Here is a 56,381-nt window from a genome sequence, read left to right on the forward strand (position 1 = left end):
GACGATCAACCGCGAGCTGTCGAAGGTGATGGACGGCAACGAGGAGCAGATCCGCTCGTTCCTCGGCGGGGTGAACACCCTGATGACCGACCTGGACGCGCACCGCTCGGACATCACCGAGGCGCTCGACGGCCTGAACCGGCTGTCGGCGACGCTGGCCAACCGGCACGAGCAGGTGTCCGGCGCGCTGACCGACCTGACGCCGGGCCTGCAGTCGCTGACCGAGCAGCGCACGCAGCTAGTCTCGATGCTGCAGTCGCTCGACCGGCTTTCGACGGTCGCCACCGACGTCGTCGACCGCAGCCGCGACGACATGGTCGCCGACCTGCGCGCGCTCGCGCCGATCCTGGGGCAGCTGGCGAAGGCCGGCGACGACCTGCCGAAGTCGCTGCAGATGCTGCCGACGTTCCCGTTCCCGGACTCGGTGCTCCCCGCCGTGAAGGGGGACTACATCAACGTCTACACGTCGATGATCCCCGCGGCCGGCGTGCCGCTGCCCCCGCCCGGCCAGGGTGTCCCGCCCGGCCTGCCGCCGCTCCCGCTGGGCAGCGACGACGCCCGCGTCTCCGGAGGCCGCTGATGCTGACGCGCAGAGTGCGGATCCAGGTGGTGCTGTTCGTCGTCATCGCCCTGGCCACCACGGCGTTCGTGGGGGCGAACTACGCCGGGCTCGGCCGGTTGTTCGGCTCCGGCAGCTACACGGTCAAGCTGGAGCTCGCCGAGGGCGGTGGCCTGTTCACCAACGGCGAGGTGACCTACCGCGGCGTCGCCGTCGGGCGGGTCGGCGAGCTGCGGCTCACCACCACCGGCACCGAAGCCGACCTGCTGATCGACGACGGCGCCCCGCCCATCCCGGAGAACTCCCAGGCCGTGGTGGCGAACCGGTCCGCGGTCGGCGAGCAGTACGTCGACCTGCAGCCGCGCACGGCCGACCGGCCCTACCTCGGCCAGGGTTCGGTGATCCAGCGCGAGTCGACGACGCTGCCGCTGCCGGTGAACAGCCTGCTGACGGACCTGGACTCGTTCACCGCGTCCGTGCCGACGCAGGACCTGCGCACGGTGGTGAACGAGCTCGACGACGCCCTGCGCGGCGCGGGCCCGGACCTGCAGACGCTGATGGACTCGGCGACGACGTTCACCCAGGAGGCGAGCACGCACCTGCCGCAGACGTCGAAGCTGATCGGCGACGGCGCGACGGTGCTGCGCACCCAGGTCGACTCCGCGGCCGAGTGGCGCTCGTTCAGCAGCAACGCCAAGGTGTTCGCGCAGCAGCTGGCCAGCTCCGACGGCGACCTGCGGCGGCTGATCGCGACCGCGCCGCCCGCGGCGACGGAGCTTTCCTCGCTGCTGAAGGAAAACGACCCCGGCCTGCCGATCCTGCTGGCCAACCTGCTGACGACGTCCCGGGTGTTCGCCACCCGCACGGACGCCGAGCAGCAGCTGCTGGTCAACACGCCGAAGGCGGTGGCCGCCGTGGGTTCGGCGCTGAACCCCGCGGGTGACCAGCTGCGGATGGGGCTGGTGCTGAACTTCGACGACCCGCCGCCGTGCCGTCAGGGCTACGAGGGCACCCCGCACCGGCCGAGCACCGACGTCACCCCGCTGCCGTTCCGCACCGACGCGGCGTGCACGCTGCCGTACGGGAACGAGAGCTCGGTGCGCGGCACGCAGAACGCACCGCACCCGCCCGTGCCGGCGCCGGCCCTGCCGGGCGGGCTGACCGGCCCGCTCGGGATGGGCACGCAGGCGACGTCGACGAGCCTCGAGGAGATGCTGTGGCTGCGGTGAAGTACCTGCCCGTGGGCTTGGTGGCGGCGGCCGCGGTGTTCGCGGGCGGCTCGGGCTACGCGTGGTACGCGGCGTCCCACGAGCCGGCCCTGACGTACGGGTCCGCGCGCGACGACGCCCTGGCGAGCGGCCGGACGTTGGTGGCGGAGCTGAGCAGCCTGGACTACCACGACGTCGACGGCGGCCTGGGCCGCTGGCTCGCGGCGTCGACGGGCCCGCTGCACGACCAGCTGGCCCACACGGACGACACGACGAAGAAGACCCTCGCGGCGAACGCCACGGTGGCGACGGGCCGCGTCCTGGACGCGGCACTGAGCGAACTGGACGAACACGCGGGCACGGCGAAGCTCCTGGCCTCGGTGGAGATCACGATGGCAAAGCAGGGAACGGCCCCGGCGGTGAAGCGCAACCGCTTCGCGGCGGCGCTGACCCGGACCCCGGAGGGCTGGAAGTTGAGCGCGCTGGACCAGCTGCCGGTGGGTGCGCGATGAGCAGGACGGAAGAGATCGAGACGGCGCGGGACGACCAGCCGGAGGTGACGGCGGCCGGATCACCCGCAGCCGCGCCCGAGGAGGCGGTCCACACCGCCGAGTCCGAAGCCACCGAGCTGAGCACCCCGGCGACCGAAGGCGGCTCCTCCGACCCGGCGGCCACCGATGCCGAGGCCGTCGAGGCCGAGGTCGAAGGCTCCTCCGAGGCAGCTGATGCGGACGAAGCCGAAGCCGCTCAACCCGCCAAGGCGCGTCCGGCCTGGCGGCGGCTTCCGGCTCTCCTGCTCGCCGCCGCCGTCCTGCTCGCCGGTGCCGGTGTCTGGTTCACCCTCGAAGCCCGGTCGGCCTCCTCGAACCCCGCCGCCGACAACCTCGCTCTCACCGATGTCGGGGCGACCGCCGATGTCACCTCGGCCGTCACGCTCGCCATGAACCGGATCTTCTCCTATTCCTACGACAAGACCGACGTCACCGAGAAGGCCGCCGCGGCTGTGCTGCGCGGCTCCGCGAAGGATTCCTACGACAAGCTCTTCGCCCAGGTCCGCGAGAAAGCGCCGTTGCAGAAACTGGTGCTCACCTCTCGCGTTTCGGCGATCGCCGTGCAGGATCTGCAAAATGGTCACGCGCGGTTACTCGTCTTTCTCGATCAATCGGCCGTCCGTGCTGACAACAATGCGACCGACAGTGCCGCGGCTCAGCTTTCCGTGACCGCGGAACGCACCGGTGACGGCTGGGTCGTCACCGAACTCGAACCGCGCTGACGCCGTTCCACCGAATAGCGCACTTCACCGGTTCCGGAAGCGTCCGGAACCGGCCGGGAAAATCGCAAGGGAGAACAACTATGTCCGTGGCAACGCAGCTGAAGAGACTGGCTGTGCTCACGTCGGCGGCGGCCGTCGTGCTGACCGGGGTCGCCGTGACGCCCGCGTCGGCCGACGTCATCCCGATCCCCGTGTCCTACAAGGTGACCGGCTCCACCACGGTCAAGAAGACCGGCAGCGCCATGAAGCTCGGCCCGGGCTCGCTCAAGGGCAACCTCCTGATCGACGACCAGACCGGGACGGTCGGCCTCAGCGCCGACCTGGTGCTCCCGCCGGCGCAGGCCGACATCTCCCTGCTGTCGGGGATCTTCCGCATCAAGGCGAAGGTGAAGGTCACGCCGCTCGGCCCGGCCACCGGCACGATCGCCGACGGCAACCTCGTCACCAAGGCCAAGGCCAACATGGAGATCTACGACATCTGGGCCGGCCCGATCATCCCGGTCATCCCGCTGCCGACCGTGCCGGGCAGCTGCAAGACGAAGACCCCGCTCGACCTGACGCTGGGCGCGCAGGACATCGACATCACCGCGCCCGCGATCACCGTGACCGGCACCTACACGATCCCGGAGTTCAACAACTGCTTCATCGCCGACATCGCGCTCGGCGCCCTGGTTTCCGGACCGGGCAACACGATTTCGCTCGACCTGGCCAACGACGCCACCTGAGCCGACCACGGGTGGCGGGCCCAGCAGGCCCGCCACCCGCCGGGCTCAGCAGGCCGCGTTCGGGTCCTCCTTGAGCGCGAAACTGTCGTTGTCCCCGGCCGAAACCGCGTAAACCGGCCCGCACCAGGGGAAGAACGTCTCCCCGACGAGGTTCGAGCCCCACGTCACGACCGAACCGTCGGCCTTGACGGCGACGTTGTGGTTGAACCCGGCGTCGACCCCGACGACGTCCGACAGGGCCTCCGGCGGCACCTCCGTCTGGTGGAAGTTGTCGCGGCCCCAGGCGTAGACGGTGCCGTTCTTGAGCGCCAGGCTGTGGTAGAAACCGGCGGACACCGAGGTGACGCCGGACGTGAGCGCGGCGGGCACCGTCGTCTGGCCGTAGGAGTTGTTCCCCCAGGCCAGCACCCCGCCGTTCTTGATGACCAGGTTGTGGTCGCCCCCGGCGGAGATCGCGGTGACGCCCGACTGCGCGGCGGCCGGCACGTCGGTCCGCGACCCCCAGCTGATCACCTGCCCGCCCTGCTTGAGGGCCAGGCTGTGCATGTTGGACGTCGAGATCGCGACGACCCCGCTGCTCACCGAGGCGGGCAGGGTGGTCTGGCCGTACCAGTTGTTGCCCCAGGCCACGACCTTGCCGTCCTTGAGGGCCAGTTCGTGGCCCCAGCCCGACGCGATCTGGCTGACCCCGGACGTCGCCGCGGCGGGGATCTGGTTGGCGCCCCAGTTGTTCGCGCCCCACGCGAGGACCGCACCGCCCTTCAGGGCCAGTGCGGTCGTGCTGCCCGCCGACACGGCGGTGACGCCGGCCAGCGCGCCCGGCGGCGGGATGGTGACGTCGTAGTCCGGCTTGCCCCAGGCGATCACGCCGCCGGCCGTGTCCGCGTGCGCGGGCACCGCGCACAGCGACACCGCCACAACCGCCGACACCGCGAATGCGGTCCCTCTGGGCGATAGCCGTCCACAACGGGAAGTAGCCGGCACGGTAGCCTCATTTCTCCGGTTTCGTTATCCGGGATTGCTTCGGCAAGATCACAAATGGTAGACCGTTCGGCACAGCGGTTCGCCGTCGCGGCCGCTCTTTGTCAAAATCCGCCAAATCCACGGCCGCTCGTGCGCCGCCGCACACAAGAAATCGATACACCCACGCGGTGCCTCACCCGCGCAAGCACGAAGTCTTGTTCCGTACTGAACTGGCGAGTAGCCTCGATTTCGGCAGATGGACCTCCACCTCGCAACGCCGGTGAATCGCGTCCCGCCGCCCGGGGCAATGGGGTCGGTCAACGCGATGGGGGCACGGCAGCGAGCAATCGATCAGCCAAAGCCGAGACTGAACTGAATCAAAGGAGATGACAGGTATGTCCCGACTCAGCAGGCTGTCCGCCGGTATCGCCACCACCGCGACCGCGATCGGCGCCATCGCGGTGCTGACCGCCGGCGTCGCGTCGGCCGCGACGATCACCTACACCGCCGGCGGCACGGCGGGGATCACCTACAACTGCACCTTCCCCGGCATTTCGCCGCAGCCGGTCGCGATCACCGCGCACCTGGACGCGCCCGACACGGTCGCGCACGGCACGTCCGTCACCCCGTCCAACGTCGGCGGCACCGCGACGATCAGCGCCACCGTCCACTCGCTGCTCACCGCGGTCGGCTACGACGGCATCCGGGGCAACGCGACGGTGCCCGTCTCGGTGTCCGCGGGCACGCTGTCGCAGCCGTCGGCCACCGGGCTGAACATCCCGGAGGTGATCTACCCGACCGGCGGGGCGATCACGGTGGTCATCTCGCAGGTCGCGGCGTCCAGCATCCCGACCTACACCGCGCCCGCCACCGCGGGCACCGCCACCCTGTCGCTGACGAGCGGGCTGTCGGCGAACCTGGAGTTCCACAAGAAGTCGAACAACACCTGGTCCCCGTGGACGATGAACTGCACCCTCAAGGTGACGAGCCCGGCGCAGAACACCGCGTTCAGCCCGAGCATCACCGTCTCCTGACCGGACGTCCCGGTGCGGGCCCCCTCGACGGGCCCGCACCGGGACCTCCCGCCCGCTCCCGAACCACCCGAGGAACCCGATGCCACGTCGAGTCCGGCCCCGCACCCTGACCGTTTCCGCGCTGTCGGCCGTCGGCCTGCTGTCCGCGGTGAACGGCGCGCTGACCGGAGTCGGCTCGGCCGCCCCGGCACCCGCGGTCCCGCCGGACACGAACGCGACGGCGTCGGTCTCGGTGACCTGTCCCTTCGCCGATCCGCTGGGCGCGCAGAAGGTCACCGCCGAAACGTCGGCAACGCTGCCGGCGCAGGCGAAGACCGGGACGTCGGCGACGATCCGCGAGTTCGCCACGAAGCTCACGCTCCCCCGTAACGTCGCGCTGTCCCTCCTGCCGGCCGGTACCACCACCGGGTCGCTGCAGGGCAGCCTGGACGTCGACCTCGCCGTGCACCAGGACGACCGCGCGGACAAGGTCCCGGTCCCCCTCACTGTGCCGGCCACCCCGCTGCCGGAGACCGGCGACGTCACCCTGACCGCCACCGGCGCCGTGCCGGAGATCGCGCTGAACACCGTCGGCGCCGTCACCTTCGACGTCACCGCGCCGACGCTCTCGCTGGCGGCCGTGCCGGCGCCCGGCACCGCGACCACCGAGCCGGCGCCGAAGATCGCGTGCACCCTGGATCCCGGCCAGGAGACGGCGCTGGGCAAGGTGCTGGTGCTCCCGCCGGTGACACCGGGGACGAAGGCGAAGGAGCAGTCCGCGCTCGCCGACGGTCCCGCCCCGGGTGACCCGCCGACCGAGGACGAGTTCGGCGTGCCGCTGAGCCTGGTCACCATCCTGGCGAAGTCGACGGTCAAGAAGCTCGGCGCGACGGTCACCAGCGACCCCGCGTTCCTGTTCAACGGGCTGTTCATCCTCAACCTGGTCACCAACGACTCCCGGGTCACCGGCTCGACCACGTTCAACCCGGCGACCACGACGTTCCTCGGCTTCGGTTTCGTGCCGGTGACCGCGACGGTCGAGTTCCTGCCGGTCGACTACCGCGACAGCAAGGTCATCGAGATCGCGGGCAACATCACCACCCACTCCGACGACCAGACGTACCTGCACACGACGCTGCAGGTGATGGCCCGCCTGAGCAACGCGAAGGTCAACGGCGTCCCGCTCGACCTCGGCCCCGACTGCGTGACGGCGGACAAGGTGACGCTCACCCTGGACGGCCCGTACGAGGCGTTCGGCGTCGGGCACATCCAGACGGACCCGGCCGTGGGCTTCCACCTCCCGGCGTTCACCGGCTGCGGCGCCGGCGGGCAGGACCTCGGGCCGCTGCTGACCGGCATGAGCTCCGGCGACGGCAACCAGGCCTATGTGGACACCTACAACCTGATCGTGTGCACCGACCCGGACAGCGCCCAGTGCCCGCCGGGCTCCGACGGGCCGCCGCCGGAAACCCCGGCCGCGGCGAAGAAGGCGGTCAAGAAACCGCGCTGAGGGGGACGCATGAGGATCGGCACGGCCGTCGCGGCGGCACTGCTCGCCACCGGCCTGGCGGCGGGCACCGCGAACGCGACGACGTACACCACGAATTCGGGCATGCTGACCTACAACTGCACGTTCCCCGGCGTGGCACCGCAACCGACGACGGTGACCGCCCAGCTGTCGGTGACCGAACCCCACGCCGGGCAGCCGTTCACCGTCACGCCGTCCGCCACGCAGACCTACACCGCCGCGGTGCGCGCGCTGCTGAACGCGGCCGGGTACGACCAGGTGCGCGGCTCCCTCGCCGCGACGTTCACCGTGTCGGGCGCGACACCGGCGTCCGGGACGATCGCGGGCAGCTTCCCCGCCCAGCCGTTCACGAGCGTCTCGGTGACCGGCTCACCGCAGGTGTTCACCGCCGGCGCGGCGTTCGCGGTCGGGTTCGCGATGGGCCCGGGCATCACCGAAACCCTGGAGTTCCACAAGGCGTCCACCGGAGCCTGGGTCCCCTGGGCGTCGAACTGCACGCTGAGGAGCACGAGCCCGGCGCAGAACACGTCGTTCCAGCCGAGCATCCCCATCAGCTGAGCCCGAGCCCGAGTCCGAGTCCTCGTTCCGTCCACAGTGGAGGATCCATGCCCGCTGCCCGGTTCCTGACCCCGGCCGCCGTGGCGGCGGCCGTCCTCGCCGCCACGGCGGGCCCGGCCCACGCGAGCACGGCGTTCGCCTCCGGCGCCCTCGCCTACACGTGCGGCTTCCCCGGTGGGTCCGCGCAGGCGGTGACCGTGACCGAGTCGTTCACCGGCCCGGACACCGTGGCGCCCGGTGCCGCGTTCTCGATCACGAACATCTCCGGCGCCATCACGCTGTCCCCGGCCGCGCTCGCCGCGCTGACCGGCGCCGGCTACGACGGCGTCCAGGGCGGGATCGCCGCGGCCGTCGTCGTGCCGGCCAACGCGACCCGGCCCCCGGACCCAGCCGGCGCCGCCACGGTCCAAGCCGGCACGTGGGGCCCCGCCCCGCAGGCGATCACCTTCCACGGCGGCCATCAGCCGTTCGTGGCGGGCGCTTCCGGAGTGGTGACGTTCGGCAGGACCACGTCGCTCTTCCTGCAGCTGACCTTCCACCTGGCGCCGGGCGCCACCGGCTCGACCGGGTTCGGCATGACCTGCACCCAGCAGGCCGGCCAGAACGCCGCCTTCACGCCCGCCCTGCCGATCCAGTAGCGGCGAACCCCTAGCTCGACGTCCACTGTGGACGAACGCTCGCCGCCCGCGGCACGGGCAGCAGGTCGCTCACCGGGTACCGCAACGGCAACGGCGCCGCGCCCGCGCGCAACGCCAGTTCCATCTCGAAGCGCGCGCCCGGGTCGCGGAGGCTTTCGCCGAAGGTGGCCTGCAGCTGGCGCATGCGGTAGCGGACCGTCTGGGGGTGGACGCCCAGGCGTTCCGCGATCTCGACCACGTTGCCCTGGCTGTCCAGCCACGCGCGCAGCGTCTCCAGCAGCCGCTCCTGCTGCTTGCCCGTCATGTCGGCCAGCGGGGCGAACAGGCGGTGCCGCAGCGTGCCGACCAGGCCCGTGTCGGAGTTGACGAGCAGCGTCGCCAGGTGCTCTTCGGCGCGCAGCACCGGGCGGGGCACCAGGACGCCGCGTTCGGCGAGCTGCAGCGCGTTCCGGGCCCAGCGCAGGGAATCCGCGACCGAGGCGAGCGGGACGCACGGGCCGATCGAGAGCCGGCAGTCCGGGAGGGCCACCTGCAGCGTCGCCAGGCGGGCGCCGCCCAGCTGGCCGGGGACCACCAGTTTCGGGTCGGGGGTGTCGAGCTCGGCGAGGACGTCGGCGTCCAGGCCCGCGTGGCGGCGGGCAGGGGCGACGCCGTCGGCGGGGCAGACGGCCACCGGGGTCGCCTCGGTCGGGACGCTCCAGCCGATCAGCTGGGCCAGCTCGGCGATCGCCTTGGGGGACGCCGGGGGTGTCTCGAGGATCAGGTGCAGCAGCTTGCGGCGCCAGGTGTCGAGCGCTCCCGCCGTGCGGGCCTTCGCCTCCAGGTAGCCGTCGAGGGCGACGGAGGCCAGTTCGTCCATGAACGCCAGCATCGCGTCGGCCAGCTGGGACATCACCGCCGACGAGAGCCCGCTCCGCCGTCCGACGCGCATGATCCGCCGCCACGACACCCGCGCGCCGACCCGGTAGGCCGACTGGAGCGTGTCGAGGCTGCGGCCTTCGCGCATCTCGTTCTGCCCGAGGCGGTGGTGGACGTCGTGGGACTGCTCCTTCGACACCGTCGGGTCGGCGATCTGCGCGACGAACAGCGTGATCGCGTACTCGACGCCGGCCCGGATCGACTTGCCGTAGGGCCCGTCGAGCGGGCGGGCGTAGGCCGGGATGGTCGCGCGGATCTCGTCGACGATCTCGGCGGCGAGGCTGGCCAGCTCGGGGCGGAGGATGTCGGCGAGCTTGCGGGGCAGTGCGGCGGGTTGCGCAGGGTGTTCGAATCCGCGCTCCACCGACATCGCAGCTCCTTTGCTCCGCCCCAGAGGCCCCGCTGACGCGCGGCCGAGCACCCCGCGCCTGGTGCGGGGTGACACCGGACACATCGAAAAACTAGCCCTGAACGTGTCACACCTTCGGAGGGAAACCGATTTCTTGTCATCTTCGTGACAAGTTCACGAGGACGGCATGCGAAACGCTGACAACTACCCCGCCGCCTGCGCACGTTTGTACGTACGAACGGACGAATCTCCCACCCGGCGCGCACCCGGCCGCGCCCGCTTGTATCGTGTGGTTGATACAAGCGGGAGGTACGACATGGCGTGGGACAACGTGCTCGCGGTCGGGATCTTCATGGGCCTGGTCGGCCTGGTCATCCTGATGCTCCTCTGGCCGAACGACAAGCGCGGGGCCCGGCTGCTCGCGCGCTGGGGCGTGCCGGACCCGGACACCGCCGAGGTGGCGCTCGCCGTCCGGTACCTCAAGCGGCGCCGGTTCTGGTACCCGTGGCTCTACCTGGCGCTGCCGCTGCTGTTCGGCGGGAACAACGACGGTGCCTCGATCGTCGGCACCCTCCTGCTCGGCGGGCTGATCGCCGAACTGCTGGCCCAGCGGCCCGCCCGCGGGCCGCAGCGGGAAGCCGTCCTCGCCCCGCGGCGGCTGCTGGACGTCGTCCCGGCCTGGGCACTGGTGCTCAGCGGCCTGGCGTCGGCGTCCGCGATCGTGCACCTGGCCCTGACCACGCAGTGGAAGCTGCTGGCGGTGGCCGCGGGCACGACGGCCGTCTGCTGGGCGATCACCCTGCTGGCCGTGCGGCGCCCGGCGACCGGTGAGCCGCGCGCGGACCTGGCCCTGCGCTGCCGCAGCGCGCGCGTCGCGATCGGGCTGGGCATCGCCACCTGCACGGCGGTCGGCTGGGCGGCGGGCACCCTCGCGGCGCTGCTGATCGTCGTGGCCGGCATCGCCGCGTTCCTGGCCGTCACCGCGCCGCTGAAGAGGCTCCCGGCCCCCGCGTGAAGATCGTCGTCGACACCGAAAACGGCCTGGCGCCCTGGCGGCAGGTGCACGACCAGATCGTCCTCGCGATCACGGCGGGCGCGCTCCCCGACGGGACGCGCCTGCCGCCGATCCGCCAGTTGGCCCGCGACCTCGGCCTGGCCTCGGGCACGGTGGCCCGCGCCTACCGCGAGCTGGAGACGGCGGGCTGGGTGCTGACGGCCCGCGCCCGCGGCACGGTCGTCACGACCCCCGCGAACCGCCCGGACCCCGCGGTGCTGCTCCTGGCCGCGGCCACCGAGTACGCCACCCGCGCCCGCGACCTCGGCGCGAACCTCGACATCGCGCTCGACGCCGTCCGCAAGGCCTACGGCGACTGAAGCAGCCGCCCGAGCGCGGCCAGCACCGGTTCCAGGACTTCCACCTCGCGCGCGGTTCCCACGCACTCGGTGATGCCCGCGCCGACGACGTCGTAGGCCGCCAGCGCGTCCAGGGACGACACCAGCCGCGCGATCGTCCAGCCGTCCGGTTCCGGATAGTTGAGACCGGCGAACTCGGACGGGTCCAGGACGTCGAGATCCACGTGGACGTACAGCTTTTCCGCGCCCGCCAAGGCATCGAGCGACGTGACGGCCAGGCCGCGGTCGACCGCCTCGCGCTCCCCGGCGTCGAACACCCGCGTGCCCGCCAGGACCGCGCGGCCCGGCTCCAGCGCGGGAGCGGCCGCGAACTCCGGGTCGCCTTCGCCGAACAGCGAGCGCAGCACCATGCCGTGGAACGCGCCCGAGGGGGACGTCGAAGCCGTGTTCAGGTCCGCGTGGGCGTCGAACCACGCGACCCCCAGGCCCGTCCCGTACCGGAACCGGGCCACGCCGATCGGGACCAGCTCGACGCCGCAGTCGCCGCCGATCGTCAGCACCGGGCCGCCCGGGGCCTCCAGGGCGGCCAGCTGGGCCGCCCGGTTCGGGCCGGTCAGCACGGCGCGGTTGGCGATCCCGCCGTCCACTTCGGACAGTTCCCGGCTCTGCGGGATGTGGTGCACGGGCCGGCCGAGCACGTGCCCGGCCAGCTCCGCGAGCGCCACACACCCGTCCGGCAGGTCCCCGGCCCGGGGACCCACCGCGCCCTGCCTCTGCGGAACGGCGTTGATCAGCATCCGGCGATGTTAGCGGTCACTCCAGGACGAGCAGAAGATCTCCGCCTTCGACCTGCTGGACGGCGTTGATCGCGCGGCGCGAAACCTTGCCCCCCGCGGACGCCGTGATCGAGGCCTCCATCTTCATCGCCTCGATCGTCGCGACCGTGGCGCCGGCCTCGACCGTGTCACCCTCGTTGACCTGCAGCGTCACCACGCCGGCGAACGGCGCCGCGACCTGCTTCGGGTTGCCCTTCTCCGCCTTCTCGGTCGCCGGGATGTCCGAGGCGATCGAGTGGTCGCGGATCTGGATCGGCCGCAGCTGGCCGTTGAGCGTCGACATCACCGTGCGCAGGCCGCGCTCGTCGGCCTCACCGATCGCCTCCAGCTCGATGATCAGCCGCACACCCTGCTCGAGGTCGACCTGGTACTCCTCCCCCGGGCGCAGCCCGTAGAAGAAGTCCTTGCTGGGCAGCACGGACGTGTCGCCGTAGGCCTCGCGGTGCGTCTCGAACTCCTTGGTGGGCCCGGGGAACAGCAGCCGGTTGAGCGTCCGCTGCGGCTCCGCGGCCAGCGCCGAACGGTCCTCTTCGGACAGTTCCGCCACCGGCTTCGCGTCCGCGCGGCCCTCGAGGGCCTTGGTGCGGAACGGCTCCGGCCAGCCGCCCGGCGGGTCGCCGAGCTCGCCGCGCAGGAAGCCGATCACCGAGTCGGGGATGTCGAACTTGTTCGGCTCCGCCTCGAAGTCCGCCGGGGAGACGCCCGCGCCGACCAGGTGCAGCGCGAGGTCGCCGACGACCTTCGACGACGGCGTCACCTTCACCAGGTGGCCGAGGATCTTGTCGGCCGCGGCGTACATCGCCTCGATGTCCTCGAACCGGTCGCCCAGGCCCAGCGCGATGGCCTGCGTCCGCAGGTTCGACAGCTGCCCGCCCGGGATCTCGTGGTGGTAGACGCGCCCGGTCGGCGAGGCCAGCCCGGCCTCGAACGGCGCGTAGATCTTGCGCACGCTCTCCCAGTACGGCTCCAGCTCGCCGATCGCGTCCAGGCTCAGCCCGGTCGTCCGGTCGGAGTGGTCGGTGGCCGCCACGATCGACGACAGCGACGGCTGCGACGTCGTGCCCGCCATCGACGACACCGCGCCGTCGACGGCGTCCGCGCCCGCGTTGATCGCCGCGAGGTAGGTGGCCAGCTGGCCACCCGCGGTGTCGTGGGTGTGGATGTGCACCGGCAGGTCGAACTCCTTGCGCAGCGCGGTGACCAGCCGGGTCGCCGCGGGCGCGCGCAGCAGCCCGGCCATGTCCTTGATCGCCAGGACGTGCGCCCCGGCACCGACGATCTGCTCCGCCAGCTTGAGGTAGTAGTCGAGCGTGTAGAGCTTCTCCCCCGGGTCCGACAGGTCCGAGGTGTAGCAGAGCGCCACCTCGGCGACGGCGGATCCGGTCTCGCGCACGGCTTCGATGGCCGGGCGCATCTGCTCGACGTCGTTGAGCGCGTCGAAGATCCGGAAGATGTCGATGCCGGTCTTCGTGGCCTCCTGGACGAAGGCGTTGGTCACCTCGGTCGGGTACGGCGTGTAGCCGACGGTGTTGCGCCCGCGCAGCAGCATCTGCAGGCAGATGTTGGGCACGGCCTCGCGCAGCGCGGCCAGCCGCTCCCACGGGTCCTCGGCGAGGAACCGCAGCGCGACGTCGTAGGTCGCGCCGCCCCAGCACTCCAGGGACAGCAGCTGCGACACGGTGTTCGCGACGACCGGCGCCACGGCCAGCAGGTCCTTGGTGCGGACGCGGGTGGCGAGCAGCGACTGGTGCGCGTCGCGGAACGTCGTGTCGGTGACGCCGATGTGCGGCGACTTCCGCAGCCACTCCGCGAACCCGCCCGGGCCCAGCTCGACGAGCTTCTGCTTCGAACCGGCCGGCGGCTGCGCGTCCTTCGGCAGCTTCGGCAGCTTCAGCGTGGCGTCCGGGGTCTTCGGGCGCTCACCGTGCGGCTTGTTGACCGTCTGGTCGGCGAGGTAGGTCAGCAGCCGCGTGCCGCGGTCGGCGGAGTGCCGCGCGGTGAGCAGGTGCGGGCGCTCCTCGATGAACGACGTCGTGACGCGCCCGGCGCGGAAGTCCGGGTCGTCCAGCACGGCCTGCAGGAACGGGATGTTCGTCGCGACACCGCGGATCCGGAACTCGGCGACGGCGCGGCGCGCGCGGCCGACGGCGGTCTTGAAGTCGCGGCCGCGGCAGGTGAGCTTCACCAGCAGCGAGTCGAAGTGCGCGCTGATCTCGGTGCCGGAGAAGGCGGTGCCGCCGTCGAGCCGGATGCCGGAGCCGCCCGGCGAGCGGTAGGCGGAGATCATCCCGGTGTCCGGGCGGAAGCCGTTGGCCGGGTCTTCGGTGGTGATGCGGCACTGCAGCGCGGCGCCGCGCAGGTAGATCTTGTCCTGGGAGAGGCCCAGGTCGTCGAGGGTCTCGCCGGAGGCGATCCGCAGCTGCGACTGCACGAGGTCGACGTCGGTGACCTCTTCGGTGACCGTGTGCTCGACCTGGATGCGCGGGTTCATCTCGATGAAGACGTGGTTGCCCTGCTTGTCGAGCAGGAACTCGACGGTGCCGGCGTTGCGGTAGCCGATCTGCTTCGCGAACTTGACGGCGTCCGCGCAGATCCGGTCGCGCAGCTCGGGGTCGAGGTTCGGCGCCGGGGCCAGCTCGACGACCTTCTGGTGGCGCCGCTGCACCGAGCAGTCGCGCTCGTAGAGGTGGATGATGTTGCCCGCGCCGTCGGCGAGGATCTGCACCTCGATGTGCCGCGGCTCGACGACGGCCTTCTCGAGGAACACCGTCGGGTCGCCGAAGGCGGACTCGGCCTCGCGCGCGGCGGCCTCGATGGACTCGCGCAGCTGGGCCGGTTCCAGGACCCGGCGCATGCCGCGCCCGCCACCGCCGGCGACGGCCTTGACGAACACCGGGAAGCCCAGCTCGTCGGCCGCCGCGACCAGCGCGTCGATGTCGCTGGAGGGCTCGGACGAGCCGAGCACCGGGACGCCGGCCTCGCGCGCGGCCTTGACCGCGCGGGCCTTGTTGCCGGTGAGCTCGAGGATGTCGGCGCTCGGGCCGACGAAGGTGATCCCCTCCTCCTCGCACGCGCGCGCGAGGTCGGGGTTCTCCGACAGGAAGCCGTAACCGGGGTAGACGGCGTCGGCCCCGGCCTTCTTCGCGGCGGCGACGATCTCGTCGACCGAGAGGTAGGCGCGCACGGGGTGACCGGGTTCGCCGATCTCGTACGCCTCGTCGGCCTTCAGCCGGTGCAGCGAGTTGCGGTCTTCGTGGGGGAACACGGCGACCGTGCCCGCGCCCAGTTCGAAGCCGGCGCGGAACGCGCGGATGGCGATCTCGCCGCGGTTGGCCACCAGCACCTTGCGGAACATGCCCGGTCCTTCCCGTATGGATCGGTAGTCAGCGCACGTTACCCGGTTTTTCCCGCTGGGCGGGAGTTGAGTACCAGGTGATGGACGTCATGCGGACCAGATGATTGACCGGTCGGCCCTGGTGGGCACCTCGTCAGGATCCCGAGGACACGTAGAGCAGGCGGTTGGCCGTGCCCTGCGGAACGCCCCTGAGCGCGTCCGGCGTCGCCGCCTGCACCAAGGCCTGGTCCACCTGCGCGGGCGACGTGCCGGGGTGCTGGGCCAGGTAGACCGCGGCCGCACCCGCCGCGAACGCCGCCGCCATCGACGTGCCGGACTCCGGGCCGGCGGTCGCGCCGCCGGCGATCGGGCCCGGGACGTCCACGCCCGGCGCGTACAGGTCGACGTCCTGGCCGAAGTTCGACGCCTTGTCCGGGTGGTCCTGACTGTCGATCGCCCCGACGGTCAGCGCCTCGGGCACCCGGCCCGGGGAGAAGCCGCTCGCGTCCGCCGTCTCGCTCCCGGCCGGGACGGCGATCGGCAGCACCACGGCCAGGCGTTTCACGGCCGCGTCGAGCTGGTCGTTCGGCACGCCGCCGATGCCGAGCACGGCGACCGCGGGCTGCCGGGCGTTCTGCGCGACCCAGTCGATCCCGGCGACGATCTGGTCGGTCGCGCCGCCGCCGTCCTTGTCGAGCACCCGCACGGGCACGATCTGCGCCCCCTTCGCGACGCCGTAGTCCTTGCCGGCGGCGATCCCCGCGAGCCGCGTGCCGTGGCCGTTGGTGTCGGCGGTGTCGATACCCCCGCCGAGGAAGTCCCGCCCGGGCGCGACCCGCCCCTGGAAGTCGGGGTGGTTGGCGTCGACACCGCTGTCGATCACGTAGATCGTGACGCCGGAAGCGTCGTCGGGGTAGCGGTAGGCGTGGTCGAGCCCGGCCCGCTGATCGATCCGGTCCAGCCCCCAGCTGGGCGGATCCTGCTGCACCCCACCGGCGGCGAGGGCGGGCGCCTGCCCGGCGAGCACGACGACGACCGCTGCTGCGAGACCACTGCGTAACCTCATGATCAGCGTGGTACCCGCGAGCCGGGGCGTCGACAACTCAGGACTGTCGCCCGTTCGGCTGATTCCGGCGGGCCTGGACCGCCTGGACCACGGCGACGATCGCAAGCAGCACGAGCGCCGTCATCGCGATCCCCTGGCCCACCTGGGTCAGGGAAGAGTGCTCCTGGACCGCGTCGGACGTCGGCACCATGACACCCACCAGCCCGGCGATCCCCACGGCCAGGACAGCGCGGCCCACCGCGGCCGGGCGCAGGATCGCGGCGACGCCGGGGACCGCGACGGCCAGCAGCGCGCCGAGCACGAAGTACGCCGCCGCGCGGCCACCGTCGCTGGTGTCGTACTCGGTCAGCTCGGCGAGCTGACCGAGCCAGCCGCCCCCGACCGTGACACCCAGGACAATCCCCACCCACGCCGTCCAGCCTTCGATCTTGGCGGCGCGCAAGGCGCCCGCGGGGTTCCGGCGAAGCACCGTCAAGGCGCCCAGCGCCATGGCCACCAGTGCGATGTGGCCGAGCAGCTCGAAGGTGTAGCCGGCCGCCAGATCCGTGTCCTCACCGTGCTGCGAGAGGGTCGTCGCCTCGCCGATGAAGCGCGCCAACCCGAAACTCGCGGCAAGCGCGGCACCGAGCAGCACCGCGGGACCGGTCCGCGCCCGGGTCCGCGGCACCAGGGTCAGCACCGCGCCGAGCAGCGCGCACGCGGCCACGATCGCGACCACCTGCTGCATGCCGGGCCGGTACTGGCCGAGGAGGTAGCCGTGGCGGTACTCGAGGAGCATCCCGATGACCACCAGCGCAACGCCGACGAACGCGGTGACCACGGCGAACCACCCCGCCGGATCCACAGCGGCGGCTTCCCGCGCAGCCGGCTCGGATTCCGGCGCTGCCTCGGGTGAGGGCTCAGCCCCTGCCGCCGTCCGCTCGCCCGCTGCCAGTGATCCCGGGTCGGCCACCAACGGCTCCGCTCCCGGCGCCACTGCCGAACCCGACCCGGCCACCGGGTTGGGCTTCACTCCGGGCTCGGCCGCCGGGCCCAGCGCGGTCTCGGCCACCACCCGCGACTCCGGCCCGGCTGCCGCTCTCGCTCCCATCCCAGGCGCAAGATCACCCACCACCTCGGGCTCGCGCTCAGCCTCGACAGCGGCATCCGGTTCCGCCACCACGTCGGCCACCGGCTCAGGCTCGACCATCGGCCCGGCGACCACTCGCGACGCCGGCTCAGCGACCACCCTCGCTCCTGGCTCGGCCACCACCCCCGGCGCAGGCTCGGCCAGCGGCTCCGGCGCCGCCGCATTCGCGTTCGGTTCGGCCACCGGCCCGGCGACCGTCCTCGACCGCGGCTCGGCCGCCACCTCTGGCTCGGGTACCACCCGCGACTCCGGCCGAGCCGCCGGGCCCGGCGCAGGCTCGGCCACCTCGGCCTCGGGCACGACCTCGGGCTCCGGAACCGCTTCGATCGCCACTGCGACCACCGTCTCGCCCGTGGGGCCCGTGACCACGACCCTGCCCCGTCGCACTCCCGTTTCTCCGGCCGTCACCGACAGTTCCGCGCCCGTCGCCGTCTCCACGACGGAAATCCACGCGTGCGATGCCTCGAACCGCACCTCCCGGGCCACCGGCGGGCCGGCCGGCCGCAACTCCTCGGCCACGACCGAACCCGGCGCCGCCGAAAGGCGCACCTCCGCAGGGTCGATCCGGACCGCAGCCCGGCCGAGGGCTTCGCCCGCCGCCTCGGCGACGTGCTGGACGTCCGTCGACGACATCACCTTCAGCGCCTCGAACGCCCCCACCGCGACCTCAAGATTCGCGCTCGTCAGCCGGCGCCGTAGCTCCGCCACCGCACCCAGGCGCGTGAACGGGTTCTCCGCCTCGATCGCGGCCGCCAGGTCGGCCGGGATCGGGGACGGCTTGATGCGGCGGCGACGGCTGCGGGCCAGGTACAGCTCGCCCTGCATCTCGATGTCGCGGCTCGGGGTCTGCTTCGGGTTGCGCTCGCGGACGCGGTCGAACAGGTACTCGTACAGCTCGCCCAGCGCGATCCAGCCGTCCTCGTCGCGGTCGGCTTCGCCCGTGCGCAGGCCCTCCACCAGTGCCGACGTGAACACCGACGGCTGGGCGACGCCGCCTTCGGCCAGCCGGGCGCCCTCGAAGGCGTACTCGATCGAGTTGGACGCCGTGATCACCGCGCGGCCGCGGCCGCCGCGGAAGCTGTCCAGGACGTTCGCGTCCCCCGACGCGCGCACCGCCACGCCCTGCCCGAACGCCCCGCCGTAACAGCAGTCCAGCAGCAGCACGACACTGCGCGAACGGCTCTGCCGCAGGCACTGCTGGACGAAGTGCGCGGGCACGGCCGTCGACCGGAGGCGGTCCGGGCGGGTGTTGCGGGCGGCGAAGAACAGCTGGCCCGTGTCGTCCTTCAAGCCGTGGCAGGAAAAGTGCAGCAGGAGGACGTCGTCGGGGCGGCCCTCGGCGCAGAGGTCCTCGACCTCCGCCTGCACGACGTGCGCGGTTTCGTTGCGCACCACCCGGACGTCGAAGTCGCTGATCGCGCGGTCGGACAGCACGCCGGCGAGGGCGTCCGCGTCCGCCGCGGGTGAGCCCAGCCGCTGCAGTCCCGCGTTGTCGTACTCGCCTCCTGCGACGATCAGCGCCCGCCTCCGCCCCGCCATACCAGGCAGGAAACGCTCCCGGGCCGGGTTACGGCAAGCGACCGAACGGGCACACGTACCGCACCGCCGTCCGGTGAATGGTTGCTGCCCTTTCGGGCGGGCATACTGGACGTCCTAACGCAACGGGAGTGGCTCTTGGAGACCGTCGGCACCCAACGTCCGGGTGGGCGCACCGAGCGGACCCGCCGCGCCGCCCTGGACGCGACGCTCGAGCTGCTCGGCGAACGCGGGTACGCGGAGCTGACCGTGGAGGCCGTGGCCGAACGTTCCGGCGTGCACAAGACGACGCTGTACCGCCGCTGGGAGTCCGCCGAAGGCCTGGTCGCGGCGGCGCTGCTGATGGGAACCGAGCAGGAGTGGACCGCGCCGGACACCGGTTCCCTCGAAGGCGACCTGCGCGAGGTCAACCTGGAGCTGGTGCACTTCTTCACCGAGCCGGGCCTGCGCGAGCTCCCGATCGCGTCGATCTCGGCCGCGTTCCTCTCGCCCCGGGCGGCCGACGCCCTGCAGGAGTTCTACGTCGACCGCCACGCCCGTTCGGCGGCGATCGTCGAGCGAGCCGTCGCGCGCGGCGAGGTCCCGGCGGGCACGGACGCCGTCGAGGTCGTGCGGGTCGCGTGTGGACCGGTCTTCTACCGCCTGTTCGTCTCCCGAGAAGGTGTGACGCCGCGGGACGCGGATGTCGCCGCCGCGGCGGCCGCGGCCGCCGCGAAAGCCGGGGTCTTCACGGCAGCGGACGCCTGAACCGCGCTTCCTCCAGCGTGACGCGGCCTTCGTCGATCGTCTCGGTCTGGGTGGCGCCGTCGGGCGCCCAGCCCTGCCGGACGTAGAAGGCCTTCGCCCGCTCGTTGGTCGACAGCACCCACAGGACGGCACTGTCCCGCCCGGCGGCGGCCAGGTCCTCGACGACGCGGTCGTGCAGCGACCGGCCGAGCCCTCGTCCCCAGAAGCGAGGCAGCAGGTAGAGCGCGTACAGCTGGCCTTCGTCAAGCCCGTACGCGGCGAACCCGGCAATGGTCCCGTCGTCCTCGGCGACCAGCACCCGGCCGACGTTGCCGCCGATGCGCCGGCCCCACGACGCCGCCCGCGCCTCGGCCGACAGCCGCGCGAGGTAGTCCTCCGGCATCAGGCCCGCGTACGCCGCCTGCCACGACGCCACGTGGACCTCGCCGATCGCGGGTGCGTCGGCGACGGTGGCAGACCGGAGGGCGGTCACGACTTCTCCAGGTATTCCGCGCGTTCGACGTCGACGACGTCGGCGACCATCCGCGCCAGGCCGGGGAACGTCGTCAGCTCCGGGTCCTCCGTCACGATCTCCTGCGCGCGCTTGCGCGACTCGGCGATCACGTCTTCGTCCTGCAGCAGGGAAAGCAGCTTCAGCCCGGACCGCTTGCCCGACTGCGCGGCGCCGAGGATGTCGCCCTCGCGGCGCAGCTCCAGGTCGAGGCGGGACAGCTCGAACCCGTCGGTGGTCGACTCGACCGCCGCCAGGCGCTCGCGGGTCGTCGTGCCGTCGAGGGCCTCCGTGACCAGCAGGCACAGCCCCGGCACGCTGCCCCGGCCGACGCGGCCGCGCAGCTGGTGCAGCTGGCTGATGCCGAACCGGTCGGCGTCCATGATCACCATCGCCGTCGAGTTCGGGACGTTGACGCCGACCTCGATCACGGTGGTGGCCACGAGCACGTCCAGCTCCGCCGCGGCGAAGGCCCGCATCACGGCGTCCTTGTCGTCCGCGGGCATCCGGCCGTGCAGCGCGGCGATGCGCAACCCCTTGAGCGGCCCCTCCACCAGTTGCGGCGCGATGTCGAGGACGGCGACCGGCGGCCGCTTGTCGCTCTTGTCCGACGGCGGCTCGTCGCCGATCCGCGGGCACACGACGTAGGCCTGGTGCCCCTTGGACACTTCTTCGGTCACGCGCTGCCAGACGCGCTCCATCCAGGCCGGTTTCTCCGCCACCGGGACGACCGTCGTGCTGATCGGCGACCGGCCGACCGGCATCTCGCGCAGCGCGGAGACCTCCAGGTCGCCGTAGACGGTCATGGCGACCGTGCGCGGGATCGGCGTCGCGGTCATCACCAGCACGTGCGGGCTGGTGCCCTCGCTGCCCCGGGTGCGCAGCGCGTCCCGCTGCTCGACGCCGAAACGGTGCTGCTCGTCGACGACGGCCAGGCCGAGGTCGGCGAACTGCACGGTGTCCTGGATCAGCGCGTGCGTCCCGACGATGATGCCGGCCTCGCCGCTCATGGCCTCCAGCAACGACTTCTTGCGTTCCTTGGCGCCCATCGACCCGGTGAGCAGGGTGACGCGCGTGGCCTTCTCGGCCCCGCCGAGCTCGCCGGCCTGCGCCAGGTCGCCGAGCATCTCGCGCAGCGAACGCGCGTGCTGCGCGGCGAGCACCTCGGTCGGCGCCAGCATCGCGGCCTGCCGCCCGTTGTCGACCACCTGCAGCATCGCCCGCAGCGCGACGATCGTCTTGCCCGACCCGACCTCACCCTGCAGCAGCCGGTTCATCGGGTGCTCCGAGGACAGGTCGGCGGCGATCTCGTCGCCGATGCCGCGCTGGCCCGCGGTGAGGTCGAACGGCAGCCGCTTGTCGAAGGCGTCCATGATCCCGCCGTCGACGTGCGGGTTCGGTTTCGCCGGCCGGGAGATCGCGGAATGGCGGCGCTGCGCGAAGATCAGCTGCACGGCCATGGCTTCGTCCCACTTGAGCCGCTTCTTCGACGCCTCCAGGTGCGCCCAGTTCTCGGGGCGGTGGATGCCGCGCAGCGCGTTTTCGAGGTCCCCCAGGCGATGCAGTCGTCGCAGCTCGGCCGGCATCGGGTCCTCGTCGACCTCGAGGACGTCGAGGACCTGGCGCACGCACTTGGCGATCGACCACGTCGGCATGCCCTGCGCCGCCGGGTAGACCGGGATGATGGCGGCCAGGAAGCTGTCCATGGCCTCGGCTTCGCGCTCGGCGTCGAACAGCTCGTACTCGGGGTTGGTCAGCTGCAGGGTGTCGCGGAACGCCGAGACCTTGCCGGCGAACAGGCCGGTCGTGCCCGGCACCAGGTCCTTCTCCCGCCAGGCCTGGTTGAAGAAGGCGCACGTGAGCCGGCGCTTCCCGTCGGTGATCACCATGTCCAGGATGGTCCCGTTGCGGGACTTCATCCGGCGCTTGCTCACCTTTTCGACGCGCGCCAGCACGGTCGCGTGCTCGCCGAGCTCGAGCCCGGCGATGTCGGTGAGCTCACCGCGTTCGGCGTAGCGGCGCGGGTAGTGGCGCAGCAGGTCGCTGACCGTCTCGATGTCGAGGGCCGTGGCGAGCGCTTTCGCCGTCTTGGCGCCCAGCAGCAACGGCAGCTTGTCGCGAAGTCCGGCCATCTCGCTATTCGACTCCCATCAGCAGCACGGCGTCCGCCTGCCCGCCCGCGTACCCGGCCAGCTCCACCTCGGGGTGCTCGAGCCGCAGCTGCTCCGCGAGCTCTTCGGCGACCCCGGGCGGCGCCGCGGCCCCGCTCAGCACCGTCACCAGTTCCCCGCCCAGCGCCAGCATCCGGTTCAGCACCTTCATCGCCGCCGCGACGAGGTTGGTCTCCGACGCCGGGGCGGGCTCGATGAGCACCACCTCGTCGTCGACCAGGCCGACCACGTCTCCGGACTGGGCCCGGCCCACCCAGGTTAGCGACTCCTCCTGCGCGATCCGCAGTTCGCCACGCCTGGTCGCCGCGGCCGCCTCGGCCATCGCGACGACGTCGTCGTTGGTGCGGCGGCCGGCGTCGTGCACCGCCAGCGCCGCCAGCACCTGCACCGGGGACGTGCACGGGATGACCACGACGTCCCGGTCGGCGGCCATCGCGTGCCCGGCCGCGGTGTCGGCCGCCGCGGTCAGCGCGACACCGCCGGGCAGCACCGTCACGTGCCGGCCGGCGGCCTCGTTGAGCAGGCCGATCATGTCCTCGACGCTCGGCGCCGTGCCCTCGGGCACCTCGAGGACCGGGATGCTCTCGGCGCGCAGGACCTCCGCCAGCAGGCGGCCGTGCACGACGGCGACGACGGTCCGGTCGATCCCGCCGCCCGGCTCGATCGGCGTCGGCGTGAGCAGCGGCTCGACGCGGATCCGGCGCGGGCGCCCCAGCGTGAGCCCGGCCTCGATGGCGGCACCGATGTCGGCGCAGTGGACGTGCACGGCGTGGCTGCCCGCGCCGTCGCCGGCCACCGTGACGCTGTCGCCGAGGCCGCTCAGCTCCTTGCGGAGGGTCGGCAGGCTCGTGTCGTCGACGCCGTCCAGCAGGTACATGACCTCCCAGGCGTAGGCCTGTTCTTCGGTCTCGGACGCTTCGAGCGCGTGGTCGTGCTCGACCGCGGTACCGGTGAGCACGCCGACCAGCGCGTCCAGCACGGCGACGAGCCCGCGGGCCCCGGCGTCGACAACCCCGGCCTTGGCCAGCGCGGGCAGCTGCAGGGGCGTCTTCTCGAGGGCGTGCGCGGCTTCCTGCGCGGCCTTTCGCGCGACTTCGCCGAGCGGGCTCGTCTCACCGCGGACGGCGAGGGCGACGGCGTGCAGCACGGTCAGGATGGTCCCGGCGACCGGGCGGCTCACGGCCCCGGTGGCGACCTCGTCGGCGTGGCCCAGCGCCCCGGCCAGCCAGGGCCCGTCCAGCTCGCCCTCGGCGTGGTCGGCCAGGCCGCGCACGACCTGGGAGAGGATCACGCCGGAGTTGCCGCGCGCCGAGGCGACGGCCCCGCGCGCGAGGACCTTCAGCGCGTCGGCGGCGGTCCCCGGCGCGGCGGTCCTGAGCTCGGCGGCCGCGCCGGTCATCGTGAAGAGCATGTTGGAGCCGGTGTCGGAGTCCGCCACGGGGTAGACGTTGATCCCGTCGATGGCCGGCCGCAGGCTCGCCAGGCTGTGCACACAACCCGCAGCCCAGGCCGACACCGCCGCCGCGTCCAGCACCCGCACCCCGTGACCTCCTCGTCCGTTCCGGGGCGAGCGTATCGACCCCGTGGGGACCCCGGCCGAGCCACTGGTTACTATGGTCGAGTTGCCCAGTGCATCTGGGCTCATCTCTATGACCCAGATCCAAAGGAGTTCGACGTGGCTGCCGTGTGCGACGTCTGTGGCAAGGGACCCGGCTTCGGCAAGTCGGTCTCGCACTCCCACCGGCGTACCAACCGCCGGTGGAACCCGAACATCCAGACCGTTCACGCCAAGGTGGGTATTTCCCAGCGCAAGCGCCTGAACGTGTGCACCTCGTGCATCAAGGCGGGCAAGGTCGTCCGGGGCTGACTCAAGGTTCGAAAATGGCGGGTGCTCTCCGGAGCACCCGCCATTTTCATGTCCTACTTGTAGAACTCCACCAGCAGGTCGCGCAGGGACTCCGGGTGCTGCAGCACTCCGTGGTCCTGCCCTTCCAGCGTCTCGTGGCGGGCGCCGGGGACCGCGGCCGCCGCTATGCGGGCTCCGGTCTGCAGCTTCTCCGGGCTCGCGCCGCCGCCGATGATCAGCGTCGGGGCCGTGATGAGAGCCAGGTTGTCCTTCCGCGGGCGGGCGCCCGGGCCGCAGATCGCCAGGTCGTACGGGAGCGTGTGCGCCAGGGACGTGAACCAGCCCCACACCGGGGCGTGCTTCATGCCCTCGATCACCTCCGCCGGGGTGCCCGCGACCTCGAGGAACGTCGCCGCCGCGGCGTCGCGGTCGCCCGCCGCGATCTGCCCGCGCACCTTCTCCGTGACGTCGTCACGCAGGTCCGAGTCGGGCGCGTACGGCGGCTCGTACGCCACGACCTTCTCGATCGGCAGGCCCGCGGCCGCCGCCTCCAGGGCCAGCACCGCGCCCGACGAGTGCCCGAAGACCGAAGCCGAACCCCCGACCTCGAGAATCAGCGCCGCGATGTCCTCGATCTCGCGTCCCATCGCGTACGGCGAGGTGTCGCCGCTGTCCCCCCGGCCTCGGCGGTCGTACGCGATGGTCGTGAAGTCCGCGGAGAGGACCTCGGCCAGGCCGCCGACCGTCGTCCGGTCGTTGAACGCGCCGCCGACCAGGATGATCGGGGCGCCCGTGCCGCGCTGGTCGTAGGCGATGGACGTGCCGTCCGCCGATGTGACGTTCATTTCTCCTCCAAAGGTTTCCCCCTGGTCGGAGCCGTCACCCCGATCCGGACACCGAACCTACGGGAGTTTCCAGTCGACCGGCGCCGCGCCCTGCTGCTCCAGCAGCTGGTTCGCCCGGCTGAACGGGCGGGACCCGAAGAAGCCGTTGTGCGCCGAGAGCGGGCTCGGGTGCGCGGACTCGATGCACGGCACCTCGCCGAGCATCGGGCGCAGGTTGCGGGCGTTGCGGCCCCAGAGGATCGCCACCATCGGCTCCGACCGGGCCGCGAGGGCCTTGATCGCCTGCTCGGTGACGTCTTCCCAGCCCTTGCCCTGGTGCGAGTTCGACTTGCCCGGCTGCACCGTCAGCGCCCGGTTGAGCAGCAGGACGCCCTGGTCGGCCCACGGCGTCAGGTCGCCGTTGGCCGGCAGCGGGTGGCCGAGGTCCTCGGCGTACTCCTTGTAGATGTTGATCAGGCTCTTCGGGATCGGCCGGACGTCCGGCGCCACCGAGAAGCTCAGGCCGACGGCGTGCCCGGGCGTCGGGTACGGGTCCTGGCCGACGATCAGCACCCGGACGTCGTGGAACGGCTGCTGGAAAGCTCGCAGCACGTGTTCACCCGCCGGGAGGTAGGTCCGGCCGGCGGCGATCTCCGCGCGGAGGAACTCCCCCATCGCGGCGACCTGCGGCGCCACCGGTTCGAGGGCCTCAGCCCAGCCAGCCTCGACGATGTCCTGCAGCGGTCGTGCGGTCACGGGCGGCGAGCTTACCGGCCGTGGCCACGGTCACTCGCGCGGGTCGAGCCGCCGCAGCTCGGCGCGGAACCGCTTGCCCCGCTCGACGTACGAATCCACCACGAGTGCGATGTTCTCCGCGCTGAACGACGTGTTCTCCCGCGTCTTCCCGGGCACGCCGAGCGCGATCTCGCCGGTCTTCACGTACGAGCCGTACGACAGCACCGCGCCGGCGCCGACCATGCCGCCGTCCTCGACGACCGTGCCGTTGAGGACCACCGAGCCGGACGCGATCAGGCAGCCGGTGCCGATCGTCGCGCCCTCGATGTGGACCGCGTGCCCGACCGCCGACGACGGCCCCAGGATCGTCGGGTGCCGTTCGGTGCAGTGCACGACGCAGCCGTCCTGGACGTTGGACCGCTCGCCGATCTCGATGTACCCGTGGTCGCCGCGCAGCACGGTCTGCGGCCACACCGACGCGTGGGCGGCGATCCGGACGTCGCCGATGACGGTCGCGTCCGGGTGGACGTAGGCGTCGGGGTGGATCGTCGGTTCGAGCGAACCGAGCGCGTAGATCGGCATGCCGCCTCCGGTGACTGCGGTTTCACGTGCCATGCGATTGGATCACGACATCGCCTCCGAGACGCACACCCGTCCGAGAAGCACGCTCCTCGTGCTCCTCCTCGTCGTGCTGGCCTGGCTGCTGAGCGTGCCGGTCGCGGCGGCGCCCGCGCTGGCGAACGGCCTGGCCACGACGCCGCCGATGGGCTGGAACAGCTGGAACCAGGTCCGCTGCTACGACCTCACCGAGGACGTCGTCAAGAAGGCCGCCGACGCGCTCGCGGACGACGGCCTGCGCGACGCCGGGTACCGCTACGTCGTCGTCGACGACTGCTGGCAGGCCCCCGCGCGCGCCGCCGACGGCTCGCTGCAGGCCGATCCGGCGCGGTTCCCGCACGGCATCGCCGACCTCGCCGACTACGTGCACTCCCGCGGCCTGCTGTTCGGCATCTACGCCGTGCCGGGCAGCCGGACCTGCGCGATGGCCAACGACGCCTACCCCGCCGCCGGCATCGGCTCGCTGGGGCACGAACGACAGGACGCCGAGACGTTCGACCGCTGGGGCGTCGACTACCTCAAGTACGACTGGTGCAACGCCGACACCGTCGACGGCCTCGACCGGCGGGCGGCGTTCGAGAAGATGCGCGACGAGCTGGCCGCGCTCCCTCGCCCGATCGTCTACGCGATCTCCGAATACGGCGTCTCGAGCCCGTGGACCTGGGCGCGGCCGGTGGCGAACCTGTGGCGCACCACCTACGACCTGATCCCGACCTGGGATTCGGTGCTCGCGACGATCGACCAGCAGGCCGCCGTCGCCGTCCACAGCGGCGCGCCCGGCGGCTGGAACGACCCGGACATGCTGCAGGTCGGCAACGGCACGCTGACCGCGGACGAGGCCCGCGCCCACTTCAGTGTCTGGGCGGTGCTGAACGCGCCGCTGTTCGCCGGGACCGATCCCGCGAAGCTGAGCGACGACGACCTCGCGACGCTGGGCAACCCCGAGGCCATCGCCGTCGACCAGGACTTCGCGAGCGGGCAGGGCCGTCAGCTGACGGCCGGGCCCGGCTACCAGGTGTGGGGCAAGCCGCTGACCGGCGGCGGGTTCGCGGTGGTGCTGCTCAACACCGGCACCACCACCGCGACGGTGTCCGCGACGGTCCCGGGCGCCTGGAACGTCCGGGACCTGTGGGCTCACCGTGACGTCGGGACGGCGGTGTCCGCGTCGCTGCGCCCGCACGCGGCCGCGTTGCTGAAGCTCACGCCCCGCTGAGGTCCTTGCCGTAACACCGGCTCGACTCCTCGTTCTTGTACACGCCGAACTTCGGGATCTCGGCGTAGCCCGAAGACGTGTAGAGCGCGATCGCCTCCGGCTGCTTGGTGCCGGTCTCCAGCACCGCGCGCTTGCGGCCGGACAGCGCCGCCGTGCGCTCCAGCTCGAACAGGATCATCCGCGCGAACCCGCGGCCCCGCGCGGAATCGGCGACGTACATGCGCTTGAACTCGGCGTCGCCGTCCTGGAAGTCCGGCGCCGGGCCGTCGTGGGCGCGCCACGCCCCGCAGGCGACGGCCTCCTCGCCCTGGTAGCCGACGAGGAACAGGCCCTGCGGCGGGTCGAACTGCTCGGGGTTCATCGGGGTGGCGTCTTCGTCGCCGTAGCGCTCGACGTACACCTGCTGCACCGCGGCCATGAGCTTGGCCGCGTCGGGATGGTCGTAGGGGACCGGAACGATTCTCACGTTCGCCGAGTTTAGTTCAGCGCCAATGCGTCCAGCCGCCTTCGCGTGCAGAAGGCTTGCCGTCCACGGTGATCCCCGAGTCCGGCATGGTCGCGACGCCGATGGTGCGCCAGCCCTCCGGCAGTTCGGCGAACGACGGGAAGGTCGCCACGAGCGCGTGGTCCTCGCCGCCGGTGAGGACCCAGTCGAGCGGGTCCGCGCCCAGCGCCGCGCCGACTTCGGTGAGCCGGGCCGGGACGTCGAGGTCGGCGGTGCGGACGTCGATGCCGACGCCGGACGCCTCGGCGATGTGCCCGAGGTCGGCCAGGAGCCCGTCGGAGACGTCGATCATCGCCGTGGCCCCGGCGAGCGCGGCCCGCGGACCGGCCTCGTAGGGCGGCTCCGGGGCGCGCTGGGCGTTGACGACGCCGACCGGCGAGCGGAAGCCGCGCCCGAGCACCGCGAGGCCGGCGGCGGCCCAGCCGAGCTTCCCGCAGACCGCGACGACGTCGCCGGGCCGGGCGCCCGAGCGCGTCACCGGTTCGCGGTCGCCGAGGTCACCGAGCGCGGTGACGCTGATCACGAGCTGGTCGGCGCGGACCATGTCGCCGCCGGAGACGCCGACGCCGGCGCGCTCGGCCTCGGCCCACATGCCGTCGACCAGGGCGGTGATCACCTCGCGCGGGGTGTCCGGCGGGCAGGCGATGCCGACGAGCACCGACGTCGGGGTGGCGCCCATGGCGGCGATGTCGGCCAGGTTGACCGCGACGGCCTTGCGCCCGACGTGCTCCGGGGCGGACCAGTCGAGCCGGAAGTGCACCCCCTGCACCAGGACGTCGGTGCTGGCGACCACGCGGCCGTCGGGGGCGGCGACCACGGCGGCGTCGTCGCCGGGACCGAGCAGCGTGCCCGGTGGCTGGCGCCGTCCTTCCGTGACGGCTCTGATGAGCTCGAACTCCCCGGTCTCGGCGACCGTAACGTCGTTCGGTGACACCCGTCACCTCTGCTTTCTGCACCGGGATAAAGATCGATCACCGATAGTCGGATGCCCTATGTTTTTCGGTGAGCTGGCTATACGTTCCTACCTGAGCTGACCGATCCCGACGAAAGGGCGCGCCGTGGTCCACGCATACATCCTCATCCAGACCGAGGTCGGCAAGGCGGCCGCGGTGGCGGCCGAGATCTCCAGCATCTCCGGCGTCACCAGTTCGGAGGATGTCACCGGACCGTACGACGTGATCGTCCGCGCGGCCGCCGACAGCGTCGACCAGCTGGGCCAGCTCGTGGTCGCGAAGGTGCAGAACGTGGAGGGCATCACGCGGACGCTGACCTGCCCGGTCGTGCATCTCTGAGCAGTGGTGTAGTGGTCGGGTGCCAGATTCCGACACTGGAGCACCGCCCAGGGTGGTGCTCGTCACAGCCGCCGTGCTCGCCGTGGCCTTGGCGGTCGCCGTCGCCGTCTTCGCGCTGACCCAGCACTCCTCGGACTCTGCGGCCGGCCCGCTGCCGCTGGTCCCCGTGCCCGCTCCGCAGGCCACGTCCCCGGCGTGCACGACGCTGCTGGGTGCGGCGCCGACGGAGCTGACGTCGAACGGCACCCAGCTGAAGGTGCGTTCGCTGGCCGACCCGGCGCCGCCGTCGACGATCGCGTGGGGCGACCAGGACCCGCTGGTGCTGCGGTGCGGGCTGGACCGGCCGCCGGAGCTGACCCCGACGGCGCAGCTGCGGCTGGTGAACGGCGTCCAGTGGCTGCAGGTCGGCGGCGAGGGCGCGTCGACGTGGTACGTGGTGGACCGCGAGGTCTACTCGGCGCTCACCGTGCCGGACAGCGCCGGCACGGGCCCGTTGCAGCAGATCTCGGACACGGTGGCCGCGAAGCTGCCGCCGCGGCCGCTGCGCTTCGGTTAGCTGCGTTTTGGTTGGCTTTGGTCAGCGCAGGCCGGTGCCGCGCGCGATCGCCGTCTCGATGAGCGTGGTCAGCAGGGTCGCGTAGTCGACGCCGGTGACCTCCCACATCTTCGGGTAGGCCGACTTGGTCGTGAAGCCGGGCATCGTGTTGACCTCGTTGATGCTCGGCTCGCCGTCGGGGCCCACGAAGAAGTCGACGCGGGCGAGGCCCTGGCAGTCGAGCGCCTGGAAGGCCTGCACCGCCATGGCGCGGAGCTTCTCGGTGACGGCGTCGTCGAGCTTGGCCGGGATGTCCAGCTCGGCGTCGTCGCCCAGGTACTTGGTTTCGAAGTCGTACCAGGCGTTTTCGTCCTCGGACAGGACGCGGATCTCGGCCGGGAGCGACGCTTCGACGCGGCCGTCGGGGAATTCGAGGACCCCGCACTCGACCTCGCGGCCGACGACGGCCGCCTCGACGAGGACCTTCGGGTCGGTGGCGCGGGCCAGCTCGATGGCGTCACCGAGGTCGTCCCAGGACGTCACACGGCTGATGCCGACGGACGACCCGGCACGCGACGGCTTCACGAACACCGGCAGGCCGAGGCGGGTCCGGTCGCTTTCGTCCAAAGTGGACTGTCCACGGCGGAGCGCGGCGAAGGTGCCGACCGGAAGTCCTTCGGCGGCCAGGAGCTTCTTCGCGGTCTCCTTGTCCATGGCGGCCGCGCTGGCGAGCACGCCCGGGCCGACGTACGGGATGCCGGCGAGCTCGAGCAGGCCCTGGATGGTGCCGTCCTCGCCGAAGGCGCCGTGCAGCACCGGGAAGACGACGTCCACCTGGGACAGCAGCTCGCTCTCCCGGCCGGGTTCGACGGCGACGAGCCCCTGACTGGAGGGATCACCGGCGAGCACGAGTCCCTGGCCGTCGTCCACGGACGGCAGTTCACGCCCGCGGATGGCGAGCTGCGCGGAGTCACCGGTCCCGAGCACCCAGCGGCCCTCACGCGTGATGCCGACCGGCACGGCTTCGAACCGCTCCGGGTCGAGGTTCCCCAGGACACTGCCCGCGGACAGGCAGGAGATGGTGTGCTCGCTGCTGCGCCCGCCGAACACGACCGCCACCCGGATCTTCTCGCTCATGGTGAGCCACCGTACCCGGTGACCTCGGCGAACAGCCCAGCCCCGTGCGCCGAGCGAGACGTTCCCCGCGCCCAACGCAACCCGCACGGACCCGGCACGTCGTTAGCTACGAGGGGCTTTGTCAGCGCAGCACCGAGACCAGCGTCGGCAGCGCCGCCACCAACGCCTCCCGTGTACAGCCCGCGTACCCGATCGCCACCCCGTGTGCCGTCGGTACCCCCGCGAAGTGCCGCGCCAGGCCGTCCAGCCGGATTCCGCGCCGCTCCGCCGCCGCGATCACCGATGCCTCCACCGAGGCCGACGGGAACGGCACCACCAGGTGCGCCCCCGCGTCGTCGCCGCGGACCGGGATGCCTGCCGTTGCCAAAGCCCCCGCCAACAGCGTCCGCCGCTCCGCCATCTCGCGGCGGATCTTGCGCAGGTGACGGCCCAGATCGCCGTTGCGCGCGAACTCGTACAGCACCCGCTGCCCCGCCGGCGACGGCCGCGTGCCCGTCAGGTCCCGGTACGCCAGCACCGCCGACGTGATGGCCTCCGGGGCCACCATCCATCCCGCGCCGAGCGTCGGCGTCAGGATCTTCGACGTCGTCCCCAGGTGCGCCACGACGTCGGGGGCCAGGGAAGCCAGCATCGGCAGCGGCGCCACGTCGAAGCGCAGCTCGCCGTCGTAGTCGTCCTCGATCACCAGCATCCCGTCAGAACGCGCCAGCTCCACCAGCGAAACCCGCCGCGCCGCGCTCAGCCGGCTGCCCATCGGGTACTGGTGCGCCGGCGAGCAGTACACCGCCCGCGCGCCCGCCGGGATCGCGTCCGGCCGCAGCCCTTCGAGATCCACCGGGACGCCGACCACCCGCATCCCCGCCCTCAGGAACGCCTGCACCGCACGCTGGTAACCGGGCTCTTCGACGGCGACGACGTCGCCCCGCTCCAGCACCGCCGAGGCCAGCTCGACGACCGCCGCGGTCGTCCCGCCGGTGGCCAGCACCGACCCCGCCGCCAGGCCGCGGTGGCGCAGCAGGTGCTCCGACACGGCCGCGCGGTACTCCGGCAGCCCCGCCCGGTGCGCGCGGATCAGCGGGTCCGGATCGGCCGCGGCGCGCCAGGCCCGCCGCCAGGCCGCGCGGTCCAGCCCGGCTGCCCACGGCGTGCCCGGGCCGAGGTCCAGCAGCGACGGCGGCTCGGCGTCGGGAGCCGGGACAGCGGGCGCCGGGACCTCCGCGGCCGAAAACGACGGCGGCGTCGTCACGTAGGTGCCCGAACCGTGCCGCCCGGCGATCCAGCCCTCGGCGTGGAGCTGCTCGTACGCCGCCGACGTCACCGTGCGGCTGACGCCGAGCCGGCCGGCCAGCGCGCGAGTCGACGGCAGCCGGTCGCCGCCGCGCAGGTGCCCGGACGCCGCCGCCTCGCGCAGCGCGTCCGCGAGCTGGACGGCGAGCGGCGTGACGGACGCGCGGTCGAGGCTGACCGGCAGCGCGGTGTCGGCGTGGGTCACGGGACCTCCTCAAGTGGACTTCCCAAGTGTACGAGAAGTGGCCGTTTTCGGATGCCACTGCCGGCGAGACGCTGGTCGCATGCTTTCCACCACGCCTCGCACCACGCTCGGCCGCAAGAAGCACCGGGCCGTCACCGACCGCGCCGTGCTGCACGCCGTCCTGGACGACGGCCTGATCTGCCACCTCGGCGTCGTCCGCGACGGCGTCCCGCTGGTCCTGCCCACCGGCTACGGCCGCGACGGCGACACGCTCTACCTGCACGGATCCACCGGCGCGGCGAGCCTGCGGAAGGCCAGCGAGGACCTCGACGTCTGCGTCACGGTCACCCTGCTCGACGGCATCGTCTACGCGCGTTCGGTGAACAACCACTCGATGAACTACCGCAGCGCCGTGATCCTCGGGAAGGCGAAGCTCGTCACTGATGCCGACGCGAAGATGCACGGCCTCAAGGTGCTCACCGACCACCTCGCGCCGGGTTCGTGGGAGCACGCCCGCGAAGTGAACGCGAAGGAGTTCGCCGCGGTGTCAGTGCTCTCCCTCGACCTGGCCGAGGCGTCGGTGAAGATGCGCGCCGAAGGCCCGGACGACGAGGCGGACGACGTCGGCGCGGACACCGCGTGGGCCGGGGTGCTGCCGGTGCGGACGGTCTTCGGCGCGCCCGAGCCGTCGGCCGATCTCTCCCCCGGCTGGGTGATTCCGCCACACGTCACCGATCGGGAGTAGCACGGTGTCGATCCGCGGGGTGGCCGTTCGTATAGGCGGCGACGGACCACTCAAGCGGAAGGAAACCCCATGCGCGCGATCAGCGTGACCATGAACGTCACCCTCGACGGCGTCGTCCAGGGCCTCGGCCGGCCCGACGAGGACACCCGCGGCGGCTTCACCCACGGCGGCTGGGGCGGCCGCTACCAGGACGACGTCCTGGCGCAGGAGATGAGCCGCGGCATGAGCAAGCCCGGCGACATGCTGTTCGGCCGCCGCACCTGGGAGGACTTCATCGGCGCCTGGGCCGGGCAGACCGACGGCAACCCGTTCACCACGCACATGAACGCCGCCACCAAGTACGTCGCCTCGACCACTTTGGACGACGCCGGCGCGTGGCAGAACTCCGTGCTGCTGCCCGGGGAAGCGGCCAAGACGGTGGCCGAGCTGAAGGCCACGCCCGGCAACGACCTGTCGGTCATCGGCAGCGCCGCGCTCGTGCGCGCCCTGCACGCGGCCGGGCTCGTCGACCACTACACGCTGCTGATCCATCCGCTGACGCTCGGCCGCGGCGCCCGGCTGTTCGACGCCGACGCGCCCTTCACCGAGTTCACGCTCACCCGCAGCGTCGCGACCACCAAGGGCGTGCTCATCGCGTACTACGAGCGAGCGGCAGCCTGACCGTGAACGTCGTGCGGCCCGGCACGGACTCTGCCGAGACCGTGCCGCCGTGCGCCGTAACCAGGGACTGCACCACCGACAGGCCGAGGCCGGTGCCGCCGCCCGAGCGGGTGCGGGAGTCGTCGACGCGGAAGAACCGGTCGAAGATCCGCTCCCGGTCGGCCGGGGCGATGCCGGGCCCGGCGTCGGTGACCCGCGCGACGGCGTCGGCGCCTTCGACCGCCACCGCGACGTGCACCGCGGTCCCCGGCGGGGTGTGCACGGCCGCGTTGGCCAGCAGGTTGTCGAGCACCTGCCGCAGCCGCAGCGGATCGGCGTCCACCAGGGCGGTGTCCAAGGACGTCGTGAGCGGGTGGTCGGGCCGGCCGGCGGTGAACGCGTCCGCCGCGTCGCCGGCCAGCTCGGCCAGGTCCGTCCGTTCGGGACGCAACGGCGTCTCGGCCGCCCGCGCGTCGAGGCGGGCCAGCAGCAGGAGGTCGTCGACGAGCACGGTCATCCGCGCCGTCTCCTCGCGGATCTTCGTCAGGTGCGCCTCGCGTTCCGCGGGCTCGTTCGCGGCCGCGTAGCGGAAGAGGTCGGCGTAACCGCGGATCGACGTCAGCGGCGTGCGCAGCTCGTGGGACGCGTCGGCGACGAACCGGCGCAACCGGTCGTTCGCCTCGGTCTTGGCCGCCAGCGACGTGTCGATGTGCGCCAGCATCACGTTGAACGCCGTCCGCAGCTCCTCCACCTCGACGCCGCCACCGCTGCCCGACGCGCGCACCGGCAGGGCGGGGTTCGCGGTGAGGTCGTGCGAGGCGATGTCGTGCGCGGTGCCGGCCATGTCGGCCAGCGGGCGCAGGCCGCGGCGCAGCACCAGCCGTCCGACGATCACCAGCACCGCCAGCGCGAACGCGAACGCGCCCACCTCGACCCAGACCAGCTGCCGGACCGTCCCGTTGAGATCCCCCTGCGGCGCGGCGCTCAGCAGCACCGAGTCGGTGTCGACCGGGCAGGCACGGACCCGGTACGGCCCGTCGTCGTGCAGGTAGATGTTGCGGGTGACGTCACCCGAGGCCGCATCGGCGGCGATCTTCGCGAGCTGCTGGGCGTCACCGGGCAGCATCCCGCCGGGCTCGGGCGTCGCGACGCCGTCACGCACCGAATACAGCGCCGAGTACCAGGAGTACACCGACTGCGGCGAGCCGTGCGTCTCGCGCAGCGTCGGCAGCTGGGTGTTCTGGCTCTTGGACAGCTGCTCGTCGAGCCGCCGGTCGAGGTAGCCGTGCATGATCCCGACCGTCGTGACGCCGACCGCGGCGAACACGACCAGGGCGAGCGCGCCGAGGCCGAGCGTGATGCGGGTGCCGAGCCGGGTGCGCTGCCAGGCCTCGTACCACCGGCGGGCCGTGCGCTTCACCGGGTGACCTGCCGCACGACGTACCCAACACCGCGCACGGTGTGGATCAGCGGCTCGCCCGAGCCCGCGTCGATCTTGCGCCGCAGGTGCGAAATGACCAGTTCGACCACATTGGACCGGCCGCCGAAGTCGTACTCCCAGACGTGGTCGAGGATCTGCGCCTTCGTCAGCACCGACGGCGAGCGGCGCATCAGGTAGCGCAGCAGCTCGTACTCGGTCGGCGTCAGCTCGGCGGGCGGCTGGTCGCCGCGGCGGACCTCGCGGGTGTCCTCGTCCAGCGTCAGGTCCCCGACGCGCAGCACGGCCCCGCGCGCCGCGGCCGGGAGCGCGGCGCCGGTCGTGCGGCGCAGCACCGCCCGCAGCCGCGCCATCAGCTCCTCGACGGAAAACGGTTTCACCAGGTAGTCGTCACCCCCGCGGGTGAGCCCGGCGATCCGGTCCGACGTCGCGTCCTTGGCCGTGAGGAACACCACGGGCACCGCGCTGCCGTTCTCGCGCAGCCGGTCGAGCACGGTGAAGCCGTCGAGGTCGGGCAGCATCAGGTCCAGCACCACGATGTCCGGCGCGAACGCCGCCGCCTCGCTCAGCGCGGCCCGGCCGGAACCGGCCGTGACCGCCTGCCAGCCCTCGTACCGGGCGACGGTGGCGACGAGGTCGGCGATGTGCGGCTCGTCGTCGACGACGAGCAGGCGCACCGGGTCGGGGGTCTGCACCACTCCATCTTCCGCGACGCACTCGCCGCGGGCGAACCGTGCCGCCGGGCCGACAGCAACCCGACAGCCGGCACCCAGACTCGCCACAGGCTCGGTGGCGAGGCTGGCCTTCGTGAACCGAACCCGAGGGGGATCCGTGTGACCAGCATGACGCAGACCGCCGAGGCCACGCGCCCGGCGATCCGCCCCCGGATCGCCGCGAAATCCGGCCTTTTCCTCATCCTGGGCGCCAACGTGGCCGCCGCGACCGTCCTGTTCGCGCAGGCCGGGCTCTCGCCCAACGTGCTGATCAGCATCGGCAGGCTCGCCGGGCTGTACGGCGCGCTCACGATGGCGTTCCAGCTGCTGCTGGTGGCCCGGCTGCCCTGGCTGGACCGGCGGATCGGCATGGACCGGCTCACGACGTGGCACCGCTGGACCGGCTTCACGATCCTGTGGACGCTGCTCGCGCACCTGGTCTTCATCGTCTTCGGGTACGCCGAGGTCGAGAGCCACGGCGTCGTCGACGAGCTGGTGGACATGGCGAACCAGCTGGAGGGCATCCTGCGCGCGCTGGTCGCGTTCGCGGTGATCCTCATCGTCGGGGCGGCGTCCGCGAAGTTCGCGCGGCGGCGGCTGGCCTACGAGACGTGGCACTTCATCCACCTCTACACCTACGCGGCGGTCTTCCTCGCCTTCACCCACCAGATCGCGCTCGGCACGTCGTTCGCCGGCTCGCCGATGGCCAAGGGCTACTGGTGGACGCTCTGGCTCGGGGCCGGCACCGCGGTGCTCGCCGGGCGCGTACTGCTGCCGCTGTGGCGGAACCTGCGCCACCGGCTGCGCGTCACCGCCGTGGTTTCCGAGTCCCCGGACGTGGTTTCGGTCTACATGAGCGGAAAGCACCTCGACCGGATGCCGGCCCGTGCCGGGCAGTTCTTCCTGTGGCGGTTCCTCACCAAGGACCGCTGGTACCAGGCCAACCCCTTCTCGCTGTCCGCCGCGCCCGACGGCCGCACGCTGCGCCTGACCGCGAAGGCGCTGGGCGACTCCAGCGCGTCGCTGCGCAACCTCCGCATCGGGACGCGCGTGTTCGCCGAAGGCCCGTACGGCGCGTTCACCACGATCCACCAGCAGCGCCCCGACGCCCTGCTCGTGGCGGGCGGGGTCGGGATCACGCCGATCCGCGCGCTGCTGGAGGACATCGAAGGCCACGTCGTCGTGCTGTACCGGGTGCGCACCCAGGCCGACGCGGTGCTGCTGCCCGAGCTGAACGAGCTGGCCAAGGCCCGCGGCGCGATGGTGAGTGTCCTCACCGGACCCGACCAGGCGGTCGGCCCGCGCGGCACGATGCTCGGCCCGGCGAACCTGCACATGATGGTGCCGGACGTGCACGAGCGCGACGTGTTCGTCTGCGGCCCGCCCGGGATGACGTCGGCCGTGCTGCGCAGCCTGCGGGAGCTGCGCGTACCCAAGGCCCAGGTCCACGCCGAACGCTTCAGCCTCGCGGCCTAGGGGGACGTTTTCCATGAAGAGAACCATCTTCGTCGTCGCGCTGTCGATCGCCGGGTTCATCGCGGTCTGGCGGTTCGAACCCGGGCCGCCGGTGCAGAACGCCGCCGCCCAGGCGCCGCCCGCCGTCGTCGCACCGTCCACATCGGTCCCTGCTCCGAAGACCGCACCGTCCACTTCGGCCGGTGGGCCGACCGGGGGCACCTCGAACTCCCCCACGACGTCGGCACCGCCGCCGTCCACTCCGGACAGTGCCGATGCGACGGTGACCACCCAGGGCACGCCGGAGTGGAGCACCTACGGGACCGTCCAGGTCCAGGTGACCTTCACCGGCTCCCGGATGGCCGCGATCACCCTGCTGCAGGCGCCGGACGGCGGCCGCGCCCTCACCGCCCTGCCGAAGCTGCAGGAAGAGGCGATCAAGGCGCAGAGCGCGAAGATCGACACGGTGACCGGCGCGACCGAGACGAGCGAGTCGTACAAGACGTCGCTGCAGGCCGCCATCGACGCCCGGGGCAAGCGATGACGAACCGCGTGGAGCAGGTGATGGGCCTGCCGATCTCCCTCGACCTGCGGGACGAGGGGGACTTCGCCGAGGTCGTCGAGGACGTCTTCGCCTGGTTCCGCGACGTCGACGCCCGGTTCAGCCCGTTCAAGGAGGACAGCGAGGTCAGCCGGTACGACCGCGGCGAGCTGCCACCCGAAGAGCTGAGCGACGACCTCATCGAGGTGCTGGAGCTCTGCGCGTACTACGAGCAGCTCTCCGGCGGCGCGTTCCGCGCGCGGCTGCCCGGCCGCGGCCTCGACCCGTGCGCGGTGGTGAAGGGCTGGGCGGTGCAGCGCGCCGCGGACATGCTCAAGGCCGAGGGCGCGACGACGTTCTGCCTCAACGCGGGCGGCGACGTCGTCACCGCCGGCGAGCCGGAGCCCGGCCGGGCGTGGCGGGTCGGCGTCCGCCACCCCGAGCAGCCCCTCGCGGTGTGCGCGGTGCTGGAGTCGCGCAACGGCGCCATCGCGACGTCGGCGGCCTACGAACGCGGCTCGCACATCCTCGACGGCCGCGACGGCACCCCGGCGACCGGCCTGATGAGCGTCACCATCGTGGCCGGCGACCTGGTCACCGCGGACGCGCTGGCCACCGCGGCGTTCGCGATGGGCGCCGAAGGCATCACGTGGGCGGCGGACCGGCCGGGCTGCGAGATCCTCATCGTCGACGACAGCCGCCGCATGCACCGGACCGCGGGGCTCCTGCTGGCTTCGTAAAACGAGTCGCTCCGGCACGGACGCTCCGCCAGACTCGGACACATGCCTTCCGCCGTGCTGAACGTGTCCGTCGACTGCGCCGACCCGTACACCCTCTGCCAGTTCTGGAGCCAGGTCACCGGGAAACCCATCCCCGACGGCGACCACCCGGGTGACGACGAGGTCGGCATCGAGCTGTCCGACGGCACCGCCTTGCTGTTCCTGAAGGTGCCGGAACCGAAGACGGTCAAGAACCGCCTGCACCTGTGCCTGCAACCGGACGTGCCGCGTGACGAAGAGGTCGCGCGCCTGATCGGGCTGGGTGCCACGCTCGTCCACGACCGGCGCAACGACGACGGCACCGGCTGGGCCGTGCTCGCCGACCCCGAGGGCAACGAGTTCTGCGTGCTGCGCAGCAAGGCCGAACGCCAGGCGACGCCGTGACCGACTCCTTCGCCGTCTCTTTCGGGGTGAACAAGGCCAACTGGGACGAGCGCGCGCCGCTGCACGCGGCGTCGCCGGACTACAACTTCGCCGACTTCGCCGCGGATCCGGCGTACCTCAGCCACGTGGTGCGGTTCGACCGGCCGCGCCTGGGCGACATCGCCGGGCTGCGCGCGGTGCACCTGCAGTGCCACCTCGGCACGGACACGGTGTCGCTGTCCCGGCTCGGCGCGCGGACGTCCGGGCTCGACTTCTCCGGCCCGGCGCTGGCCGAGGCCCGGCGGCTGGCCGAGGCGGCGGGTGCGGACGTCGACTACCACGAAGCCAACGTCTACGACGCCGTCTCCGTGCTCGGCGCGGAGCGCTTCGACCTGGTCTACACCGGGATCGGCGCGCTGTGCTGGCTGCCTTCGGTGGCGCGCTGGGCCGAGGTCGTGGCCGGTCTGCTGCGGCCGGGTGGGCGGCTGTTCATCCGGGAGATGCACCCGATGCTGGCCGCCATGGACGAGACCCAGAACCCGGCGGTGCCGCGCTACCCGTACTTCGAGCACGCCGAGCCGCTGGTGTTCGACGATCCGGGCACCTACGTCCAGGTCGACGGCGAACTGAAGTCCACGGTGACGCACGAGTGGGCCCATTCGCTGGGCGAGATCGTTACCGCGCTGCTGGCCAACGGGCTGACGCTGACCGGGCTCACCGAGCACGACAGCGTGCCGTGGAACGCGATCCCGGGCCAGATGGTGCACGACGAAGCCGCCGACGAGTGGCGGATGAAGGACACGCCCGAGCGGATCGCGGCGAGCTACACCCTTCAGGCGGTCAAGTGACCCTGATCGCGGTCGCCACCCTCGGCGGCACCATCTCGATGGCCCCTTCGAGCGGCTCCGGCGGCGCGGTGCCGCGGTTCGGTGCGGCGGAGCTGCTCGACGGCGTCGGCGACCTGCCGTTCGAGGTGCGGGCCGAGACGCTGGCCGCCATCGGCAGCGCGTCGATGGACTTCGCGACGCTGCTCCGGTGCCGCGACTGGGGTCTGGCCCAGGAGGCCGACGGTTTCGTGGTCGTCCAGGGCACCGACACCCTCGAGGAGACGGCGTACTTCCTGGACCTGTGCTGGCCGTCGGAGATCCCGGTGGTCGTCACCGGCGCCATGCGGAACGCGGGCCTGCTCAGTCCCGACGGGCCGGCGAACCTGCGCAACGCCCTGACGATCGCGGCCGACCCGCGCGCCCGCGGGCGTGGCGCGATGGTGACCTTGAACGACGACGTCCACGCGGCGCGCTGGGTGCGGAAGGCGCATTCGAGCCACTTGGAAGCGTTTTCGTCGGCGCCGGCCGGGCCGCTCGGCATGGTCGTCGAGCAGGCGGTGCACTGGTTCCACCCGTCACCGCCGCGGCCGCCGGTTCTGTCCGGCGACGACTTCGGCGGGCTGGTGCCGGTGGTCGAGTCCGGTCTGGACGATTCGGGCGCGGTGCTGGAGCTGGTCGCCGCGGATCCGCGCGTGCGCGGGGTGGTGCTGGCCGCGACGGGCGTCGGGCACGTCTCCGGCGGCGCGGCCGACGTCGTCGAACGGCTGGTCGCGCGGCTGCCGGTGGTGGTCGCGTCCCGCACGGGCGCGGGCCCGACCCTGCGCTCGACGTACGGTTTCCGCGGTTCGGAGTCCAGCCTGATCGCGCTGGGCGCGACGATGGCGGGCTGGCTGGACGCCCGCAAGGCCCGTATCCTGCTGCACACCCTGCTGGCCACCCACGCCGACCGCGCCGCCATCGAACGCGAGTTCCGCCTGCGCGGCGACCTCGACTGAACCGGCCGCGGCAGGTCAGTCGCGGATCGGGCCGTTCAGCGGGTCCAGGTGGAACGGGCGCATGGCGCGGGCCGCGTCGCGGTAGACGTGGATCGAGACGGCCGGGTCCGGGCCCTCGTTGCGGACCTCGTGGACGTACCCCGGGCCGAACACCCTCGACTGCCCGGCCACCAGCGAGTGCAGCTCGGTGATCGCGCGGCCGTCCGGGGCGCGGCGCGCCACCGCCTCGGTCAGGTGGCCGCTGACCACGGTGAACGCCCCGCTGGCGAACGCGTGGTCGTGCAGGTCGGTGCGCTGGCCCGGCAGCCAGCTCATCAGCCAGACCTCCTGCTGCTCGCCGCGGGAGACGAGCGTCGCGAAGCGCTCTTCGGGGTCGTAGCGCAGCAGGTGGCGCCACTGGTCACGGTCGGCGGCGACCTCCAGCGCGACGCGCACGGGGTGGCGCAGCGCGGGGTTCTCGGGACGCAGCAGGGTGTTGTCCGGGACGGCGAACATGAGGGTCCTCACGGGAGAAAAGGGGTGTCGAGCTGGGCCGGGGCGGGGTTCACCGACAACAGCGACACGCGCACACGACGGCGCGGAGGTCGTGACGACCCCGCGATCCGGTCATGGTGTGCGCGAACATGACGCACAATCTCCCAGCCGCCCGGAAGCCGGTCAAGACGCTCCCAGCATCCGGGCGGTACGCGCTCGGATCAGGACCACTCGTGTTTTTGCGAGCGCCCCAGCAGTTCCGCGCCGGCCTGGCGCGGGTCGACACCCTCGTGGCAGACGCGGTGCATCGCGTCCGTGATCGGCATGTCGACACCGAGGCTCTGCGCGAGCGCCCGGATCGACGAGCACGACATAACACCCTCGGCGACCTGCCCACCCGCAGCGGCCTGGGCCTGCTCCAGCGTGTCGCCGCGGCCGAGGTGCTCGCCGAACGTCCGGTTGCGCGACAGCGGCGACGAGCACGTCGCGACCAGGTCGCCGACCCCGGCGAGCCCGGCGAACGTCAGCGGGTCGGCGCCCAGCTTCGCGCCGAGCCGGGCCATCTCGGCCAGGCCGCGGGTGATCAGCGTCGCCATCGTGTTGGTGCCGAGGCCGAGGCCCGCGGCCATCCCGGTGCTGAGCGCGATGACGTTCTTGCACGCCCCGCCCAGCTCGCAGCCGACGACGTCGGTGTTGGTGTACGGCCGGAAGTAGGAGTTGGCGCTGGCGCGCTGGATCGCGACCGCGCGCTCGTGGTCGGCGCAGGCGAGCACGGACGCCGACGGCTGGCCGGCGGCGATCTCCTTGGCCAGGTTCGGCCCGGTGACGACGACGACCTCGCCGGCCGGGATTCCGGCGATCTCGGCGATCACCTCGCTCATCCGCTTGAGCGTGCCGAGTTCGACGCCCTTCGCGAGGCTGACGAGGATCGTGTCGGCCGGCAGCAGGGGGCGCCACTCCGAGAGGTTCGCGCGCAGGCTCTGGCTGGGCACGGCCAGCACCACGGCCTCGGCGCCGTCTAGGGCCTCGGCCGGGTCGGCGGTCGCGGTGATGCGCTCCGGCAGGCCGACACCGGGCAGGTACGCGGAGTTGGCGTGCCGCTCGCGGATGTCCGCGGCGACCTGCTCCCGGCGCGCCCACATCGTGACGTCGCGCCCGGCGTCGCCGAGGACCTTCGCGAAGGCGGTGCCCCACGAACCGGCCCCGAGCACGGTGACCCGCTGGACGTCGGCGCGCATCAGGCGGGGTCCCCCGGCTTCGCCGACGGCGGTTCCTCGTGCCGGATCTCACCGAGCAGCCGGGTCACGTCGTCCATCATCACCTTCGTGACCTCACGCAGCTTCGACGCGCTGCGCGTGTTGCCGTCGCGGTAGGCGGACAGGTCGAGCGGGTCGCCGACGGAGTGCGTGATGGTCTTGCGCGGGAACGGCGTGAACTTCTTCGTGTAGCCGTTGAAGATCTGGCTGGTGCCCCAGCGCGCGATCGGGATGACGGGGACGTCGTTCTGCAGCGCGAGCCGGGCGGCGCCGGTGAAGGACTCCTTCGGCCAGCCGGCCGGGTCCTTGGTGATGGTGCCCTCGGGGTAGATGACGACGAGCTTCCCCTGCTGCAGGGCGTCGTGCGCCGCCTTGAGACTGTCGCCGGCGGCGGCCGAGCCGCGCGAGACGGGGATCTGCCCCGCGCCGACGAAGATCTTCCCGAAGATCGGCGTCCGGGTCAGCGACTCCTTGCCGAGGAAGCGCGGCACGCGTTTCTGCCGGTGCACGAACACGGCGTCGACGACGGGGTCGAGGTGCGAGATGTGGTTCATCACCAGCAGCGCGGGCCCCTGCCGGGGAATCTTCTCGTTCCCGGCGTACACCCGCCGCCCGATCGCGGTCAGCGGGTAGAACAGTACGGCGGCGAGTCCCACCCAGAAGCCGCCCTTTTCACGCCGGGCCACAGTCTTCCTCCTCCACGAGCTCACGTCCGCCCTTGATCCTGCCGCGCCGGGGTCGGAGCGGTCCAGGGAGGGTGGCTCAGGCCAGGTGGAGCGACCCGGGTCGTGAGTGTTCAGAAGGGTTAGAACCGTCCTGAACACTCACGACAACCCGCACTCCCCCGAAGCCGAACGCTCGGCAAATCCCCAGCCCCAGGCCCCATTCCGCGCGCCGCCCGCCCCCAGAGAGAGCCCACCCTCCCTGGGGGCCACCCCGTCTCGACGCTATCGGCAGACCCCGACAAAACCCGCGCCCCGGCCACTCCCAGTCCCAAGAGTTGTCCACAACTCGGCGAGCCTGTGGACAACCACCCCGTCCCGGCCCGGGCCGACGGCGTTTCGGGTAAAGATGGACGGGTGGACGTGGACCTGGTCGTACCGATGAAACACCCCCGCGACGGCAAGTCGCGGCTGCGTGGCGCCGTGGAGGCGGACCGGCACCCCGCACTGGTACTGGCGCTCGCCGCCGACACGCTCGCCGCGGTCGTCGCGACCGCCCAGGTGCGGCGGGTGCTGCTCGTCGCCGCCGATCCGGCGGCCGTCGCCGAACTCCGGGACCTCGGGATCGAGATCGTCGGCGAAAGCGGCAAAGGTCTCAACCAAGCCTTCCGGCACGGCGCCGAGCTGCTGAGGAAGGACGACCCGGGCGGCGTGATCGGCGCCCTGCAAGCCGATCTGCCCGCCCTGCGCGCCGGTGACCTCGCCGCCGCGCTGGCCGAAGCCGCGGGGCGCCGAGCCTTCGTCGCCGATCGGCAGGGCACCGGCACCACCCTGCTGCTGGCCGCCCCCGGCGCGCCGCTGGACCCGCGGTTCGGACCGGGTTCCGCGCGGGCGCACCAGGCCTCGGGAGCGGTGGCCCTGCGCGGAGAACTCCCTTCACTGCGCAGTGACGTCGACACGCCCGAAGACCTCGCGCACGTCCGGAACCTGGGTGTCGGGAAACACACCGCCGCCCGGTTCGGCGAACCCTGTGCCACGCCTGGGTGAGGTGTTCATCTGACCTTCACCACGACCGGAGCAAATCCGTCTCTCTTAGTGAAGAATGGGCCCGGTGAGCACAGACGACGGCGGCACGCCCGCACCGCGGAGGCGACGGAACCCGGCAACCGGATCCGAAACGGCGAAGAAGACCACCGCGGCCAAGCCGGCCGCGGCGAAGAAGGTCCCGTCGAAGTCCACCGCGCGCGACACCGCCGCCCGTGCCACGGCCGGGAAGGCCAGAGTCCGCAAGAGCACTCCCGCCGCGTCGACCCCGCGACGCCGCAGCTCCGCGCAGGGCAACGCGCGCGGGGCCGAGGAGTTCCGCGCCGTCCCGTCGGCGCCGCCCGCCGTCACCGCCGCGCCCAGCGCCGTCGAGACGCTGCCGGACGACCGGTACTTCAACCGTGAGCTCTCGTGGCAGGACTTCAACGCCCGCGTGCTCGCGCTGGCCGAGGACGAGTCGCAGCCGCTGCTCGAACGCACCAAGTTCCTGGCGATCTTCGCGTCCAATCTGGACGAGTTCTACATGGTCCGCGTCGCCGGCCTGAAGCGCCGCGACGAGACCGGCCTGCTGGTGCGCAGCGCGGACGGGCTCACCCCGCGCGAGCAGCTCGACTACATCGCCAAGCGCAACCAGGACCTGGTCGAGCAGCAGACCGGCGCGTTCGAGAAGGGCCTGCGCCCGCTGCTGGCCGAGCACGACATCCGGATCGTCGGCTGGGCCGACCTCGCCGGCGCCGACCAGCTGCGCCTGTCCAGCTACTTCTCCGAGCAGATCTTCCCGGTGCTGACGCCGCTGGCCGTCGACCCCGCGCACCCGTTCCCGTACATCTCCGGCCTTTCGCTCAACCTGGCCGTCACGGTCCGGGACCCGGAAGGCGGCACCGAGCGCTTCGCCCGGGTCAAGGTGCCCAGCAACGTGCCCCGGCTGATGCGCGTCGAAAACGAGCGGACCAGCCGCACCGCGACCTTCCTGCCGCTGGAAGAGCTGATCGCGGCGCACCTGGGCGAGCTGTTCACCGGGATGGACGTCACCGAGCACCACGTCTTCCGCGTCACCCGCAACGCCGACTTCGAGGTCGACGAGGACCGCGACGAAGACCTGCTCCAGGCCCTCGAACGCGAGCTGGCCCAGCGCCGGTTCGGCCCGCCGGTGCGCCTCGAGGTCGCGCAGGACATGAGCGAGCACATGCTCGAGCTGCTGCTGCGCGAGCTGGACGTCGACCCGGCCGACGTCGTCGAGGTCCCGGGCCTGCTGGACCTGACCTGCCTGCACCAGCTGTCCGGGGTGGACCGCAAGGAGCTCAAGGACCGGCCGTTCGTGCCGGCGACGCACCCGGCGTTCGGCGAGCGCGAGACGCCGAAGAGCGTCTTCGCGACGCTGCGCGAAGGTGACGTGCTGGTGCACCACCCGTACGACTCGTTCTCGACGAGCGTGCAGCGCTTCATCGAGCAGGCCGCGGCCGACTCGAAGGTCCTCGCGATCAAGCAGACGCTGTACCGGACTTCGGGCGACTCCCCGATCGTCGACGCGCTGATCGACGCCGCCGAGGCGGGCAAGCAGGTCGTCGCGCTGGTCGAGATCAAGGCGCGGTTCGACGAGCAGGCCAACATCACCTGGGCGCGGACGCTGGAGCGCGCGGGCGTGCACGTCGTGTACGGCCTGGTCGGGCTGAAGACGCACTGCAAGGTGTCGATGATCGTGCGCCAGGAGGGCTCGACCATCCGGCGCTACTGCCACATCGGCACCGGCAACTACAACCCGAAGACCGCGCGGCTCTACGAGGACATCGGCCTGTTCACCGCCGACCCGAGCATCGGCGCCGACGTCACCGACCTGTTCAACGTGCTCACCGGCTACTCCCGCCAGGACACCTACCGCACGATCCTCACGTCGCCGCACGGCATCCGCCGCGGCATCGTCCGCGCGATCGGCGAGGAGATCGAGCTGGCGCGGGCCGGGCAGCACGCCGGCATCCGGATCAAGTGCAACTCGCTGGTCGACGAGCAGATCATCGACGCGCTCTACCACGCGTCGCAGGCCGGCGTCCCGGTCGAGATCGTGGTGCGCGGGATCTGCACGCTGAAGCCCGGCGTCGAAGGCCTGTCCGAGAACATCCACGTCCGGTCGATCCTCGGCCGGTTCCTGGAGCACTCGCGGATCTTCAACTTCCGCGCCGGCGGCACGCACTGGATCGGCAGCGCGGACATGATGCACCGCAACCTGGACCGGCGGATCGAGGCGCTGGTGCGGGTCAAGGACCCGAAGCTGACGCGCCAGCTCGACGACATCTTCGACTCCGCGCTGGACCCGGAGACCCGCTGCTGGGTGCTGACCGCGAGCGGCGAATGGGCGCCGTTCCCGGCCGAGGGCTCGCGCGTGCGTGATCACCAGCTCGAACTCGCCAAGCTGCACGGGGCCGCCGGATGACCCAGGAGGTACGGGCGGCCGGCGCGGTCCTGTGGCGCCACGCCGGGAGGGCGGTCGAGGTCGCCCTGGTCCACCGCCCGCGGTACGACGACTGGTCGCTGCCGAAGGGCAAGCTCGACCCGGGCGAGACGACGGCCGAGGCCGCCGTGCGCGAGATCCGTGAGGAGACCGGTTTCCGCGCGGTGCTGGGCCGGTACGTGGCCCGCAGCTCCTACGACGTGCCGGCGAAGCACGGGTCCGGCACGGTCCCGAAGACCGTCGACTACTTCAGCGCCGAGGCGGTGTCCGGCGGGTTCGAGGAGAACGACGAGGTCGACGAGCTGCGCTGGCTGGCCCCGACCGCCGCGGAGAAGCTGCTGACGCGGCACGAGGACGTCCGGGTGCTGCGCGTGTTCTGCCAGCTGCCGGTCGGGCTGACGACGTTGCTGCTGGTGCGGCACGCGAAGGCGGGCAAGCGCGACGGCTGGAGCGGTGACGACGACCTGCGTCCGCTGTCGGAAGCCGGGCTGCGGCAGGCGGCGGGGCTGCGGCGGGTGCTGGCGCTGTCCGCGCCGGACCGGGTGCTGTCGGCGCCGCGGCTGCGGTGCGTCCAGACGGTGAAGGGGATCGCGGAGGACATCGGCAGCGAGGTGCGGCACGAGCCGCTCTTCTCCGAAGAGGGCTACTGGCCGGACCCGGTGCTGGGGGTGGCGCGGCTGCTGGCGATCGCCGGTGACGGCGGGACGCCGGTCGTGGCCAGCCAGGGCGGCGTGATCCCGGACCTGGTGAGCGTCTTGGCGGACCGCGACGGCGTCGAGCTGAGCGCGGCGCGCGGCGGGGTCGTGCCGAGCAAGAAGGGCTCGTTCTGGGTCCTGTCGTTCCGACCCCCGACGGCCGAGGACGGCCCGATCCTGGTGGCGGCCGACTACCACCCGAGCGCCCTGCCCACCCCGGCTCCCAGCCACCACTGACCCGAACGCCCCAATGTGGCGTTGGGTGCGCTGGACGCACCCAATGTGGCGTTCGGTGCGTCTGACGCACCGAACGCCACATTGGGGCGCATGGGGCCGGCGAAGTCGTCGAAGACAGCGCCGTGACAGTGGATGTTGGTGTACTGGACCCGGCTCTCCGACGGGCCGCGCCGGGCTAGGGGTACGGCGCGTCCTTCGCCGGGGGCTCGTCTGGTGGCACCGTGGCCAGCAGTGCCTGGATCTCCGGGACCCGGGGATCTCCGAGGCGCTGGCTGACGGCCAGCGCCTCGGCCCAGTGGCCGCCGGCCTCGCTCGTCCGGCCCGTGTGGTGCTTGAGCCGCCCGAGCGTGATCTGGACGTCGATGGTGCCGTAGTCGGCGTTGAGCTCCTTCAGCTCGGCGAGGGCGTCGAGTCCCGCCTTCTCCGCTTCGTCGTGCCGGCCGGCGCCTTCGAGGGCTTCGGCGACGTTGCCCAGCGCGAGCGCCGCGTGGTAGCGGTCGCCGAGTTCGGCGAAGGCCTCGTGCGCGGCCTGGGCGGCTTCGGCGGCGTGGTCGTAGTCGTGCAGGCCGATGCGGCTCGCGCTGACGTTGAGCAGCGCGTGCGGCACGAAGGTGCGCTGGCCGCGGTCGCGGGCGAGGTCGACGGCCTTGAGGGCGTAGCGCTCGGCTTCGGCGTACTCCGCGCGGACGTAGTAGGCACCGGACAGGTTGGACAGGATCGCGACGGTCAGCGCCGTGTCGTTCCCGGTCTCGGACGCCGTCCGCGCTTCTTCCAGCGCTTCGAGGGCCTTGTCGGGCTGGAGGGTGCGCAGGTAGGCCGAGCCGAGGTTGTTGGCGCTGTACTGGAGGCCGGTGTTGTCCCCGGCGTCGCGGGTCGCGGTGACGGCGACCCCGGCCGTCGCGATCCAGTCGTCGCGGTCGTGGCGTTCGGCGAAGAACCCGCGCAGCAGCCAGGCGAGCTTCCACGCGTGGGCGACCCAGCCGCGGTCCGCGGCGAGGCCGACGAGTGCGGTGAGCGCCGGGCGTTCGGCGGTGTACCAGGCGATCGTGTCCTCGTGCTGCGCGAACCGGACGGCCGGGACCGGCGCGGGATCGAGCGTGATGTCGTCGGTGAGCAGGTCGGGCCGGACGAGCTTGTTGGCCTCGGCGACGCTCGCGAGGTACCAGTCGACGAGCCGCCGCAGCGCCGCCTCCCGTTCCGTCGTGGTCGTTTCCGTCTCGACGAGCTCGGCCGCGTAGACGCGCAGCAGGTCATGGAACTGGTAGCGGTCGGTGCCGGGCTGGTTGAGCAGGTGCGCGGCGGCGAGCTGGTCGGCGAGCTCACGCGCTTCGCGCAGGTCGGCGCCGGCGAGCGCGGCGGCCGACGAGAGACTGAAGGCCAGGCCGGGGTGCAGGCCCAGCAGCCGGAAGAACCGGGCGGCGGCCGGGCGCAACGCCTTGTAGGACCAGGAGAACGCGGCGCGCAGGTCGGTGCCGGCGTCCTGCGGGTCGCGCAGGGTGTCGAGCCGCAGCTTCTGGTCGCGCAGCTCCTCGACGATCCCGGCCAGCGAAACCCCGGAGAAGCGCGACGCGCGTTCGCCCGCCAGGGCCAGCGCCAGCGGGAGCCGGCCGCAGAGCTGGACGAGTTCGGCGACGGCGCCGGGTTCGGCGGCGATGCGCTGCGGCCCGACGCTCCCGGCGAGCAGCGCTTCGGCGTCGCGGTCGTCGAAGGAGCGCAGCGCGATGCGGCGGGCGCCGTCACGGGCGACCAGGCCGCGCAGCTGGTTGCGGCTGGTCACGACGACGAGGTTGCCGGCGCCGGGTAGCAGCGGGCGGACCTGGTCGGCGTCGCGGGCGTTGTCGAGCAGCATCAGCGTGCGGCTGCCGGCCAGCCTGCTGCGCAGCAGGCCGGAGCGTTCCTCCACTGTGGAAGGCCACGTCTCGGCCGGGACGCCGAGCGCGCGCAGGAAGCCGGCCAGCGCCGTCCCGGTCGTGACGGGGGTGCCCGCCGAGTGCCCGCGCAGGTCGAGGAACAGCTGGCCGCCGGGGAACCGGTCGCGCACGCGGTGGGACCAGTGCACGGCCAGCGACGTCTTGCCGACCCCGGCGGTGCCTTCGATGACGACGACCCCGGACGCGCCACCGGGCGGCAGCCGGTCCAGCTCGGCGAGCTCGGTGCCGCGGCCGGTGAACCCGGCGACGTCGAAGGGCAGCTGCCGCGGCACTTCGGTGCGGGCGGCGGGTTCGGCGTCGGCGGCGAGCAGCTCGGCGTGCAGGCGGCGCAGGTCCTCGCCGGGTTCGACGCCGAGCTCGTCGGCCAGCAGCGCGCGAAGCCCGGCGTAGCGGGACAGGGCCTCGGCGCGGCGCCCGGAGCGGGCCAGGACGCGCACCAGCCGTTCCCACAGGGATTCCCGCAGCGGGTGCTGCGAGACGAGGTCGGTGAGCTCGGCGACGAGCCGCGCGTCCGGCACGAGGCCGCCGTCGAGGTCGATCCGCTGCTCGACGGCGAACAGGTACCGCTCGGTCAGCAGCGGCCCCCATTCGGCGGTCAGCGTCGGTGATCCGACACCTTCGAGCGGGGTGCCGGCCCAGGCGCCGAGCGCGGTGGTGAGCAGGGCGCGCCGCGGCGCGGGCCCGGTGGTGGCCGCGGCCTGGTCCAGGGTGCGCAGAAAGCGCAGGGCGTCCACCCGGGACGGGTCCACGACCAGCCGGTACCCCTCCGGTTCGGTCACGACGGTGTCCTCGCCGCAGAGCCGGCGCAGGCGCATGACGTACGTCTGCAGGCTCCCCCGGATGTGCGCGGGCGGGGCTTCCCCCCACACCCCGCGCGCGAGGGTGTCGATCGAGACCAGGCGGCCCGCGGACAGTGCGAGTGTCGCGAGCAGCGCGCGCTGGCGGGAACTGGTCAGCAGGACCGGCGAACCGTCGACGAGCACCTGGAAGGAACCGAGAAGCCGGATGTCGATGGTGGTCGCCCCCAGGTCGCCTAGTCTCGGGCCCCGCCGGACGCGGGTCCCGAGAAACGCAGCGTGGCACCACTCGGCCGGGCGCTCAAGCAACTTTGCGAAATTGGGCGGAACCGGTCCCGGCGCCCTCGGGTAACCCGGGTGGCGGTGTGCCGCTTCCTTTCGGGAAAGCGGTCGTGCCGGTGAGTAACTCTTGCGTCGCAACCGAACGACCGGCCCGAGTACCCGAATCCTGCTCACATTCCCGGACTCGGCCACGGACTCGGACAGCCGGCTCACGCACCCGGACGGTCGGCTCGCACACCCGGGCAGTCGGCTCACGTACCCCGGACAGTAGCTCGCGTACCGGAAAGGCCGGGTCGCGTACCTGGATGGCCGACTCACGTACCGGAAGGATCGGTTCGCGCACCCGGACCACCGACTCACGTAACGGAAGGCCGGTTCGCGCGCCCCGAACGATCGGCTCGCCTACCGGAAGGGGTCTGCTCGTGCACCCGGACCGCCGACTGGCGTATCGGAAGAGTCGGTTCACGCACCCGGACAGTCGGCTCACGTACTGCAAAAGCCGGGTCGCACACCCGGATCGCCGACTCACGTACCGGAAGGGCCGGGTCGCGCACCCCGAACGATCGGCTCACGTACCGGAAGCATCGGTTCGCGCACCCCGATGGCCGACTCGCGTATCGGCAGGGTCGGTTCACGCACCCGGACCGCCGACTCACGTACCGGAAAGGCCGGCTCGCGTACCTGGATCGCCGACTCACGTACCGGAAGGATCGGTTCGCGCACCCCGAACGATCGGCTCACCTACCGGAAGGGTCGGTTCGCGCGCCCGGACAGTCGGTTCGTGAACCGGCCCCCGGGTACCCGAGCCGGCCTGGGCGCGCGAACCGACCCCTGGGCACGTGAACCGACTCTGGGTGAGCGAGCCGACTCCCTGGGTACGTATGCCGACCTGTCGACCGGTTTGCTTCTGGCACACCGAGGGCACGAAGCAGGCAGGGCCCCGCGCTCGGTTGCGCGGGGCCCTGCCTGGGAAAACTCCGTCGAACGCGGGTCAGCTCTTCTTGGCCGCGGTCGACGTCCGCCGGGCCGGGGCCTTGGCCGCGGCCGGCTTGCGGGCGGTGGTGGTGGTGGTGGTGGTGGTCTTGGCCGCCGCGATGCGGGCAGCGGCGGGCTTGCGGGCCGTGGTGGTCTTCGCCGTCGTGGTCTTCGCCGTCGTGGTCTTCGCCGTCGTGGTCTTCGCCGCCGTGGTCTTCGCCGCCGTGGCTTTCGGGGCCGCCTTTGCCCGGGTGGTGGCCGGGGCGGCCTTGGCCGCGGCCGTGCGGGTCGTGGCCGGCTTCGCCGCGGTGGTGCGGGTCCGCGTCGCCGTCGCGCGGGCGGTGGCGGGCTTCGCCGCCGCCGCACGGGGTGTCGTGGCCCGCGTGCTGGTCGTCTTGGCCGGTGCGGACGCCTTGGCCACCGACGCCCGGGTCGTCGTCTTGGCCGCGGTGGCGCGCTTGACCGGGGCGGCCTTGGCCAGCTTCTTCGCGCCCGAAACGACGTCCTTGAAGGTGGTCCCCGCACGGAAAGCGGGCACCGTGGTCTTCTTGACGCGGACGGCCTCGCCGGTGCGCGGGTTCCGGGCGGTGCGAGCCGCACGAGCGCGCTTCTCGAACACCCCGAAGCCGGTGATGTTGACCTTTTCGCCCTTGTTGACCGTCCGGATGATGATGTCGACCAGACCGTCGACCGCCTGCGAAGCCACCTTCTTGTCGCCCAAGCGCTCCGACAGCGCCTCGATCAGCTGAGCCTTGTTCGCCATCCAGTCCTCCCGGGAGGAGCAACGGCCACGTCGGCCGGCTGGATGACACGGTATTACCAACGCAGCCCAAACTCCAGACGTCCTGCCGGCTCTTTCCCTTGCCCCGAGGCGGGTTCCGCCGCGCAAAGCCCCCCTTCCGCCGCGGCACGAAAAAGGCGGGATCCCTTGCCGGACAAGGGATCCCGCCTTCGGTTCGGACTAGCTCGCGGCGATCGGCGTGGTCGTCGGCTTCCAGGACGGGCGGGTCGTCTCGAAGGCGTCGATCTCACCGGCATGGCGCAACGTGAGAGCGATGTCGTCGAGTCCTTCGAGCAGCCGCCAGCGGACGTAGTCGTCGATCTGGAACGGCGCGGTGAAGTCCTTGGCCCGCACGGTCTTGGTCTCGAGGTCCACCGTGACCTCGGTGCCGGGCTCGTTCTCGAGCAGCTTCCACAGCAGTTCGACGTCGTGCTGCTCGCACTGGGCGGCCACCAGGCCACCCTTGCCGGAGTTGCCGCGGAAGATGTCGGCGAAGCGGGCGGAGACGACCGCCCGGAAGCCGTAGTCCATCAGCGCCCAGACGGCGTGCTCGCGGGACGACCCGGTGCCGAAGTCGGGCCCGGCGACGAGCACGCTGCCGGTGTTGAAGGGCTCCTGGTTGAGGATGAACTGCTCGTCGCCGCGCCAGGCGGCGAACAGGCCGTCCTCGAAGCCGGTCCGGGTGACCCGCTTGAGGTAGACCGCCGGGATGATCTGGTCGGTGTCCACGTTGGACCGGCGCAGGGGGACGCCGACGCCGGTGTGCTGGGTGAACGGTTCCATGGTGGGTGCTCCTCTCGGGAGGTCAGGCGGTGACGAGGTCTTCCGGGGACGACAGCGTGCCGCGCACGGCCGTCGCGGCGGCGACCAGCGGCGAGACCAGGTGCGTCCGGCCGCCCTTGCCCTGCCGGCCCTCGAAGTTGCGGTTGGACGTCGACGCGCTGCGCTCGCCCGGCTTCAGCTGGTCCGGGTTCATGCCGAGGCACATCGAGCAGCCGGCCTGCCGCCACTCGGCGCCCGCGTCGGTGAAGACCGTGTCGAGGCCCTCCTCTTCGGCGGCCTTGCGCACCCGCATCGAGCCGGGGACGACCAGCATCCGGACCGAGTCCGCGACCTTCCGGCCGCGCAGCACCTCGGCCGCGGCCCGCAGGTCCTCGATCCGGCCGTTGGTGCAGGAGCCGAGGAAGACGGTGTCGACCGAGATCTCCCGCAGCGGCGTGCCGGGCTTGAGATCCATGTAGGACAGGGCCTTCTCGGCGGCGACGCGGTCGTTCTCGTCCACGATCTGCTCCGGGTCGGGCACCTCGGCGCCCAGCGGGAGCCCCTGGCCGGGGTTGGTGCCCCAGGTCACGAACGGCGTCAGCGCGCTCGCGTCGAGGTGCACCTCCTCGTCGAACTCCGCGCCGTCGTCGGTGCGCAGCTGCCGCCAGTTTTCGACCGCGGCGTCCCAGTCGGCGCCCTTGGGCGAGTGCGCGCGGCCCTTCAGGTACGCGAACGTCGTCTCGTCCGGGGCGATCATCCCGGCGCGGGCGCCGGCCTCGATCGACATGTTGCAGACGGTCATCCGGGCTTCCATCGACAGAGCCTCGATGGCCTTGCCGCGGTACTCCAGGATGTAGCCCTGGCCACCGCCGGTGCCGATCTTGGCGATGACGGCGAGGATGATGTCCTTGGCCGTGACGCCGGGGCGCAGCTCACCGTCGACCGTGATCGCCATCGTCTTGAATGGACGCAGCGGCAGCGTCTGGGTGGCCATGACGTGCTCGACCTCGGACGTGCCGATGCCGAAGGCGATCGAGCCGAACGCGCCGTGCGTGGAGGTGTGGCTGTCGCCGCAGACCACGGTCATCCCGGGCTGGGTCAGGCCGAGCTGCGGGCCGATGACGTGCACGATGCCCTGCTCGGCGTCCCCCATCGGGTGCAGCCGGACACCGAACTCCTTGCAGTTGCGGCGAAGGGTGTCGACCTGGGTGCGCGAGACCGGATCGGCGATGGGGAGCTCGATGTCCACGGTCGGGACGTTGTGGTCCTCGGTCGCGATGGTGAGGTCGGGGCGGCGCAGCGGCCGCCCGGCCAGCCGGAGGCCGTCGAAGGCCTGGGGGCTGGTCACTTCGTGCAGCAGGTGGAGGTCGATGTAGAGCAGGTCCGGTTCGGCGCCTTCCCCTCGGCGCACGAGGTGGCTTTCCCACACCTTCTCCGCGAGCGTGCGGGCCTTGCCGGTCGCGCTGGTCATCTCCGGCTCCTTCCACGGTCTGTCTGTTGTGGTGGTGGAACTCGGGCGCACACCTGCGGAACTGGTGCGAGCCGCGAAGGAGGGGCGCAGCTCGAGTTCAGGGTTTTCCCAGATGCTGGACTTCCCAAAGTGCGGGACGCTAGTATCGGGTCGTGGGACAGCATAGCGGTATCGGAGTACTGGACAAAGCAGTGGCCGTTCTGCAGGCGGTGGCCGACGACCCCTGCGGACTGGCGGAACTGTGCACGCGGACCGGTCTGCCGCGGGCGACCGCGCACCGGCTCGCGGTCGGTCTCGAGGTGCACCGCCTGCTGCGCCGCGGCCCGGACGGGCGCTGGCGCCCGGGCACGGCACTGGCCGAGCTCGCGGGCGGCTCGACCGACCCGCTGCTCGACGCCGCCGGTGTGGTGCTGCCGAAACTGCGCGACGTCACCGGCGAAAGCGTCCAGCTGTACCGGCGTGACGGCGTCCAGCGCGTGTGCGTCGCGACCGCGGAACCGCCGTCGGGCCTGCGCGACACGGTCCCGGTGGGCTCCCGGCTGCCGATGACGGCCGGCTCGGGTGCGAAGGTACTGGCGGCGTGGGCGGATCCGCACACGCAGCGCACGATCCTCGCGGACGCCGTCTTCGGCGAGCGCACGCTGCTGGAGGTCCGCCGCCGCGGCTGGGCCCAGAGCGTGGCCGAGCGCGAGCCGGGTGTGGCGAGCATCTCGGCGCCGGTCCGCGACTCCGCCGGCACGGTGGTGGCGGCGGTGTCGGTGTCCGGCCCGATCGAGCGCATCGGCCGCAAGCCGGGCGCCCGCTGGGCCGCGGACCTCCTCGCGGCGGCCGACGCGCTCCAAGAGCGCCTCTGACGCCCCAGGCGTCACACGGTGGCTACGCCTGGCCGGTCTCGAAGCGGGCGACCTTGCCGTCGCGGACGGTGAACTTCCAGCGGGTGCGCATCGCGCCCCACGTCGAGTTCGCGTAGTTCGCGACGAACGCGCGGCCGTCGTCGTCCGCCTTCTCGACGTCGAGGTGGCCCTGGCTGGAGAAGATCTCCCGCTCGGTCCACTCGCCGAGGTCGCGCTCGGTGCCGTCGTCCGACATCGTCGCGTCCGGGGTCAGGCAGGCGTGGAACGCCGCGCGGTCGCCCGCGTTCAGCGCGTCGATGAACGCGCGCACCGCCGGGTCGCCGATCTGGTCCGTCATGCCCCCATCCCAGCACGCCGCGTGTGCACCGTTCGGGGGAATCTGACGGCGGTCGCGTATTCGGTGACCGCGGTCACGTCTCCTTCCCGTCGGAACCATGGAGGGGGAACACCATGTCCACCACGCTGAACCGCCGGGCGCTCGCCATGCTGCGGGCCGTCGGGGCCGGGCGGGCCGAGCTGACCTGCAGTTGCGAGCCCGACCTGCGGATCGACGGCCTGCCGTGCTGCGACCAGGCGACCGCGCACGACCTGGCCCGGGCCGGGCTGATCCGGCCGGCGCTGGGCCCGGCCGTCGCCGTCGGGCAGTGGG

At 72.2% G+C, this 56,381-nt stretch carries 55 protein-coding genes (2 of these 55 cut by a window edge); 29 read left to right on the forward strand and 26 right to left on the reverse strand.

Annotated features, from left to right (window positions below; genetic code table 11):
• From VA596_RS31265 to VA596_RS31285, 5 genes are all read left to right on the forward strand, one after another.
• A protein-coding gene (locus VA596_RS31265) for an MCE family protein (protein WP_323331794.1) crosses the window boundary here: on the forward strand, positions 1-580 show its 3' portion. 503 nt of this gene lie to the left of the window's left edge; the window shows 580 of its 1,083 coding nt (coding positions 504-1,083); its start codon lies off the left edge, out of view; the stop codon is at positions 578-580.
• Entirely contained in the window at positions 580-1,788 is a 1,209-nt protein-coding gene (locus tag VA596_RS31270) for an MlaD family protein (protein ID WP_323331795.1), read from the forward strand. The genes VA596_RS31265 and VA596_RS31270 overlap by 1 nt, the downstream gene beginning before the upstream one ends.
• Complete coding sequence (locus tag VA596_RS31275) at positions 1,776-2,279, forward strand: hypothetical protein (protein WP_323331796.1); 504 nt, start codon at positions 1,776-1,778, stop codon at positions 2,277-2,279. The genes VA596_RS31270 and VA596_RS31275 overlap by 13 nt, the downstream gene beginning before the upstream one ends.
• A gap of 44 nt (positions 2,280-2,323) precedes the next feature.
• Complete coding sequence (locus VA596_RS31280) at positions 2,324-3,040, forward strand: hypothetical protein (RefSeq protein WP_323331797.1); 717 nt, start codon at positions 2,324-2,326, stop codon at positions 3,038-3,040.
• An 80-nt stretch (positions 3,041-3,120) separates the two neighbouring features.
• The gene (locus VA596_RS31285; RefSeq protein WP_323331798.1) at positions 3,121-3,765 is read left to right on the forward strand and encodes a hypothetical protein; all 645 of its coding nucleotides are present in this window, start codon (positions 3,121-3,123) and stop codon (positions 3,763-3,765) included.
• 45 nt (positions 3,766-3,810) lie between these two features.
• Here VA596_RS31285 and VA596_RS31290 read toward each other — a convergent pair whose 3' ends face one another.
• On the reverse strand, positions 3,811-4,695 hold the full coding sequence (locus VA596_RS31290) for an RCC1 domain-containing protein (RefSeq protein ID WP_323331799.1): 885 nt from the start codon (positions 4,693-4,695) through the stop codon (positions 3,811-3,813).
• 428 nt (positions 4,696-5,123) lie between these two features.
• Between VA596_RS31290 and VA596_RS31295 the strand changes: the two genes are divergently transcribed.
• The 4 genes from VA596_RS31295 (at position 5,124) to VA596_RS31310 (ending at position 8,465) form a co-directional block, all read left to right on the forward strand.
• Positions 5,124-5,762, forward strand: coding sequence for a DUF6801 domain-containing protein (locus VA596_RS31295; RefSeq protein ID WP_323331800.1), 639 nt, complete (start codon positions 5,124-5,126; stop codon positions 5,760-5,762).
• A 79-nt stretch (positions 5,763-5,841) separates the two neighbouring features.
• Positions 5,842-7,251 (forward strand): DUF6801 domain-containing protein, encoded by a 1,410-nt coding sequence (locus tag VA596_RS31300; protein ID WP_323331801.1) that lies wholly within the window; start codon positions 5,842-5,844, stop codon positions 7,249-7,251.
• Between the two features lie 9 nt (positions 7,252-7,260).
• On the forward strand, positions 7,261-7,827 hold the full coding sequence (locus tag VA596_RS31305; protein ID WP_323331802.1) for a hypothetical protein: 567 nt from the start codon (positions 7,261-7,263) through the stop codon (positions 7,825-7,827).
• A gap of 47 nt (positions 7,828-7,874) precedes the next feature.
• Entirely contained in the window at positions 7,875-8,465 is a 591-nt protein-coding gene (locus VA596_RS31310) for a DUF6801 domain-containing protein (protein WP_323331803.1), read from the forward strand.
• Between the two features lie 10 nt (positions 8,466-8,475).
• Here VA596_RS31310 and VA596_RS31315 read toward each other — a convergent pair whose 3' ends face one another.
• The gene (locus VA596_RS31315; protein WP_323331804.1) at positions 8,476-9,753 is read right to left on the reverse strand and encodes a PucR family transcriptional regulator; all 1,278 of its coding nucleotides are present in this window, start codon (positions 9,751-9,753) and stop codon (positions 8,476-8,478) included.
• Positions 9,754-10,048: 295 nt separating this feature from the next.
• Between VA596_RS31315 and VA596_RS31320 the strand changes: the two genes are divergently transcribed.
• Both VA596_RS31320 and VA596_RS31325 read left to right on the forward strand, forming a co-directional pair.
• Positions 10,049-10,747, forward strand: a complete 699-nt coding sequence (locus VA596_RS31320) for a hypothetical protein (protein WP_323331805.1) — start codon at positions 10,049-10,051, stop codon at positions 10,745-10,747.
• Complete coding sequence (locus tag VA596_RS31325; RefSeq protein ID WP_323331806.1) at positions 10,744-11,106, forward strand: GntR family transcriptional regulator; 363 nt, start codon at positions 10,744-10,746, stop codon at positions 11,104-11,106. The genes VA596_RS31320 and VA596_RS31325 overlap by 4 nt, the downstream gene beginning before the upstream one ends.
• On the opposite strand, the gene VA596_RS31330 is transcribed toward VA596_RS31325, so the two are convergent.
• The 4 genes from VA596_RS31330 to VA596_RS31345 form a co-directional block, all read right to left on the reverse strand.
• Positions 11,094-11,882 (reverse strand): arginase family protein, encoded by a 789-nt coding sequence (locus VA596_RS31330; protein WP_323331807.1) that lies wholly within the window; start codon positions 11,880-11,882, stop codon positions 11,094-11,096. The genes VA596_RS31325 and VA596_RS31330 overlap by 13 nt on opposite strands.
• A gap of 16 nt (positions 11,883-11,898) precedes the next feature.
• Entirely contained in the window at positions 11,899-15,276 is a 3,378-nt protein-coding gene (locus tag VA596_RS31335) for a pyruvate carboxylase (RefSeq protein ID WP_323331808.1), read from the reverse strand.
• Positions 15,277-15,409: 133 nt separating this feature from the next.
• Complete coding sequence (locus VA596_RS31340) at positions 15,410-16,321, reverse strand: S8 family peptidase (protein WP_323331809.1); 912 nt, start codon at positions 16,319-16,321, stop codon at positions 15,410-15,412.
• 37 nt (positions 16,322-16,358) lie between these two features.
• Positions 16,359-18,989, reverse strand: a complete 2,631-nt coding sequence (locus tag VA596_RS31345; protein ID WP_323331810.1) for a caspase, EACC1-associated type — start codon at positions 18,987-18,989, stop codon at positions 16,359-16,361.
• A 135-nt stretch (positions 18,990-19,124) separates the two neighbouring features.
• Here VA596_RS31345 and VA596_RS31350 point away from each other — a divergent pair, with 135 nt between their 5' ends.
• Positions 19,125-19,733: a TetR/AcrR family transcriptional regulator gene (locus VA596_RS31350; protein WP_323331811.1), complete on the forward strand. Its 609-nt coding sequence runs from the start codon at positions 19,125-19,127 to the stop codon at positions 19,731-19,733.
• On the opposite strand, the gene VA596_RS31355 is transcribed toward VA596_RS31350, so the two are convergent.
• The 3 genes from VA596_RS31355 to VA596_RS31365 are packed head-to-tail and all read right to left on the reverse strand — an operon-like array spanning position 19,714 to position 23,934.
• Positions 19,714-20,205: a GNAT family N-acetyltransferase gene (locus tag VA596_RS31355; protein WP_323331812.1), complete on the reverse strand. Its 492-nt coding sequence runs from the start codon at positions 20,203-20,205 to the stop codon at positions 19,714-19,716. The two genes, VA596_RS31350 and VA596_RS31355, sit on opposite strands and share 20 nt — an antisense overlap.
• Positions 20,202-22,355, reverse strand: coding sequence for an ATP-dependent DNA helicase RecG (gene recG / locus VA596_RS31360; RefSeq protein ID WP_323331813.1), 2,154 nt, complete (start codon positions 22,353-22,355; stop codon positions 20,202-20,204). Before recG ends, VA596_RS31355 begins: the two co-directional genes overlap by 4 nt.
• Positions 22,356-22,359: 4 nt before the next feature.
• Positions 22,360-23,934, reverse strand: a complete 1,575-nt coding sequence (locus VA596_RS31365; RefSeq protein ID WP_323331814.1) for a DAK2 domain-containing protein — start codon at positions 23,932-23,934, stop codon at positions 22,360-22,362.
• Between the two features lie 135 nt (positions 23,935-24,069).
• Here VA596_RS31365 and rpmB point away from each other — a divergent pair, with 135 nt between their 5' ends.
• Positions 24,070-24,261, forward strand: a complete 192-nt coding sequence (gene rpmB / locus VA596_RS31370) for a 50S ribosomal protein L28 (RefSeq protein ID WP_247062089.1) — start codon at positions 24,070-24,072, stop codon at positions 24,259-24,261.
• A gap of 53 nt (positions 24,262-24,314) precedes the next feature.
• Here rpmB and VA596_RS31375 read toward each other — a convergent pair whose 3' ends face one another.
• Genes VA596_RS31375 through VA596_RS31385 form a run of 3 tightly spaced genes read right to left on the reverse strand, consistent with a single transcriptional unit; the run spans position 24,315 to position 26,381 of the window.
• Complete coding sequence (locus VA596_RS31375; protein ID WP_323331815.1) at positions 24,315-25,085, reverse strand: alpha/beta fold hydrolase; 771 nt, start codon at positions 25,083-25,085, stop codon at positions 24,315-24,317.
• 57 nt (positions 25,086-25,142) lie between these two features.
• Entirely contained in the window at positions 25,143-25,820 is a 678-nt protein-coding gene (locus VA596_RS31380; protein ID WP_323331816.1) for a uracil-DNA glycosylase, read from the reverse strand.
• A 30-nt stretch (positions 25,821-25,850) separates the two neighbouring features.
• Positions 25,851-26,381, reverse strand: coding sequence for a gamma carbonic anhydrase family protein (locus VA596_RS31385; RefSeq protein WP_323331817.1), 531 nt, complete (start codon positions 26,379-26,381; stop codon positions 25,851-25,853).
• Between the two features lie 91 nt (positions 26,382-26,472).
• On the opposite strand from VA596_RS31385, the gene VA596_RS31390 reads away from it, so the two are divergent.
• Entirely contained in the window at positions 26,473-27,630 is a 1,158-nt protein-coding gene (locus tag VA596_RS31390) for a glycoside hydrolase family 27 protein (protein WP_323331818.1), read from the forward strand.
• On the opposite strand, the gene VA596_RS31395 is transcribed toward VA596_RS31390, so the two are convergent.
• Together VA596_RS31395 and VA596_RS31400 are read right to left on the reverse strand one after the other, a co-directional pair.
• Complete coding sequence (locus VA596_RS31395) at positions 27,617-28,096, reverse strand: GNAT family N-acetyltransferase (RefSeq protein WP_323331819.1); 480 nt, start codon at positions 28,094-28,096, stop codon at positions 27,617-27,619. The genes VA596_RS31390 and VA596_RS31395 overlap by 14 nt on opposite strands.
• Before the next feature lie 16 nt (positions 28,097-28,112).
• Positions 28,113-29,069 carry a thiamine-phosphate kinase gene (locus VA596_RS31400; RefSeq protein ID WP_323331820.1) on the reverse strand — a complete coding sequence of 319 codons (957 nt, stop codon included), beginning with the start codon at positions 29,067-29,069 and terminating at the stop codon, positions 28,113-28,115.
• A gap of 124 nt (positions 29,070-29,193) precedes the next feature.
• On the opposite strand from VA596_RS31400, the gene VA596_RS31405 reads away from it, so the two are divergent.
• Positions 29,194-29,427, forward strand: coding sequence for an Lrp/AsnC ligand binding domain-containing protein (locus tag VA596_RS31405; protein ID WP_323331821.1), 234 nt, complete (start codon positions 29,194-29,196; stop codon positions 29,425-29,427).
• 52 nt (positions 29,428-29,479) lie between these two features.
• On the forward strand, positions 29,480-29,983 hold the full coding sequence (locus tag VA596_RS31410; protein ID WP_410171941.1) for a DUF3515 domain-containing protein: 504 nt from the start codon (positions 29,480-29,482) through the stop codon (positions 29,981-29,983).
• Between the two features lie 21 nt (positions 29,984-30,004).
• Here the strand turns inward: VA596_RS31410 and VA596_RS31415 are convergent, their stop codons facing one another.
• Both VA596_RS31415 and pdxR read right to left on the reverse strand, forming a co-directional pair.
• A complete protein-coding gene (locus VA596_RS31415; RefSeq protein WP_323331823.1) occupies positions 30,005-31,099 on the reverse strand; it encodes a D-alanine--D-alanine ligase family protein in 1,095 nt (364 codons plus the stop codon).
• A 121-nt stretch (positions 31,100-31,220) separates the two neighbouring features.
• The gene (gene pdxR, locus VA596_RS31420) at positions 31,221-32,591 is read right to left on the reverse strand and encodes a MocR-like pyridoxine biosynthesis transcription factor PdxR (RefSeq protein ID WP_323331824.1); all 1,371 of its coding nucleotides are present in this window, start codon (positions 32,589-32,591) and stop codon (positions 31,221-31,223) included.
• 79 nt (positions 32,592-32,670) lie between these two features.
• Here pdxR and VA596_RS31425 point away from each other — a divergent pair, with 79 nt between their 5' ends.
• The gene (locus VA596_RS31425; RefSeq protein ID WP_323331825.1) at positions 32,671-33,315 is read left to right on the forward strand and encodes a pyridoxamine 5'-phosphate oxidase family protein; all 645 of its coding nucleotides are present in this window, start codon (positions 32,671-32,673) and stop codon (positions 33,313-33,315) included.
• A 69-nt stretch (positions 33,316-33,384) separates the two neighbouring features.
• Positions 33,385-33,975: a dihydrofolate reductase family protein gene (locus VA596_RS31430; RefSeq protein WP_323331826.1), complete on the forward strand. Its 591-nt coding sequence runs from the start codon at positions 33,385-33,387 to the stop codon at positions 33,973-33,975.
• Here VA596_RS31430 and VA596_RS31435 read toward each other — a convergent pair.
• Together VA596_RS31435 and VA596_RS31440 are read right to left on the reverse strand one after the other, a co-directional pair.
• Complete coding sequence (locus tag VA596_RS31435) at positions 33,944-35,374, reverse strand: sensor histidine kinase (protein ID WP_323331827.1); 1,431 nt, start codon at positions 35,372-35,374, stop codon at positions 33,944-33,946. The genes VA596_RS31430 and VA596_RS31435 overlap by 32 nt on opposite strands.
• Positions 35,371-36,087, reverse strand: coding sequence for a response regulator transcription factor (locus VA596_RS31440; protein WP_323331828.1), 717 nt, complete (start codon positions 36,085-36,087; stop codon positions 35,371-35,373). Before VA596_RS31440 ends, VA596_RS31435 begins: the two co-directional genes overlap by 4 nt.
• A 147-nt stretch (positions 36,088-36,234) precedes the next feature.
• Here VA596_RS31440 and VA596_RS31445 point away from each other — a divergent pair, with 147 nt between their 5' ends.
• From VA596_RS31445 to VA596_RS31470, 6 genes are read left to right on the forward strand one after another with little or no spacing between them, the layout of a single operon-like run.
• A complete protein-coding gene (locus tag VA596_RS31445; RefSeq protein WP_323331977.1) occupies positions 36,235-37,581 on the forward strand; it encodes a ferredoxin reductase family protein in 1,347 nt (448 codons plus the stop codon).
• Positions 37,582-37,594: 13 nt separating this feature from the next.
• Positions 37,595-38,104 (forward strand): FMN-binding protein, encoded by a 510-nt coding sequence (locus VA596_RS31450; protein WP_323331829.1) that lies wholly within the window; start codon positions 37,595-37,597, stop codon positions 38,102-38,104.
• Positions 38,101-38,841: an FAD:protein FMN transferase gene (locus tag VA596_RS31455; RefSeq protein ID WP_323331830.1), complete on the forward strand. Its 741-nt coding sequence runs from the start codon at positions 38,101-38,103 to the stop codon at positions 38,839-38,841. The genes VA596_RS31450 and VA596_RS31455 overlap by 4 nt, the downstream gene beginning before the upstream one ends.
• 42 nt (positions 38,842-38,883) lie before the next feature.
• Positions 38,884-39,264: a VOC family protein gene (locus VA596_RS31460; RefSeq protein ID WP_323331831.1), complete on the forward strand. Its 381-nt coding sequence runs from the start codon at positions 38,884-38,886 to the stop codon at positions 39,262-39,264.
• On the forward strand, positions 39,261-40,091 hold the full coding sequence (locus tag VA596_RS31465) for a class I SAM-dependent methyltransferase (RefSeq protein ID WP_323331832.1): 831 nt from the start codon (positions 39,261-39,263) through the stop codon (positions 40,089-40,091). The genes VA596_RS31460 and VA596_RS31465 overlap by 4 nt, the downstream gene beginning before the upstream one ends.
• A complete protein-coding gene (locus tag VA596_RS31470; RefSeq protein WP_323331833.1) occupies positions 40,088-41,065 on the forward strand; it encodes an asparaginase in 978 nt (325 codons plus the stop codon). The genes VA596_RS31465 and VA596_RS31470 overlap by 4 nt, the downstream gene beginning before the upstream one ends.
• Positions 41,066-41,080: 15 nt before the next feature.
• Here the strand turns inward: VA596_RS31470 and VA596_RS31475 are convergent, their stop codons facing one another.
• The 3 genes from VA596_RS31475 to VA596_RS31485 all read right to left on the reverse strand — a co-directional run bounded on the left by VA596_RS31475 (position 41,081) and on the right by VA596_RS31485 (position 43,481).
• The gene (locus VA596_RS31475; RefSeq protein WP_323331978.1) at positions 41,081-41,560 is read right to left on the reverse strand and encodes a cysteine dioxygenase; all 480 of its coding nucleotides are present in this window, start codon (positions 41,558-41,560) and stop codon (positions 41,081-41,083) included.
• 200 nt (positions 41,561-41,760) lie between these two features.
• A complete protein-coding gene (locus VA596_RS31480; protein ID WP_323331834.1) occupies positions 41,761-42,777 on the reverse strand; it encodes an NAD(P)H-dependent glycerol-3-phosphate dehydrogenase in 1,017 nt (338 codons plus the stop codon).
• Positions 42,777-43,481, reverse strand: coding sequence for a lysophospholipid acyltransferase family protein (locus VA596_RS31485; protein WP_323331835.1), 705 nt, complete (start codon positions 43,479-43,481; stop codon positions 42,777-42,779). The genes VA596_RS31480 and VA596_RS31485 overlap by 1 nt, the downstream gene beginning before the upstream one ends.
• 393 nt (positions 43,482-43,874) lie before the next feature.
• Between VA596_RS31485 and cofC the strand changes: the two genes are divergently transcribed.
• From cofC to VA596_RS31500, 3 genes are read left to right on the forward strand one after another with little or no spacing between them, the layout of a single operon-like run.
• Positions 43,875-44,504: a 2-phospho-L-lactate guanylyltransferase gene (gene cofC, locus VA596_RS31490; RefSeq protein WP_323331836.1), complete on the forward strand. Its 630-nt coding sequence runs from the start codon at positions 43,875-43,877 to the stop codon at positions 44,502-44,504.
• Between the two features lie 55 nt (positions 44,505-44,559).
• The gene (locus tag VA596_RS31495; protein ID WP_323331837.1) at positions 44,560-46,929 is read left to right on the forward strand and encodes an RNA degradosome polyphosphate kinase; all 2,370 of its coding nucleotides are present in this window, start codon (positions 44,560-44,562) and stop codon (positions 46,927-46,929) included.
• Positions 46,926-47,879 carry an NUDIX hydrolase gene (locus VA596_RS31500; RefSeq protein ID WP_323331838.1) on the forward strand — a complete coding sequence of 318 codons (954 nt, stop codon included), beginning with the start codon at positions 46,926-46,928 and terminating at the stop codon, positions 47,877-47,879. Before VA596_RS31495 ends, VA596_RS31500 begins: the two co-directional genes overlap by 4 nt.
• Before the next feature lie 175 nt (positions 47,880-48,054).
• Here VA596_RS31500 and VA596_RS31505 read toward each other — a convergent pair whose 3' ends face one another.
• The 4 genes from VA596_RS31505 to leuC form a co-directional block, all read right to left on the reverse strand.
• Positions 48,055-50,916, reverse strand: a complete 2,862-nt coding sequence (locus VA596_RS31505) for an AfsR/SARP family transcriptional regulator (RefSeq protein WP_323331839.1) — start codon at positions 50,914-50,916, stop codon at positions 48,055-48,057.
• Between the two features lie 964 nt (positions 50,917-51,880).
• Positions 51,881-52,627, reverse strand: a complete 747-nt coding sequence (locus VA596_RS31510; RefSeq protein WP_323331840.1) for an HU family DNA-binding protein — start codon at positions 52,625-52,627, stop codon at positions 51,881-51,883.
• A gap of 198 nt (positions 52,628-52,825) precedes the next feature.
• A complete protein-coding gene (leuD, locus tag VA596_RS31515) occupies positions 52,826-53,428 on the reverse strand; it encodes a 3-isopropylmalate dehydratase small subunit (protein WP_323331841.1) in 603 nt (200 codons plus the stop codon).
• A gap of 22 nt (positions 53,429-53,450) precedes the next feature.
• A complete protein-coding gene (gene leuC, locus VA596_RS31520; protein ID WP_323331842.1) occupies positions 53,451-54,878 on the reverse strand; it encodes a 3-isopropylmalate dehydratase large subunit in 1,428 nt (475 codons plus the stop codon).
• Positions 54,879-55,030: 152 nt separating this feature from the next.
• On the opposite strand from leuC, the gene VA596_RS31525 reads away from it, so the two are divergent.
• Positions 55,031-55,732 (forward strand): IclR family transcriptional regulator, encoded by a 702-nt coding sequence (locus VA596_RS31525; protein WP_051183801.1) that lies wholly within the window; start codon positions 55,031-55,033, stop codon positions 55,730-55,732.
• Positions 55,733-55,754: 22 nt separating this feature from the next.
• Here the strand turns inward: VA596_RS31525 and VA596_RS31530 are convergent, their stop codons facing one another.
• Positions 55,755-56,069 (reverse strand): nuclear transport factor 2 family protein, encoded by a 315-nt coding sequence (locus VA596_RS31530; RefSeq protein WP_323331843.1) that lies wholly within the window; start codon positions 56,067-56,069, stop codon positions 55,755-55,757.
• 113 nt (positions 56,070-56,182) lie between these two features.
• On the opposite strand from VA596_RS31530, the gene VA596_RS31535 reads away from it, so the two are divergent.
• On the forward strand, positions 56,183-56,381 hold the 5' portion of the coding sequence (locus VA596_RS31535) for a hypothetical protein (RefSeq protein WP_323331844.1). 59 nt of this gene lie beyond the right edge of the window; only the first 199 of its 258 coding nucleotides appear in the window; its start codon is at positions 56,183-56,185; its stop codon lies beyond the right edge, outside the window.

It is taken from the genome of Amycolatopsis heterodermiae, from assembly GCF_034929455.1.
Classification (GTDB): Bacteria; Actinomycetota; Actinomycetes; order Mycobacteriales; family Pseudonocardiaceae; genus Amycolatopsis; species Amycolatopsis heterodermiae.

Bases quoted from the DNA above. Each gene is read 5' to 3' on its own strand.
- VA596_RS31270 (WP_323331795.1), top strand. From the start codon at position 580: ATGCTGACGCGCAGAGTGCGGATCCAGGTGGTGCTGTTCGTCGTCATC.
- VA596_RS31285 (WP_323331798.1), top strand. From the start codon at position 3,121: ATGTCCGTGGCAACGCAGCTGAAGAGACTGGCTGTGCTCACGTCGGCG.
- VA596_RS31295 (WP_323331800.1), top strand. From the start codon at position 5,124: ATGTCCCGACTCAGCAGGCTGTCCGCCGGTATCGCCACCACCGCGACC.
- VA596_RS31300 (WP_323331801.1), top strand. From the start codon at position 5,842: ATGCCACGTCGAGTCCGGCCCCGCACCCTGACCGTTTCCGCGCTGTCG.
- VA596_RS31305 (WP_323331802.1), top strand. From the start codon at position 7,261: ATGAGGATCGGCACGGCCGTCGCGGCGGCACTGCTCGCCACCGGCCTG.
- VA596_RS31310 (WP_323331803.1), top strand. From the start codon at position 7,875: ATGCCCGCTGCCCGGTTCCTGACCCCGGCCGCCGTGGCGGCGGCCGTC.
- VA596_RS31315 (WP_323331804.1), bottom strand. From the start codon at position 9,753: ATGTCGGTGGAGCGCGGATTCGAACACCCTGCGCAACCCGCCGCACTG.
- VA596_RS31320 (WP_323331805.1), top strand. From the start codon at position 10,049: ATGGCGTGGGACAACGTGCTCGCGGTCGGGATCTTCATGGGCCTGGTC.
- VA596_RS31330 (WP_323331807.1), bottom strand. From the start codon at position 11,882: ATGCTGATCAACGCCGTTCCGCAGAGGCAGGGCGCGGTGGGTCCCCGG.
- VA596_RS31335 (WP_323331808.1), bottom strand. From the start codon at position 15,276: ATGTTCCGCAAGGTGCTGGTGGCCAACCGCGGCGAGATCGCCATCCGC.
- VA596_RS31340 (WP_323331809.1), bottom strand. From the start codon at position 16,321: ATGAGGTTACGCAGTGGTCTCGCAGCAGCGGTCGTCGTCGTGCTCGCC.
- VA596_RS31345 (WP_323331810.1), bottom strand. From the start codon at position 18,989: ATGGCGGGGCGGAGGCGGGCGCTGATCGTCGCAGGAGGCGAGTACGAC.
- recG (WP_323331813.1), bottom strand. From the start codon at position 22,355: ATGGCCGGACTTCGCGACAAGCTGCCGTTGCTGCTGGGCGCCAAGACG.
- VA596_RS31375 (WP_323331815.1), bottom strand. From the start codon at position 25,085: ATGAACGTCACATCGGCGGACGGCACGTCCATCGCCTACGACCAGCGC.
- VA596_RS31385 (WP_323331817.1), bottom strand. From the start codon at position 26,381: ATGCCGATCTACGCGCTCGGTTCGCTCGAACCGACGATCCACCCCGAC.
- VA596_RS31415 (WP_323331823.1), bottom strand. From the start codon at position 31,099: ATGAGCGAGAAGATCCGGGTGGCGGTCGTGTTCGGCGGGCGCAGCAGC.
- VA596_RS31425 (WP_323331825.1), top strand. From the start codon at position 32,671: ATGCTTTCCACCACGCCTCGCACCACGCTCGGCCGCAAGAAGCACCGG.
- VA596_RS31430 (WP_323331826.1), top strand. From the start codon at position 33,385: ATGCGCGCGATCAGCGTGACCATGAACGTCACCCTCGACGGCGTCGTC.
- VA596_RS31445 (WP_323331977.1), top strand. From the start codon at position 36,235: ATGACGCAGACCGCCGAGGCCACGCGCCCGGCGATCCGCCCCCGGATC.
- VA596_RS31450 (WP_323331829.1), top strand. From the start codon at position 37,595: ATGAAGAGAACCATCTTCGTCGTCGCGCTGTCGATCGCCGGGTTCATC.
- VA596_RS31455 (WP_323331830.1), top strand. From the start codon at position 38,101: ATGACGAACCGCGTGGAGCAGGTGATGGGCCTGCCGATCTCCCTCGAC.
- VA596_RS31460 (WP_323331831.1), top strand. From the start codon at position 38,884: ATGCCTTCCGCCGTGCTGAACGTGTCCGTCGACTGCGCCGACCCGTAC.
- VA596_RS31475 (WP_323331978.1), bottom strand. From the start codon at position 41,560: ATGTTCGCCGTCCCGGACAACACCCTGCTGCGTCCCGAGAACCCCGCG.
- VA596_RS31480 (WP_323331834.1), bottom strand. From the start codon at position 42,777: ATGCGCGCCGACGTCCAGCGGGTCACCGTGCTCGGGGCCGGTTCGTGG.
- VA596_RS31495 (WP_323331837.1), top strand. From the start codon at position 44,560: ATGGGCCCGGTGAGCACAGACGACGGCGGCACGCCCGCACCGCGGAGG.
- VA596_RS31500 (WP_323331838.1), top strand. From the start codon at position 46,926: ATGACCCAGGAGGTACGGGCGGCCGGCGCGGTCCTGTGGCGCCACGCC.
- VA596_RS31510 (WP_323331840.1), bottom strand. From the start codon at position 52,627: ATGGCGAACAAGGCTCAGCTGATCGAGGCGCTGTCGGAGCGCTTGGGC.
- leuD (WP_323331841.1), bottom strand. From the start codon at position 53,428: ATGGAACCGTTCACCCAGCACACCGGCGTCGGCGTCCCCCTGCGCCGG.
- leuC (WP_323331842.1), bottom strand. From the start codon at position 54,878: ATGACCAGCGCGACCGGCAAGGCCCGCACGCTCGCGGAGAAGGTGTGG.
- VA596_RS31530 (WP_323331843.1), bottom strand. From the start codon at position 56,069: ATGACGGACCAGATCGGCGACCCGGCGGTGCGCGCGTTCATCGACGCG.